General features: G+C 44.8%; 56 protein-coding genes (1 of these 56 running past the window's edge). 35 read left to right on the top strand and 21 right to left on the bottom strand.

Annotated elements, in window-relative coordinates:
- Both R7P69_RS19285 and tsaA read right to left on the bottom strand, forming a co-directional pair.
- Positions 1-1,082 carry the 5' portion of a proline--tRNA ligase gene (locus R7P69_RS19285; RefSeq protein WP_005380292.1) on the bottom strand. It extends 634 nt beyond the left edge of the window, so only the first 1,082 of its 1,716 coding nucleotides appear in the window; it begins with the start codon at positions 1,080-1,082; the stop codon falls past the left edge of the window.
- Between the two features lie 111 nt (positions 1,083-1,193).
- A complete protein-coding gene (gene tsaA, locus R7P69_RS19280; RefSeq protein WP_005380294.1) occupies positions 1,194-1,889 on the bottom strand; it encodes a tRNA (N6-threonylcarbamoyladenosine(37)-N6)-methyltransferase TrmO in 696 nt (231 codons plus the stop codon).
- Between the two features lie 123 nt (positions 1,890-2,012).
- Here tsaA and R7P69_RS19275 point away from each other — a divergent pair, with 123 nt between their 5' ends.
- From R7P69_RS19275 to R7P69_RS19265, 3 genes are all read left to right on the top strand, one after another.
- The gene (locus tag R7P69_RS19275; protein WP_005380295.1) at positions 2,013-2,273 is read left to right on the top strand and encodes a type B 50S ribosomal protein L31; all 261 of its coding nucleotides are present in this window, start codon (positions 2,013-2,015) and stop codon (positions 2,271-2,273) included.
- Positions 2,274-2,276: 3 nt separating this feature from the next.
- Positions 2,277-2,402, top strand: coding sequence for a type B 50S ribosomal protein L36 (gene ykgO / locus R7P69_RS19270; RefSeq protein ID WP_005380299.1), 126 nt, complete (start codon positions 2,277-2,279; stop codon positions 2,400-2,402).
- 229 nt (positions 2,403-2,631) lie between these two features.
- Positions 2,632-4,218 carry an AbgT family transporter gene (locus tag R7P69_RS19265; RefSeq protein WP_005380301.1) on the top strand — a complete coding sequence of 529 codons (1,587 nt, stop codon included), beginning with the start codon at positions 2,632-2,634 and terminating at the stop codon, positions 4,216-4,218.
- Positions 4,219-4,324: 106 nt separating this feature from the next.
- On the opposite strand, the gene R7P69_RS19260 is transcribed toward R7P69_RS19265, so the two are convergent.
- The 8 genes from R7P69_RS19260 to R7P69_RS19225 all read right to left on the bottom strand — a co-directional run bounded on the left by R7P69_RS19260 (position 4,325) and on the right by R7P69_RS19225 (position 11,489).
- Complete coding sequence (locus tag R7P69_RS19260) at positions 4,325-5,398, bottom strand: hypothetical protein (RefSeq protein WP_033905525.1); 1,074 nt, start codon at positions 5,396-5,398, stop codon at positions 4,325-4,327.
- Positions 5,395-6,507, bottom strand: coding sequence for an ATP-grasp domain-containing protein (locus R7P69_RS19255; protein WP_033905524.1), 1,113 nt, complete (start codon positions 6,505-6,507; stop codon positions 5,395-5,397). Before R7P69_RS19255 ends, R7P69_RS19260 begins: the two co-directional genes overlap by 4 nt.
- Positions 6,495-7,763, bottom strand: coding sequence for a F390 synthetase-related protein (locus R7P69_RS19250; RefSeq protein ID WP_238952087.1), 1,269 nt, complete (start codon positions 7,761-7,763; stop codon positions 6,495-6,497). The genes R7P69_RS19255 and R7P69_RS19250 overlap by 13 nt, the downstream gene beginning before the upstream one ends.
- On the bottom strand, positions 7,751-8,614 hold the full coding sequence (locus tag R7P69_RS19245; RefSeq protein WP_005380307.1) for an MBL fold metallo-hydrolase: 864 nt from the start codon (positions 8,612-8,614) through the stop codon (positions 7,751-7,753). Before R7P69_RS19245 ends, R7P69_RS19250 begins: the two co-directional genes overlap by 13 nt.
- Positions 8,583-9,569, bottom strand: a complete 987-nt coding sequence (locus R7P69_RS19240; RefSeq protein ID WP_053306722.1) for an NAD-dependent epimerase/dehydratase family protein — start codon at positions 9,567-9,569, stop codon at positions 8,583-8,585. The genes R7P69_RS19245 and R7P69_RS19240 overlap by 32 nt, the downstream gene beginning before the upstream one ends.
- Positions 9,566-10,555 carry a ketoacyl-ACP synthase III gene (locus R7P69_RS19235; protein WP_176311134.1) on the bottom strand — a complete coding sequence of 330 codons (990 nt, stop codon included), beginning with the start codon at positions 10,553-10,555 and terminating at the stop codon, positions 9,566-9,568. Before R7P69_RS19235 ends, R7P69_RS19240 begins: the two co-directional genes overlap by 4 nt.
- 194 nt (positions 10,556-10,749) lie before the next feature.
- Complete coding sequence (locus R7P69_RS19230; RefSeq protein ID WP_005380310.1) at positions 10,750-11,199, bottom strand: YaiI/YqxD family protein; 450 nt, start codon at positions 11,197-11,199, stop codon at positions 10,750-10,752.
- Positions 11,196-11,489, bottom strand: a complete 294-nt coding sequence (locus R7P69_RS19225) for a hypothetical protein (RefSeq protein WP_005391777.1) — start codon at positions 11,487-11,489, stop codon at positions 11,196-11,198. The genes R7P69_RS19230 and R7P69_RS19225 overlap by 4 nt, the downstream gene beginning before the upstream one ends.
- A 931-nt stretch (positions 11,490-12,420) precedes the next feature.
- Here R7P69_RS19225 and R7P69_RS19220 point away from each other — a divergent pair.
- On the top strand, positions 12,421-12,906 hold the full coding sequence (locus R7P69_RS19220; protein ID WP_025768243.1) for a GNAT family N-acetyltransferase: 486 nt from the start codon (positions 12,421-12,423) through the stop codon (positions 12,904-12,906).
- Here R7P69_RS19220 and R7P69_RS19215 read toward each other — a convergent pair.
- Together R7P69_RS19215 and R7P69_RS19210 are read right to left on the bottom strand one after the other, a co-directional pair.
- Entirely contained in the window at positions 12,866-13,165 is a 300-nt protein-coding gene (locus R7P69_RS19215; RefSeq protein WP_005380315.1) for a DUF3301 domain-containing protein, read from the bottom strand. The two genes, R7P69_RS19220 and R7P69_RS19215, sit on opposite strands and share 41 nt — an antisense overlap.
- Before the next feature lie 13 nt (positions 13,166-13,178).
- Positions 13,179-14,216, bottom strand: coding sequence for a DUF3549 family protein (locus R7P69_RS19210; protein ID WP_213868614.1), 1,038 nt, complete (start codon positions 14,214-14,216; stop codon positions 13,179-13,181).
- 76 nt (positions 14,217-14,292) lie between these two features.
- Between R7P69_RS19210 and R7P69_RS19205 the strand changes: the two genes are divergently transcribed.
- Complete coding sequence (locus tag R7P69_RS19205; protein WP_005391784.1) at positions 14,293-14,607, top strand: YqcC family protein; 315 nt, start codon at positions 14,293-14,295, stop codon at positions 14,605-14,607.
- A gap of 4 nt (positions 14,608-14,611) precedes the next feature.
- The gene (truC, locus tag R7P69_RS19200; RefSeq protein ID WP_213967769.1) at positions 14,612-15,382 is read left to right on the top strand and encodes a tRNA pseudouridine(65) synthase TruC; all 771 of its coding nucleotides are present in this window, start codon (positions 14,612-14,614) and stop codon (positions 15,380-15,382) included.
- A 90-nt stretch (positions 15,383-15,472) separates the two neighbouring features.
- Here truC and R7P69_RS19195 read toward each other — a convergent pair whose 3' ends face one another.
- The 3 genes from R7P69_RS19195 to map form a co-directional block, all read right to left on the bottom strand.
- Positions 15,473-15,856, bottom strand: coding sequence for a DUF3461 family protein (locus tag R7P69_RS19195; protein ID WP_005380322.1), 384 nt, complete (start codon positions 15,854-15,856; stop codon positions 15,473-15,475).
- Between the two features lie 142 nt (positions 15,857-15,998).
- Positions 15,999-18,623 (bottom strand): bifunctional uridylyltransferase/uridylyl-removing protein GlnD, encoded by a 2,625-nt coding sequence (glnD, locus tag R7P69_RS19190; protein ID WP_238952086.1) that lies wholly within the window; start codon positions 18,621-18,623, stop codon positions 15,999-16,001.
- A gap of 108 nt (positions 18,624-18,731) precedes the next feature.
- A complete protein-coding gene (gene map / locus R7P69_RS19185) occupies positions 18,732-19,610 on the bottom strand; it encodes a type I methionyl aminopeptidase (RefSeq protein ID WP_005380326.1) in 879 nt (292 codons plus the stop codon).
- 384 nt (positions 19,611-19,994) lie between these two features.
- Between map and rpsB the strand changes: the two genes are divergently transcribed.
- From rpsB to R7P69_RS19080, 21 genes are all read left to right on the top strand, one after another.
- Positions 19,995-20,723 carry a 30S ribosomal protein S2 gene (rpsB, locus tag R7P69_RS19180; protein ID WP_005380327.1) on the top strand — a complete coding sequence of 243 codons (729 nt, stop codon included), beginning with the start codon at positions 19,995-19,997 and terminating at the stop codon, positions 20,721-20,723.
- A 132-nt stretch (positions 20,724-20,855) separates the two neighbouring features.
- Complete coding sequence (gene tsf / locus R7P69_RS19175; protein ID WP_005380328.1) at positions 20,856-21,701, top strand: translation elongation factor Ts; 846 nt, start codon at positions 20,856-20,858, stop codon at positions 21,699-21,701.
- A 147-nt stretch (positions 21,702-21,848) separates the two neighbouring features.
- A complete protein-coding gene (gene pyrH / locus R7P69_RS19170) occupies positions 21,849-22,574 on the top strand; it encodes a UMP kinase (RefSeq protein WP_005380329.1) in 726 nt (241 codons plus the stop codon).
- A 100-nt stretch (positions 22,575-22,674) separates the two neighbouring features.
- Entirely contained in the window at positions 22,675-23,232 is a 558-nt protein-coding gene (gene frr / locus R7P69_RS19165) for a ribosome recycling factor (protein ID WP_005380330.1), read from the top strand.
- A 96-nt stretch (positions 23,233-23,328) separates the two neighbouring features.
- The gene (locus R7P69_RS19160; protein ID WP_005380331.1) at positions 23,329-24,084 is read left to right on the top strand and encodes an isoprenyl transferase; all 756 of its coding nucleotides are present in this window, start codon (positions 23,329-23,331) and stop codon (positions 24,082-24,084) included.
- Positions 24,085-24,096: 12 nt separating this feature from the next.
- Complete coding sequence (locus R7P69_RS19155; protein ID WP_005385351.1) at positions 24,097-24,939, top strand: phosphatidate cytidylyltransferase; 843 nt, start codon at positions 24,097-24,099, stop codon at positions 24,937-24,939.
- A gap of 50 nt (positions 24,940-24,989) precedes the next feature.
- Positions 24,990-26,195: a 1-deoxy-D-xylulose-5-phosphate reductoisomerase gene (gene ispC, locus R7P69_RS19150; protein ID WP_054574847.1), complete on the top strand. Its 1,206-nt coding sequence runs from the start codon at positions 24,990-24,992 to the stop codon at positions 26,193-26,195.
- On the top strand, positions 26,195-27,553 hold the full coding sequence (rseP, locus tag R7P69_RS19145) for a sigma E protease regulator RseP (RefSeq protein WP_005380334.1): 1,359 nt from the start codon (positions 26,195-26,197) through the stop codon (positions 27,551-27,553). The genes ispC and rseP overlap by 1 nt, the downstream gene beginning before the upstream one ends.
- A 44-nt stretch (positions 27,554-27,597) precedes the next feature.
- Entirely contained in the window at positions 27,598-30,012 is a 2,415-nt protein-coding gene (gene bamA, locus R7P69_RS19140; RefSeq protein WP_318121650.1) for an outer membrane protein assembly factor BamA, read from the top strand.
- A gap of 13 nt (positions 30,013-30,025) precedes the next feature.
- Positions 30,026-30,535: an OmpH family outer membrane protein gene (locus R7P69_RS19135; protein ID WP_005391804.1), complete on the top strand. Its 510-nt coding sequence runs from the start codon at positions 30,026-30,028 to the stop codon at positions 30,533-30,535.
- A gap of 6 nt (positions 30,536-30,541) precedes the next feature.
- Positions 30,542-31,573 (top strand): UDP-3-O-(3-hydroxymyristoyl)glucosamine N-acyltransferase, encoded by a 1,032-nt coding sequence (gene lpxD, locus R7P69_RS19130; RefSeq protein WP_238952085.1) that lies wholly within the window; start codon positions 30,542-30,544, stop codon positions 31,571-31,573.
- A 232-nt stretch (positions 31,574-31,805) separates the two neighbouring features.
- Positions 31,806-32,258, top strand: a complete 453-nt coding sequence (gene fabZ, locus R7P69_RS19125) for a 3-hydroxyacyl-ACP dehydratase FabZ (RefSeq protein ID WP_005380349.1) — start codon at positions 31,806-31,808, stop codon at positions 32,256-32,258.
- Between the two features lies 1 nt (position 32,259).
- Positions 32,260-33,048 (top strand): acyl-ACP--UDP-N-acetylglucosamine O-acyltransferase, encoded by a 789-nt coding sequence (gene lpxA / locus R7P69_RS19120; protein WP_005380357.1) that lies wholly within the window; start codon positions 32,260-32,262, stop codon positions 33,046-33,048.
- A 119-nt stretch (positions 33,049-33,167) separates the two neighbouring features.
- The gene (gene lpxB / locus R7P69_RS19115; protein ID WP_047102603.1) at positions 33,168-34,307 is read left to right on the top strand and encodes a lipid-A-disaccharide synthase; all 1,140 of its coding nucleotides are present in this window, start codon (positions 33,168-33,170) and stop codon (positions 34,305-34,307) included.
- A gap of 9 nt (positions 34,308-34,316) precedes the next feature.
- Positions 34,317-34,952 (top strand): ribonuclease HII, encoded by a 636-nt coding sequence (rnhB, locus tag R7P69_RS19110; protein ID WP_005380361.1) that lies wholly within the window; start codon positions 34,317-34,319, stop codon positions 34,950-34,952.
- Positions 34,953-35,033: 81 nt separating this feature from the next.
- A complete protein-coding gene (gene dnaE / locus R7P69_RS19105) occupies positions 35,034-38,513 on the top strand; it encodes a DNA polymerase III subunit alpha (RefSeq protein ID WP_005385364.1) in 3,480 nt (1,159 codons plus the stop codon).
- Positions 38,514-38,559: 46 nt separating this feature from the next.
- Positions 38,560-39,519, top strand: coding sequence for an acetyl-CoA carboxylase carboxyl transferase subunit alpha (accA, locus tag R7P69_RS19100; RefSeq protein ID WP_005380365.1), 960 nt, complete (start codon positions 38,560-38,562; stop codon positions 39,517-39,519).
- Positions 39,520-39,625: 106 nt separating this feature from the next.
- The gene (gene tilS / locus R7P69_RS19095) at positions 39,626-40,936 is read left to right on the top strand and encodes a tRNA lysidine(34) synthetase TilS (RefSeq protein ID WP_238952084.1); all 1,311 of its coding nucleotides are present in this window, start codon (positions 39,626-39,628) and stop codon (positions 40,934-40,936) included.
- Between the two features lie 70 nt (positions 40,937-41,006).
- Positions 41,007-41,321 (top strand): c-type cytochrome, encoded by a 315-nt coding sequence (locus R7P69_RS19090; protein ID WP_017636043.1) that lies wholly within the window; start codon positions 41,007-41,009, stop codon positions 41,319-41,321.
- Positions 41,322-41,507: 186 nt separating this feature from the next.
- Entirely contained in the window at positions 41,508-41,846 is a 339-nt protein-coding gene (gene glnB, locus R7P69_RS19085) for a nitrogen regulatory protein P-II (RefSeq protein ID WP_005380372.1), read from the top strand.
- Between the two features lie 140 nt (positions 41,847-41,986).
- On the top strand, positions 41,987-42,832 hold the full coding sequence (locus R7P69_RS19080) for an endonuclease/exonuclease/phosphatase family protein (protein ID WP_033905505.1): 846 nt from the start codon (positions 41,987-41,989) through the stop codon (positions 42,830-42,832).
- A 1-nt stretch (position 42,833) separates the two neighbouring features.
- Here R7P69_RS19080 and R7P69_RS19075 read toward each other — a convergent pair whose 3' ends face one another.
- From R7P69_RS19075 to gloB, 3 genes are all read right to left on the bottom strand, one after another.
- Complete coding sequence (locus R7P69_RS19075; RefSeq protein WP_005380375.1) at positions 42,834-43,520, bottom strand: YIP1 family protein; 687 nt, start codon at positions 43,518-43,520, stop codon at positions 42,834-42,836.
- Positions 43,517-45,100: a LysM peptidoglycan-binding domain-containing protein gene (locus R7P69_RS19070; protein ID WP_017820746.1), complete on the bottom strand. Its 1,584-nt coding sequence runs from the start codon at positions 45,098-45,100 to the stop codon at positions 43,517-43,519. The genes R7P69_RS19075 and R7P69_RS19070 overlap by 4 nt, the downstream gene beginning before the upstream one ends.
- Positions 45,101-45,354: 254 nt before the next feature.
- A complete protein-coding gene (gene gloB, locus R7P69_RS19065) occupies positions 45,355-46,113 on the bottom strand; it encodes a hydroxyacylglutathione hydrolase (protein WP_005380380.1) in 759 nt (252 codons plus the stop codon).
- Between the two features lie 37 nt (positions 46,114-46,150).
- On the opposite strand from gloB, the gene R7P69_RS19060 reads away from it, so the two are divergent.
- A complete protein-coding gene (locus R7P69_RS19060; RefSeq protein ID WP_017636046.1) occupies positions 46,151-46,897 on the top strand; it encodes a class I SAM-dependent methyltransferase in 747 nt (248 codons plus the stop codon).
- Here the strand turns inward: R7P69_RS19060 and rnhA are convergent.
- Positions 46,894-47,358 (bottom strand): ribonuclease HI, encoded by a 465-nt coding sequence (rnhA, locus tag R7P69_RS19055; RefSeq protein WP_005380384.1) that lies wholly within the window; start codon positions 47,356-47,358, stop codon positions 46,894-46,896. The genes R7P69_RS19060 and rnhA overlap by 4 nt on opposite strands.
- Positions 47,359-47,417: 59 nt before the next feature.
- Here rnhA and dnaQ point away from each other — a divergent pair, with 59 nt between their 5' ends.
- The 5 genes from dnaQ to R7P69_RS19030 all read left to right on the top strand — a co-directional run bounded on the left by dnaQ (position 47,418) and on the right by R7P69_RS19030 (position 51,233).
- Positions 47,418-48,140 (top strand): DNA polymerase III subunit epsilon, encoded by a 723-nt coding sequence (gene dnaQ / locus R7P69_RS19050; RefSeq protein ID WP_005380385.1) that lies wholly within the window; start codon positions 47,418-47,420, stop codon positions 48,138-48,140.
- 8 nt (positions 48,141-48,148) lie between these two features.
- On the top strand, positions 48,149-49,399 hold the full coding sequence (locus R7P69_RS19045) for a TIGR03503 family protein (RefSeq protein WP_258488848.1): 1,251 nt from the start codon (positions 48,149-48,151) through the stop codon (positions 49,397-49,399).
- 224 nt (positions 49,400-49,623) lie between these two features.
- On the top strand, positions 49,624-50,154 hold the full coding sequence (locus tag R7P69_RS19040) for a hypothetical protein (RefSeq protein WP_031780222.1): 531 nt from the start codon (positions 49,624-49,626) through the stop codon (positions 50,152-50,154).
- Between the two features lie 191 nt (positions 50,155-50,345).
- Positions 50,346-50,738, top strand: coding sequence for a DUF1353 domain-containing protein (locus tag R7P69_RS19035; RefSeq protein ID WP_017633769.1), 393 nt, complete (start codon positions 50,346-50,348; stop codon positions 50,736-50,738).
- 84 nt (positions 50,739-50,822) lie between these two features.
- Entirely contained in the window at positions 50,823-51,233 is a 411-nt protein-coding gene (locus R7P69_RS19030) for a GNAT family N-acetyltransferase (RefSeq protein WP_238952082.1), read from the top strand.
- A gap of 73 nt (positions 51,234-51,306) precedes the next feature.
- On the opposite strand, the gene R7P69_RS19025 is transcribed toward R7P69_RS19030, so the two are convergent.
- The gene (locus tag R7P69_RS19025) at positions 51,307-53,082 is read right to left on the bottom strand and encodes a SulP family inorganic anion transporter (RefSeq protein WP_238952081.1); all 1,776 of its coding nucleotides are present in this window, start codon (positions 53,080-53,082) and stop codon (positions 51,307-51,309) included.
- A gap of 202 nt (positions 53,083-53,284) precedes the next feature.
- Positions 53,285-55,729 (bottom strand): acyl-CoA dehydrogenase FadE, encoded by a 2,445-nt coding sequence (gene fadE, locus R7P69_RS19020; RefSeq protein WP_005385392.1) that lies wholly within the window; start codon positions 55,727-55,729, stop codon positions 53,285-53,287.
- A gap of 376 nt (positions 55,730-56,105) precedes the next feature.
- Between fadE and lpcA the strand changes: the two genes are divergently transcribed.
- Complete coding sequence (lpcA, locus tag R7P69_RS19015; protein WP_005380392.1) at positions 56,106-56,681, top strand: D-sedoheptulose 7-phosphate isomerase; 576 nt, start codon at positions 56,106-56,108, stop codon at positions 56,679-56,681.
- A gap of 50 nt (positions 56,682-56,731) precedes the next feature.
- Entirely contained in the window at positions 56,732-57,577 is an 846-nt protein-coding gene (locus R7P69_RS19010) for a class II glutamine amidotransferase (RefSeq protein ID WP_005380394.1), read from the top strand.
- Positions 57,578-57,671: the final 94 nt, after the last annotated feature.

The following is a 57,671-nucleotide window of genomic DNA, read 5'->3' as shown; positions in this document are numbered from 1 at the left end:
GCACCGAAGTCGCTCATTACCGCAACGCTGCGGTCAACAATGAACGGCAGTTTAAGGCCAACAGGGCCAAGTGAACCTGGGCCTGCACCGATAAGCGCACGAATTTCTTCTTCAGATGCCATTTCCAGTGGAGCTGCAACCTGAGGAAGGTTTTCTGCTTTCACTTCGTTCAGTTCATGATCACCACGAATAATAAGCGCGATGATTGGCGCATCAACTTCGTCAGATGCTTTCACAAACAGTGTTTTCACTGTTTTTTCAATTGGTAGTTCGAACTGCTCAACCAATTCAGCGATTGTTTTCGCGTTTGGCGTATCAACCAACGTCATTTCTTGTGTTGGTGCCGCAGCCTCAGAGGCTGGAGCTAGTGCTTCTGCTTTTTCAATGTTTGCCGCGTAATCTGACTCGCTAGAAAATGCGATGATATCTTCGCCGCTTTCAGCCAGTACGTGGAACTCTTGAGAGCCGCTACCACCAATAGCACCGCTATCTGCAAGTACAGGACGGTAATCCAGACCCATGCGATCGAATGCTTTACAGTAAGCATCGTGCATTGCGTCGTATGACTTTTGTAGGCCGTCTTTATCAATGTCAAAGCTGTACGCATCCATCATTGAGAATTCACGTGAACGCATTACACCGAAGCGTGGACGACGTTCGTCACGGAATTTGGTTTGGATTTGGTACAGGTTTAGCGGAAGCTGTTTGTAAGAGCTCACTTCATTGCGAACAAGGCTAGTGATCACTTCTTCAGCGGTTGGGCTAAGTACAAACGGACGAACATGACGGTCAGTAAAGCGAAGTAGCTCAGGACCCATCTTTTCGCTGCGGCCTGTCTCTTCCCATAGTTCAAACGGCTGAACAACGGGCATCAAAGTTTCGACTGCGCCTGCATTGTCGATTTCTTGACGAACGATGTTTTCGACTTTACGCAGTACACGTAGACCAGTAGGTAGCCAGGTGTATAAACCTGAAGCCAGCTTACGGATCATACCTGCACGTAGCATGAGCTGGTGGCTCACTACTTCTGCGTCGTTTGGAGTCTCCTTCAGAGTAGAAAGAAGATAATTACTGGTACGCATTAAATTTATCCGTTTATTTAAGTTAGATACTCAAGCTTGAATAAGCAGGAGTATGGGAGTTCCCTAAAGGGAAATTTGTTAGCCGTCTATAATATCAGCCAATTGCGTTTGTCAAAAGCTTTCAATAGCGGTAACCGTTATTAAGTTGCTTGTTGCTGTGAACTTTACGTTCAAGTCGAACAAATTTACCGCATATTCTTTGTCGTCCGGCTTGTTTTTCTTATATGCAGGGCGAGGATCTTGTGCCAGAACTTGTTCAATGACTGATCTTACATAGTCAGTATCGGATCGATTTTCTATCGTTGCTAATGCTTGAGCAGAAAAGGTGACTTGTGACTTTTCTGGTTCTTGGTCTGCGTATCCGCCTTGTGCTTCCGAAATAGAATCCGAATAGGGAATATAAGGCTTAATATCCACAATCGGTGTCCCATCCACGAGATCTACACTGCCTAAATCAAGATAGATTTGATCGCCTTGCTTAGTGACTCCTTTCACTTCAACGGCTGACATTCCGATTCCGTTTGGACGGAAAGTCGAGCGCGAGGCAAAGACACCAATTCGTTCATTGCCGCCTAATCGTGGCGGACGTACAGTTGGTTTCCAACCAGCTTCCAGGTTCTGATCAAATAGAAACAACAACCAAACGTGAGAAAACTGTTCTAGCCCACGCACTGCTTCAGGGCTATTTGCTGCACCTAACAGTTTTACGCGTGCTTTAGCCTCTGGTACTAAGCGTGGTTGGCGCGGAACTGCAAACTTTTCTTTGTACGGTGTCTCAATGACGCCGATGGGTTCGATGGAATACATGGTGGACATCTTTAAGAATTCATTGAGATGAAAAGTATCACAAATTTCTCTTGCTTTTCTTGTTGATAATGATTATTAATTAAAATGTTATAACATAACAATTTAATTGAAAGGAAAAGTATTATGAAACCAGGAATCCACCCTGAATATCGTCCTGTGGTGTTCCACGACACCAGTGTAGATAAGTACTTTGTCGTTGGTTCTACGTTGAAAACGGAGAGAACCATCGAATGGAAAGATGGCAAAACTTACCCTTACTTTACGTTAGATGTGTCGTCAGCTTCTCACCCGTACTACACCGGTAAACAGCGCGTTGTACAAACCGAAGGTCGAATTGCGAACTTCAACCGTCGTTTTGGTCAATTTAAGAGCGAAAAGGAATAAATCATGAAGGTAGTAAAATCATTAAAAAGTGCAAAAAGTCGTCATCCGGATTGTCAGATTGTAAAACGGAGAGGGCGTCTTTATGTCATTTGTAAAACGAACCCGAGATTCAAAGCTGTGCAAAAGTAATCAGCCAGCATATATCTAACTTATGGTTTTGTTTAATTGATAATGTTGAGTTAATTATCTTACATGGATGAAATATCTACATTTTTATTCAATGTTGGTTATAAATGCCTCTGTTCGTCACAGTTTGTAACATTTAGGGCTTTTATTTGACCTTCTACTCAAGTACCCTTCGCACGCTTTTTGACATTTTTGTCACATTTGCATAGGAATAAAAACAAGGAGGGAACAGATGAGTTCATCTGATTCAATTAAACAAAACTCGCCTAAGAAGCCGCTGTTTACGCGCTTTTTGGATACTGTCGAATATTTGGGGAACTTATTACCCCACCCGATCACACTATTTGCCATTTTCTGTTTAGCCATTCTGGTGATGTCGGGTATTGCAGGATACTTCGAAGTTTCCGTAGTTGATCCTCGTCCTGAGGGTGCAAAAGGTCGTGCCGCGGATGGCATGATTCATGTCGTTAGCTTGCTTAACGCTGATGGCCTTGAACTAATCGTTACCAATCTAGTGAAAAACTTTGTCGGCTTTGCACCTTTGGGTACGGTATTGGTTGCGATGTTGGGTGTTGCTATTGCTGAATACTCAGGCTTGCTATCTGCAGCAATGCGTGGCTTAGTCATGGGTGCATCTCAACGCATGGTAACAGTGACGGTCGTTTTCGCGGGTATCATTTCAAATACGGCATCAGAGCTTGGCTATGTGGTACTTATTCCACTGGCTGCAATGCTGTTCCATTCTTTAGGTCGTCATCCACTTGCCGGTCTTGCTGCGGCGTTCGCTGGTGTATCTGGTGGTTACTCAGCAAACCTACTTATTGGTACGGTTGACCCGCTGTTGTCAGGCATTACTGAAACGGCGGCGCAAATGATCGACCCAACTTACACTGTTGGTCCAGAAGTTAACTGGTACTTCATGTTTGTGTCGACATTCTTCATTGCAATCACAGGTGCGTTTGTTACTGAAAAAATTGTTGAGCCAAAGCTTGGCAAATACAGTGAAGAAGAAGCTTCAGAAGATTTGTCGAACGACAAAATGGGTGGCTTAACAGACATTGAGAAGAAAGGCCTAAAACTAGCAGGTGTTGCTGTACTGGTTGTTTCAGCGCTGCTTGCTTGGACGGTTGTTCCAGAAGACGGCATTCTACGTTCTGATGCAGGTACAATTGCAGGTTCACCATTCCTGAAAAGTATCGTGGCATTCATCTTTGTGTTCTTTGCTATTCCAGGCTTTGTGTTTGGTAAAGTTGTTGGCACGATGAAGACGGATCGCGATGTAATTGATGCAATGGCGAAATCTATGTCTTCTATGGGCATGTACATTGTATTAGTTTTCTTTGCGGCTCAGTTCGTTGCTTTCTTTAAATGGACTAACTTCGGTCAGGTATTCGCGGTTGCTGGCGCTAGCTTCCTGCAAGAAATTGGCTTAACTGGTCCAATGTTGTTCTTTGCCTTCATCCTGATGTGTGGCTTTATCAACCTAATGATTGGTTCGGCATCGGCACAGTGGGCAGTAACGGCTCCGATTTTTGTTCCTATGTTGATGCTTGTTGGTTATGCACCGGAAACGATTCAGGCTGCTTACCGAATTGGTGACTCGACGACAAACATCATTACTCCAATGATGAGCTACTTTGGTCTGATTCTTGCCGTAGCGACTCGTTACATGAAGAACTTAGGTATCGGTACGCTGATCGCGACCATGCTACCTTACTCAATCTGCTTCATAGTAGGTTGGAGTGTGCTCTTCTACCTATGGGTATTCGTATTTGGTTTACCAGTAGGCCCTGGCGCAGCAACATACTACACACCGTAGAAAACGGTTACCTCACACAGCTCCATTATAAAAAGCCTGCGAACGTCGCAGGCTTTTTTATCGATTGAGACTGTGTACGCAGGCTTACCTGATTATAGATGTCGGTTTATAGCTGAAAACGCATCAACAAAGGGCGATAAAAGTGCTGAGTGAGCCAGCATAAGCTTTTCCAAATTATGCGTTTGTACCAAGGTAAGTGCGCAATATAAACATAGCTAAATTCAATTTCTGGCCGGGCTTTTCTGTTGCGTTTAAAAGCCGGAGCACCTGAGCTCATATTAAAACGACGCTGGAATATCATTGCGTGGCGGATGGTATAGGCCGATATTCGACGATACAATGCGAGGCGTTGTGGCTTATTGGTATCGTAGCCAAAAATTGGGCAAGTCATATCATTATCAATTTCTACAATGCCTAACGTAGCCAGCATCTCTTCTTGATAAAACAGTCCCACTAACTTTACTAATTTGTTCTGGCTCGCCTGTTTTAAATATTGGGTTGAAAACTGGATGTTATTGAGGCTGTATTTATCAAGGTAAAGCATGTCATATAACTCTTTGGCACGCTGAAACTCTTCATCAGTGGTCAGTGGCCTAAACTGCCAATCTTTATCATTAAGCAGTTTGAAGTCTTTCGTTAAATCTCGGTTGAAGCTGAACGCTTGCCAATCATCAAGTAAATACACTTGTCGTGTTACCAAGCTTTGCCATTTTGGCTGCTTCAATCGCTGAATTAAGTGTGAATGCTGACGCTGGTTGAGGGAGCGAAGCACCAAGGGAAAGGTGGGGTATTGATCGAGTGCGACGCGACGCAGTTCATCGAGATTTAAGGCTGCCCATTGTTCGCTATACATATTGGTGGACAAGCACTGATTGTTGAGCGTTTGGACTTGATCCAATCCAGCCAATGATAAGATTGGTTTAGTCATATTAATAAGTAACTTACATACCCATCGAACAGCCACATTTTTGACTTTGTGAAGCTCTTCTTCGGCGTAGCCACTAAGCAGTGTCATAGGGGAGACTGCATAACAGTTGTTTGGTATTTGTGGTGTTACGGAGTAAGGAATGGCAACATCATCGATATAGTAGCAACCAAAGCTTGCTGTGCATTCATCAATAGGATTTGACTGCATAAGAGTGATAAAGGTTTGATGCCATTCTTGAGAGGAAAGTGTCATGAGTTCAATGCCTCTCCATTCCACTCAATATCAACGGTAGAAGCGTCGCTCCACTTCGTCTTGTTCTGCCTAGCTAACCGGAGTAATTCAAACATACTCCGGATTTGGCTCCCGACCGGTAAGTTATGCTGTTGCATCACATTCACTCCAGACCACCAATCTTGCCAAGTTCGAGCCTTGAACAGGGATAACCCGCCTTCAGCGATGAGTGTTATTGGACCTAAATGATGCAATCGCTGCTTGGAAGGACTGGTAAACTCCATATTAGGAAGCAGTTGGTTGCATCGAGACGAGAGTAGGTGCAAACCACTGGTGGCTCTTGGGTTACATTCAATCACGTAGAGTTCATCTTGTGATTTGATGAAGTCAAACGACACTTGCCCATGATAAGTATGACGTTTACCAAAAGCTGCGATAAATGTATCTAGTCGTTCGCACGAGATCGGCTGAAAAGCACTGGCGGCCGAGCCGTTTACACAGTATTTCGGCACATAAGCTTGGTGTGCTTTAAGGTCACCATGTTCAAAAATGGCATAGTTACACACCGGAGTCCCATGGATTTTTTGTTGCTGAACCCAAGGGTAAAGGGGCGATATCGTGGCGGCAGAAATAGACTGAGTCGTCACATCTCTTATGACTTGCCCGCCAAACCGAGAGTAAACGGGCTTTAGAACGGTTCTCTTATTAATTTCAATCTCACTTTTATCAGCGACCAAACGAGTTTTTGGAAGTGTGATTTCTGGCAAACTTTGAAGCTGTTCAAAGACGGTCAACTTGTTGTGCAGGGCATTGAGTAGTCCCACATTGGGCAGAAAAAAATCTACTTCTGGGCATTGTTTGGCAACATGAGCCAAGTAATACACTTCTTCACAAGTGGGTATCACTATATCAATACGCATCTGAGTAATGATTTTTAGGATCTGTTGTTGATAGGTGGGAAACGCAAATCGAGGCGAAGCGGTGGGGATATAAGACTCGATGCCTCGCAAAAACGATCCTAGAGGTTTTTTTAGCGAATCGGTGAGAGTTACGTCATGTCCATGATGCATACACATGGTTGCCCACTCTAGTGCAACTGGTGATCGGGCTCCGGTGATTAAGACCCGCATATGTTCACCACACGTCGTTGTTTATTCATTGGCGTCCAAATAGGCGCAGGGCGGTAACTAAATCTGACAGGATCAAGCCGCAATTGGTCAAACAACTTTATCAAGGCTTGATGTATAACCCGATGGTGGTGAACATCCGCTTCAATTTGAATGGTTTGTGACCCTGTTTGGGTGATTCGGTAATCCACGCGACTTTGGGCGGATAGTGTTATAGCGCGGTAGATGAGATCTGGTAACACCGTCACTGGGACGTGGTTTGCGTTTAGCGTGAGGCGATCACCACATCGTCCGGCAATTGCGCCAAGAGGTTCAAATACGCCATTATCCTGTTTATTCTCAATAATATCGTCGAGCTGATAACGAATAATTGGCTGAGTTTTACGACGAAAATCCGTAATGATTGGGCTGTAATGAGTACGTTCGGTATTCAGCCAATGTTTTTCGATGTAAATAACATCTTGATTCCAGCGCATTTGTCCATGCTGATCAGTACATGCAAGAAAACCTTCAGTACATTGATAGACTTCATGGAGTTCGCTGTCGAACCGTTGAGAAATAAAGTGACGGTCACTCTCGGTTAGGACTTCTGCACCAGAAATGATCCGCTGTGGTTGAATTGCGGGTTGACCAAATTGACCGCTGAACTGGGCGCAGAGCTGAAGAGCTTGCGCACTACCAACCAAAAGCGTGGGTTGGAACTCATCCAGCTCTTTTATCCATTCTTGGTAAGGTTTGGTTAAATCGGCATAAAAAAATGTTACAGGCCCTTTCGCGACGGATTTATACAGTGGGCTGTTGGCGCGCAAGGCTAGAGCAATTCGGTGTTTTTGCCATAGGTTGGGCAACAGGCGAGCCAATATATTGCCAGCCCATAGTTGTGTTTCCTGTTTGTCAGCAAGAAACAACCCGCGCATGCCTGATGTGCCCGAAGAAAGCCCAACAGTAACATCGCCAACTTTCGAAGCGGCGAAGTTGCGTGACTGTTCTGCGTCGAGTGCTTGTTGCATTAGCTGTTCAGCATCTAAGCCTTTCGTATTCAACTCCGAGAGGTTCTCCATCATGGTTTGCTTATTCATGATAGGTAAATCACTGAGTGGTGCACCTTGAAGTGAGCGGTAATACGGTGAATGACGGCATACCCAATCCAAGTGTTGCGTTAAGTGTTGTTGCTGCCATGTTTCGACTTGTTCCCTTGAGCCGAAGGGGCGGTAGCGGGTTCGCCAGAATTCTGAGATAAGCGTTCTCACTTCATCCATCCTTCTTTGATTAGCTGCTGGATAGTTTCCTGACAATGTGAAGGCACGAAGCGAACAAAGTGGTGGGTTTGTTGGTAGCAACTTCTCAACTCGGAGAGGGTGTTTTTATAGGCTTTTGTATCATCGCAAAGCATGTTCGCCAGCCAATGTTGATCGATATTTTCACTCAAGCTCTCGATTAACCAGCATGCATCGGCGAGTAAGAACAGCCAACTTTGGTCTCTTTTAACTAGCAAGCCCACTTGGCCAGCTGCATGGCCTGGCAAGCTAACCATATAAATAAATCCATCGTCGAACATGTCTTTACAGAGCAAATTAACACCTTGGCACTGAGGAAGAATTTGGCTGATTGGTACAGAAAAATCACTATGAATGAATAAGTTAGGTTCAAGCTGTGGAGGAAGTAGAGCTTTTAGGTATCCTTTTCTTACGCCTCCAATTCGACCACTTTTAGTAATTGCATCTACCCCTTTTTGTTGGCAATGCAATTGAGAGTGGGAAAACTCAGACACGGCAGCAATGTGATCAGCATGGAAGTGGGAGAGCACTAAGTGTTCAATATCATGAGGTTTGAGACTTTCTTTTGCTAACTGCGCAACAATTCCGTGTTCTTTTTTATAGCGACAAGGTGTTGTCCAAGCATAAAAACGTTCAGGGAAGGGACGAGTCGCGCTAAAAAAATGCTCGTGATATCCCGTGTCAAACAGGATGTTGCCTTGTGTTGGGTGCTGAATTAACGCAACGGCTGCCGGAAATGCTCTAGGCTTGATACCAGAACCTGGTTTGACAACAAAGCCTGGGTGTACGCAGTGTCCAGCCTCAAAGATTTTTATTTTTAGACCAGTTTGCATACTGCTGTATTCCTTCTTGAATTGAAAAAAGCGGTTGGTAATTCAGTGTTTGTTTAGCCTTGCTGATATCCAGAGTTTGATGATAGTTAAACAATCCTGCGCTGTATGAGGTGAGCCTTGGTTCTGGCTGATGTGGTAAGTGCCTTCGTATTTGCTCACTGAGCTTTAATAATGGTGATACCACACCGTATGGTAATGATTGTAACGTTACTTTTAGGTTTAACCCCTCACATAAAGCTTGCAGAACAGTCTCAATTGGCATTGGTTCGTTGTTGGAAATGTTGAACACATCACCATGCTGAAGTCGGTCTGCCTGAGTGCAAGCGAGCATCGCTGCATGGGCAACGTTGTCGACATAGGTCAGATCAACCACAGGATTTCTACCCGATGGCAGAAGCAGAGTGTTGTTTTTTATCGCCTTAAGCACTCTTGGGATAATCGCGCGATCATTGGGTCCAAAAATGCCACGCGGCCTTAAAATGATCGCTTTACTTCGGCCTTTTACGGCTTCAATTTCCGATAGGTATTTTGTGTGTGCATAATCATTACACCAGTATGAAGCTATGGCGTCGGTTTCTCGAATATTCCAACGGTCTTGATGGTCAAAGTAGACGCTGGTGGAGGAAATATGGATAAAACGCGAGATTTGATGGGTATTAGCCGCATTGACGAGGTTTTTGGTGGCATCTACATTGGCTTGATAAAACGCCTGCCACTTTCCCCATGGGCTTGAGAGAGCGGCACAATGGATGATTGCATCCATACCTTGGCATACCGCATGAACTGCTGAGTGGTCTCTTAAATCGACTATATGTGGGATAACATCGAATTGCTCGGCGAGTTGTTTAGCGATGACTGTGTTTCGTGCTGTAAAATGCAGTTCATGCTGCTGGTGAAACATTCTCAGAATTGCGCTACCCAACATCCCGCTGCCACCAGTGACCAATATCTTCATAGTTTTAGCACTCCCATCCCTAGTGACAACCCTGCGGCGGTGCCAGCTAATAACACATGTTTTCCTGCGGTTTCTGGCTGATTACGCAGCCAGTGTAAGTTAATTGGGAGTGAGGCGGCGACTTGGTTTCCCAAAGTCGAAAAGTGATTAACGGTTTTCTCTGTTGGTAGCCCGGTGAGTGAAGGCAGTTTTTTTAATCCATGCGCGCTGGCTTGATGAGGAAGAAAATAATCAATATCGCTGAGTGTTACCGGAGAGGCGTCAAACCCTTTTTTTAGAAACGCTGGTAAGGCTTTACGCACATGTTTAAAGAGTGCTTTGCCCTCCATCTCAAACTGGCAACTTTTTAAATAGGCTTGATGCTCGGAGGTATGCGGATTGATATGACTACCTCCGCCCTTAATTTGACAAAATGAATACCCGGTATGATGCGTTTCAAAGTGACTGGTGAGCAATCCATCATCGTTGCGTTCTTCGAGCAAAAATGCGGCGGCACCGTCTGCGAATAGCGTTGCAACTTCTGGTTTGAGCGTAAAATTTCGATTCAGTGTGATGCCAGTGGCGAGTTCGCTGGTGACAATAAGAATCCGACGGTATCGTTTTGCTAAGAATAGACTCTGGGCAAGATCAAGCGCAGAGAGAAAGGATAAACAGGTGCTGTTCAAATCAAAGCTTTCTAGCCATGTTGGAGCGTCTAACGCGGCGAGAACCGCTGAGGCGTCGTAGGGTAGAGACTGGTGGTGTGTGCCGCTAGCGTAGATAAGAAGATCAACGGAGCTTAAGGTATGTGTGTTTCCTAAACACTGCTCTATTGCCTGCACTGCCATGTAAATAGCGGTCTCTTTTATATTGGCTACATGACGATATTCAACGTCGAATTTATTTCGGCAGGTCCCTGGCGCTAATTTTAGGAAGCGATCCATCTCTCGATCAGACCATTGATTCGTTGGCAGGTAGCTTCCACTGGAAACGATGTTAAAGCCCATTATTCTCTATACACTTATTAAAAACGTCGTTCAAAATAAACCACGTTGCATATTGAAGCTATGGCGAGCAAGATGAAAAATAAACAGAACAAAACAAATGGGAGTAAGAGCACGCTTTGGGTGCAATGCTGAGAATGAATTTTCAGGAATGAGCCAGGCTTTTATTTGCTGGCTCAATTTGAATAGAGTGAGGGTTACTTCTTAAATTTCGCCAAAATACGATCCAAATGGTTTGCAAATTCGCGTCGATCGGTTTGAGAAAGCGCGGCGGGCCCACCTGTCTGAATTCCGCTTGAACGCATGGTTTCCATAAAGTCGCGGATATTTAGGCGAGCTTTGATGGTGTCTTTTGTATAGAGCTCGCCACGAGAACTGAGGGCTTGAGCGCCTTTAGAGATAACCTCATCTGCAAGCGGAATATCTGACGTGATCACCAAATCGTTGGCTTCCACACGCTTGACGATTTCGTTGTCTGCGATGTCAAATCCCGCAGGGACTTGCAGCGAGTGGATGTTGTCTCTTTTCGGCACAGGGACAACGTGGTTAGCGACAAACGTACATTCAATCCCCGTACGCTCGGCGGCACGCACAATGGTTTCGCGAATAACTTTCGGACACGCGTCTGCATCTACCCATAACTTCATGATGACTTCTCACTGAGTTTCGCTTCTAACTCTTCAATACGAATGGCTAGCATTTTTACGGTGCGCTCTAGGGCTTCAAGACGATCATTATCGGTGTGGTGTTGTGCTGCGATTTCAACCTTGGGTACGCGTTGAGCACTCTTCCAACTTTTTATTGCGGTGATTAATGCTGGCATTGGAACTGGCGTTTTCAAGCGTGCTTTCACTAACGCTACGGTTGGCTCTTTTCCTTGTTGTTGCAACTGTTCCATTGCCGCTTCTAATTCTTTAGTAACGTCTTGAGTTAACATTTTTAATCCTTAACAACGATATATCTATCATCATACGTTGAGTGCGCTAATTTGGCGAATGGCATTTTGGAGAGTGTAGTGTGAGAGATCTCTTACATAGGTTGTGAGAGAAAACGATTTCGTAAGCGGAAAAAGAGAAGCTGAAGAGCTTAAGTTTCTGATAAATAATGATCTAACAACTTGTTAACCAATGTGAGAGCCAAATATTTATCTTAGATAGATTGTCTATTTTTGGAAAAGGCGTAAATTGAGAGTTGTCAGCAGGAAGCAGACATGGAACAGGAAAGCACCAAGGATTTGGTTATCGTCAGGAAGACGATTTGGTTGGTCAGGATGATTAATCAAGCATGGAGCGTAGGACATTGTAAGGATACGATCATCAATAGGATGTTGATGACTAAGGATAGACAATGGACCCCTCTAGGATTGAGGCTATGGACAGCATCAGGAAGATGCAAGGGACACCGCTCAAGGAACAAGTGACGTGTGCTAACGAGGAATGTTAGCAGCCAGGATGATAAGGACACCGCTAGGACGGCGACGTAAGGAATAAGCTGACGGAATCAGCCACTATTATGGATGATGCATGGAGCACTTTTAGTAGCCGGACTGCTGCGAGTAAGACCATGACCCCGATACTTATGTGTCGGGGTCTTTCTTATATAAAAACGATATCCAGTGTTCTCATTGAATTAAGCATCTCGATGTTATTTGGGGATATCAATATCACAAAATATATAAATTCCTAATAACACTTAATAAAAAACAACTCAGATCAATATCCTTTCCAACCAGTTGGTTTAACTTTCGGCTTCTCTACAAGGTGTTAGCCCGCAATCATTGAGCATGTTCAGCTCATCGAGTTTGTGATCTGCGGATAGATTAAGTTTGTTGTAATCAAGGAACAGATGTGGCCATAGTAACCAGAAGAATGCTTCTTCTACCCTACAATGAGTCGTTGCAACTAGAATTCGTCATGCTGAATTGCTGTGCGAAAAACCGTGCTGAATTGAATGGTCCGTATACAGTTGCGTCTGCCAAACAGATGTTTGAGAAAATACTGGATGATGAGAACATTTATAGTATGGCAGTGCTAGAGAGCACCAGTCGTGACTATATGGGGCACGTGTTTATTGCTAATCTCGATTCCGAACCTGAATTAGGGTTTATTTTTGATAAATCATATTGGGGTAAAGGGTTAGCAACAGAAGCACTAAAAGCATTTTTCCCCAAAGCGTGCCGTGAGTTGGGCTTGAATAAGGTGAAAGCTAACGTGAATAGCAATCATCAGGCTTCTATGGCGGTACTGAAAAAGCTGGGATTTGTTAAAACAAAAGAAAGTAAGGATGTATATGGTCCTTACTTTGAAATGGAATTTACAAGCGATGCGGTGGTAGGTGAAAGTTCTGCGGCCTGAAACCGACCATGGTTAACTCTCCTTGGTAGCAATCGTCACCAAGAGATGAAAACTCAAATTGATACACCGTATGCCAACGCCAGACTCCGTCTGGCGTTTTTAGTTTATGGGCACCAAAGGCGATGCTGATTAATTGGAGATCCAATTGCTCACATTTACGCGTGATGGCCGCTTTTGCGAGTTCGGCTTGGCGACGCTGTTGCCAAAACAGGTAACAGAAAAAGCAGAGCCCTAAAATTGCTAAAAGATCACCAATCATTCCTGAACCTTTCTTAGCTTTTTGTTGTTTGTTGTAAGCTTACTAGCGCATTTGCTAGTTCCTCTGATGGGTTTGAATGCAGTAAAGGCAATAACACCATTCTTAACTCTGGCAGCATCACTAAATCGGCAAATAACTGATTAAATAGGGCTTGATTACCGGTTTGAGCTAAACGCAGCAAAAACTGTTCTGCTACCTTTTCATTGGCGAGTAAGTGCCAAGCGCGACCCGCCACACCAATCAATACCTCCTGATGGCTTAAACGAGGGCTATGCAATATCGCATCTAATACTGGAGAGGCGACTTCTGTTGGTGCACCAGCAAGGGCTCGGATAAGTGCTGAAAGTAGGAAGAGATCAGGTTCGCTACTTGCGATTTCTTGCTGTGCCTTTTCCGCGATACGTTCTGCTAAACGCTCTTGAAGCTCTACGTGCTCAAGCGCACCTAATAGGGCATAAAGTGGCTCATTTGGTAGGTGGTTCAACGCTTTGCGTATCATTACCCCGTTTTGCTCTTTGTCCAGGCGAGCGGCTATGTCTGTGATACCTTGCAGACCTACAGTTTGCCAATTATCCCAGCCTAAACCTCCAGAGAAGTAATGCTGGGTATGCTCGTAATATTGGCTGGTAGGAAGATTGAGGTTTGCGCGGACCTGGCTATGAAACACGGCCATTTTATCTTCGGAAGGTTTGAAAGTGTATGGGTTGTTAGACAGCTTTTGCTGTTGCTCTTCAGTGATATCATCATTGAGGCGTGTTCCCATAGCCTCCACGACGTATTTAATGAAATTGCCGATATCCGCTTGCTTTAACAAACCGCGCTCGTCCAATTCAAACTTTAGAAACCAAATCCAAGGTTGCTTTTGTTCATTCCAGTACGCGATGGCAAGGTGTGCTTTACGCTGCATTGGGAATGGGTACGGTGCTTGACCTTTTTCTACATCGGCAAACTCTTTCTTAGCGATGGTTTTGATACGACGACCAAGATCGAAGATTTGATAATCACAGCGGCTGTTGTTCAACAGTTGAGTGAGGGTTTGAATGTTTTCCATTAAATACGACGTCCTAACGTTCTTTTCACAAGAAATGGTATCATTCTCGGCTAATTCAAGGTTCGAGATAGAATTAATGGTAACAAATACTCAATTGGTCGACTTACTTCACCAACTTGAAACGCAGCTTAAAGAACATAAGTTGTGGCAACACACTAGGCCTTCAGAGCAAGCCTTACAAAGCGTGGAGCCATTTGCGATTGATACATTGCATCCTCATGAGTGGTTGCAGTGGATCTTTATAGACAGAATGCACGTGCTAGTGGAAAACAACCAACCATTGCCAAGAGGGTTTTCTCTCGAGCCCTATTTTTCAGAAGCGTGGAAGCAGGAACCGCAGTTCGCAGAGCTGCTTGTTACAATCCGAACCATTGACGAACTGTGTAAGTAAACTAATGCTAGAACAAAAAATAGCGCGATCTTCAGAACCAGTTGAGCTGGAGATCGTTTATCAGGATGAATATTTTGTAGCGGTCAACAAGCCTGCCGGCATGTTAGTGCATCGCAGTTGGTTAGATAAACACGAAACTCAGTTTGTCATGCAAACTTTGCGTGACCAAATTGGTCAGCATGTGTTCCCATTGCATCGTCTGGATCGCCCAACATCTGGTGTGCTCGTGTTTGCGTTGTCGAGTGAAGTCGCATCACAAGTCATGCCGATGTTTGCTGAACATAAAATGGAAAAGACATACCACGCAATAGTACGCGGTTGGATTGAGGAAGAGGGCGTTTTGGATTACGCGCTCAAAGTCGAGTTAGACAAGATTGCGGATAAGTTCGCTTCACAAGAAAAAGAGGCGCAAGAAGCGGTGACGGAATATAAGCCGTTGGCTAAAGTGGAGGTTCCCTATTCGACGGGTAAATTTCCTACAACGCGTTATTGCTTAGTTGAGATGAAACCTAAAACGGGGCGTAAGCACCAACTTCGTCGTCATATGGCACATCTACGCCATCCGATCGTGGGTGATACAACGCACGGGGATGGAAAGCACAACAAGCTGTATCGCACAGAGTTTGAATCTCATCGTCTGCTACTGCATGCTTCAGAGTTACGGTTCGTCCATCCATTTACCGATCAAGAGATTGTCATGACGGCCAATCTTGATGAAACTTGGCAGCAATTGTTCACTCGATTTGAGTGGGATGAATCGATGATTAACAGATAATCGGTGCAGTTAGATCTAGATAATGATTGGGTACAAATAAAAAGGGTTAGCATCAATGCTAACCCTTTTTTAAAATTTAAGACTTAACGTTTACTTTAGTTTTTCAAGATCCGCTTCGATCTCTGCGATCTTACTCGAAACGACTTTTTCTAAATGACGAAGGTCTGAAAGAATTTTCTCTTTTACATCAACCTCAGGTTGTTTCGTTGGCTTAGTGATTTTATTCAGTTCATCAATGACTAATGTGAGGTTACGGTTGATTTCCGTTACTTCTTTATATTTGTGACTGCCACTATCAACAAGAACATTTTTGATTTGGCGTGGGTATTTGAATTTAACGCTTTTAGCGAATAGTTCGCCTTTTTGCTTGTGGAAATAGATCTTGAGTACGTCTTTGTGTGCTTCTTGGCGTAGGGAATAACGTTCAATCTGCTTAGGGTCGTGAATACCCAAACCAGTGAGGTGGGGATACATAGGCTACCTCTATTACATCGAATTGATATTGATATAACTGTAGCAGCCTATGTATGAGCTAGATAGCTGATATTTAGCCAAAATGCTTAACTTGTGGGCAAGATCGCTCTCGCCCTGAACCGAAAAGATTGGCAGGTTTTATCTAAGCTGCGACCTCATCAGATAACTTTTCGATCAATCTCTCTCTTAGCTCATCCTGTTGTTCTTCACTTAATCTTCCCCCTGCATCACTGGTTAAAATAAACAAGTCTTCTGCTCGCTCACCAATGGTGGTGATTTTTGCACCATGAAGGTTGATATTTAAATCAGCAAACGTACGGCCTACTTTGGCCAACAGCCCTGGTGTGTCTAGCGCGACAAACTCCATTAAAGTGTGTTTTTTACCTTTGGTTGGTAAGAAGTCGACTTTGGTTTTCACGTTAAAGTGCTGAAGTTTGTTCGGAGTACGGCGCGTTTTAATCTTGGTTGGTCGGCCTGCCTCCAGTACATGAGTGAGGTGTTTAATCACCGCGGCGTGACGAGACTCATCGATCGCTTCGCCATGTTGATCGAGTACCATAAAGGTATCAATCACGTGCCCATCTTTGCTGGTCATGATTTGCGCGTCGTGTACATTAAAATTACGCCTATCTAACTCCGCCACGACTGTCGCAAATAAAGCAGGCTGGTCTTTCGTATATACAAACACCTCAGTGCCGCCACGAGTGGCTTTTTTACTGATCAACACCAAAGGCTTAGTCGGATCTTCCATGCGAAGTAAGTGTTCGCAGTGCCACGCGATTTGCGTATGGGTATGACGAAGGAAGTAGTCAGCTTTGAAGCGTTGCCACAATACTTCAATTTCGCGCGCGGCAAACCCCTCTTTGCGCAGCATAGCGGAGGCCATTTGTTGATTGTGGCGAATTCGCTCACGCACATCGACAGGGTTCTCTAGGCCTCTACGTAAAGCACGTTGTGTGGAGTAATACAGCTCCGCAAGTAAAGTTCGTTTCCAAGCATTCCAAAGTTCTGGGTTGGTTGCACAAATATCTGCAACTGTCAGGCATACAAGATAATCGAGAGATTCTTCGTCTCTGACTTTTTTGGCAAACTCGGTAATGACATCGGGATCATAAATGTCTCGGCGCTGTGCGGTGACAGACATTAATAGATGATGTCTTACCAACCAAGCGACAAGTTTCGCTTCGGGCTTCGATAAACCATGCTCAATGCAGAAGTCGTACGCTTCTCCTTCACCGATAATCGAGTGATCGCCGCCACGACCTTTCCCGATATCGTGGAAAATAGCGGCAATAATCAGCAGCTCTTTCTTTTGCATCCGAGGGTAGACGTCACAGCAAATTGGGTGCTTCGCATGATTTTCTGGGTCACTAAAAGTGTTGATGTGTTTAAGTAAGCGAATACTGTGTTCATCAACTGTGTAGGCATGGAATAAGTCAAACTGCATTTGACCAACAATCTGACTCCATTGCGGTAAATAGGCCGCCATAACCCCTAATCGGTGCATGAGGCTGAATGCTTTGTGCAGAGCATTAGGGTGACGACATAACGCCATGAACTTTTCACGCGCAGCAGGAATGGTGTGCAAAAACTTGTTGAGCCGACGCCGAGCGGTGCGCAGTTGACGCAGCGTTGGTGGGCTCACCCCTTCAATAGTTGAGTCGTTAGCAATATGTAAGAACATATCCAGAATAGTTTCTGGGCGAGCTTGGAACAATGCGGGTTTCCGCGCTTCAATTAAAGAACCGCGACGTTGAAAGTCCGTATCGAGAATCTCGGCACTTTCTGTCGCCCCACCATTAATGATCGCTTGGTCAAAGAGTTTGAGTAGCATTTTATTGAGCTCTGCCACACGACGAAGCGTGCGGTAGAACTCTTTCATCATCATTTCTACGCCTCGGTTGCCTTCTCCGACGTAGCCTAGATTTTTCGCAACTTGTGCTTGATGAGCAAAGGTCAAGCGGTTGTCATAGCGGCGAAGCTCCATGTGCAGAGCGAAACGTACTCGCCAAAGGAAGTCCTGACATTCAACCAATTCTCGGTATTCTGCGTCAGTTAAAAATCCGTATCGGCTCATTTCCAACAATGAAGTCGCACCAAAGTGACGTCGAGCGACCCAGCTTAATGTATGAATATCGCGCAGCCCGCCAGGGGTTGATTTAATGTCCGGTTCTAAGTTGTAGGTCGTGTCGTGGTAACGTGCATGGCGTTCGCGCTGCTCTTGAATTTTAGCGCGGTAAAACGTCTCACTTGGCCAGAAGGAGTCTGATAACACGACTTTCTTCAGTGCCTGAAAGGAGTCCTCGCTTCCACACAGCAGTCGCGCTTCTTGCAGGTTTGTCGCGACCGTTAGATCGGCTTTACCAATTTCAGCACATTCAGTAACGGTGCGAACAGCGTGTCCGACCTCGAGTTTTAAATCCCACAACAGCGTAATGAATTCGCTGATTTTTGCTTCTAACGCGGTTGGCAGTTTATTGTTCGACAGAATCAAAATATCGATATCGGAGAGCGGATGCAGCTCACCGCGTCCGTAGCCACCAACGGCAACTAGGGAAATGTTGTAAATATCCTTGAAACCAAAATGCTGCCACAAACGATTGAGAAGCAGATCCATATATTCAGCTCTGGCTAAAACCAAGCTTGTTACCGGATGATGATTGAGAAACTCTTGGTTTTGATTAGAGCTAAACTTCTCTAATTCTTGTTTGAGTTCACCGATATTGATTTGTTCATCGGAAAAGGTAAGAGGGGACTGAAGTGTCATATTTGCCATCCGTGCAAGCTAATCTAATAACAATCTAACAAATTTGCGGCAGATAAAAAATATCCCCGCCGAAGCAGGGATATAGTAAACAACGAGTGGTCGTCAGCTTTACGCGTTTTTCATTAGGCGAGGAATCGTATCGTCGCTACGAAGCGTCAGTACTTCACAACCTTCTTTTGTTACTACAATGGTATGTTCCCATTGCGCAGAGTTCTTGCCGTCGCCCGTGTAAACAGTCCAGTCATCTTGTGCATCAACAGAGCAACCAAATTTACCTGCGTTAATCATCGGCTCAATAGTAAAGCACATGCCTTCTTTTAATACGCGGCGGTCTTTGTTCTTGTAATGAACCACTTGTGGTTCTTCATGGAACTCATCGCCGATACCGTGACCACAGAAGTCTTTCACAATAGAAAACTTGTTGCGAGGATTGTTCTTGTTGTTCTCTTTGATGTACTTCTCGATAGCTGTACCGATGTCGCCAACTGTTGAACCTGGCTTAACGGTACGCATACCAACGTACAGTGCTTCTTGAGCTACCATGCACAGACGTTTGTTTGCAGGCGAAACATCACCGACTAGGAACATCTTAGAAGTGTCACCATGGTAACCCTGAGGACGCACGCTCAGATCGGCATTCTCATCATTTGGAACGATTACGGTAATATCAACGTTTAAGATGTCACCATCTTTTAGTACCGCCGGCTTCATTTGGCCGTTGCTACCGATTTCGTCTTTTTCCGCTGGAATACCGTGGCATACGATATGGTTGATTGAAGTACAGATCGACTTAGGGAAACCATGGTAATCAAGCGGAGCAGAGTATGCGCCTTTTTCTAGAGCGTACTCATGACAGATTTTGTTTAACTCTTCTGTCGTCACACCAACTTTGATGTGTGGTTCGATCATTTCTAGAATCTCTGCGGCTAGCTTGCCCGCAATGCGCATGCGTTCTATTTCTTCAGCAGTTTTAATCTTGATTGACATTGGCTTTCTCTACTTATTCCTAAGCACGTAAACGTGCGAATGGCCGCATTCTATCAGACATCGGGGCGTTAACCCAAGTTAGATAGGAATATGCATCATTCTTAATTCGATCATATGTTTAAAGTTTTGCTTATAAATAGGAGAAAGTGGCTCGGTGAAGAAATAATTTTTACTAGCCACAGTGAGCTAAAATATGGTATAAAGCGCGCCGGAATAGAGGACTGTTCTCTTCGTTTAGCAAAGTTAAGCGGCGAAGCAAGCTTCATCCGAATAACCTTTTATCTTTAAATCACACACATTCCGTCACATATTCCGGGGTGCTGAGCAGAAGCTTGGTCGGAGTTATGGGGAATGTGGAGGCCTAACCCCATAGAGGATTTTAAAATGGCAACTGTATCAATGCGCGATATGCTAAAAGCTGGTGTTCACTTCGGTCACCAGACTCGTTACTGGAACCCAAAAATGAAGCCATTCATCTTTGGCGCTCGTAACAAAGTTCATATCATCAACCTAGAAAAAACTGTACCAATGTTCAACGACGCTCTAGCTGAACTAGCTAAAGTTGGCGAGAAGAAAGGTAAGGTTCTATTCGTAGGTACTAAGCGCGCTGCATCTGAAGCTGTTAAAGAAGCTGCAATCGCAAGCAACCAGTTTTACGTAAACAACCGCTGGTTAGGCGGTATGCTTACAAACTACAAAACAGTTCGTCAGTCTATCAAGCGTCTAAAAGAACTAGAGACTCAATCTCAAGACGGTACTTTTGACAAACTAACTAAGAAAGAAGCTCTAATGCGTACTCGCGAAATGGAGAAGCTAGAGAAATCTCTTGGTGGTATCAAAGACATGGGCGGCCTACCAGACGCTCTATTCGTAATCGACGCTGATCACGAACACATTGCAATTAAAGAAGCTAACAACCTAGGCATTCCAGTATACGCTGTGGTAGATACTAACTCTAACCCAGACGGCGTTGACTACGTAATCCCAGGTAACGACGACGCGATCCGCGCTGTACAGCTATACCTGAACGCTGCTGCTTCAGCAGTATCTGAAGGTCGTAACAAAGACGTAGCTGCAGTTGCTGAAAAAGACGGTTTCGTAGAAGCTGAATAATAGCGGCTCTGTGTCACACTTGGTCTATGTGAAACCTTTGTGTAGCATAAACTAAGTTATAGTTAGCAATGGGGGCCGACAATGTTAGGCCCCTGTTTTTTACCTTATTTCGAATCAAACGAGGAAGACAGAATGGCAACTGTAACTGCTGCTCTAGTTAAAGAACTTCGCGAGCGTACTGGCGCTGGCATGATGGAATGTAAGAAAGCGCTTGTAGAAGCAAACGCTGACATCGAACTAGCAATTGAAAACATGCGTAAATCTGGCGCAGCGAAAGCAGCTAAGAAAGCTGGTAACGTTGCAGCTGAAGGCGCAATCATCATCAAAGAAGAAAACGGCGTTGCTGTTCTTCTTGAAGTTAACTGCCAAACTGACTTCGTTGCTAAAGACGGTAACTTCACTGCATTCGCAGAAGAAGTTGCAGCTGCAGCTCTAGCTTCAAAAGCTTCTGTTGAAGAACTACAAGCACAATTCGAAGACGCACGTGTAGCTCTAGTAGCTAAAATCGGTGAAAACATCACTATCCGTCGCGTAGAATACGTTCAAGGCACTGCAATCGCTTCTTACCGTCACGGTGAGAAAATCGGTGTTGTTGTTGCTGGTGAAGGCGACGCAGAAACTCTTAAGCACGTTGCAATGCACGTTGCTGCTTCTAAGCCAGAGTTCGTTAACCCAGAAGACGTACCAGCTGACGTAGTAGAAAAAGAGAAAGCGGTTCAAGTTGAAATCGCAATGAACGAAGGCAAGCCTGCTGAAATCGCTGAGAAGATGGTTGTTGGCCGCATGAAGAAATTCACTGGCGAGATCTCTCTAACAGGTCAAGCTTTCATCATGGAGCCTAAGAAAACTGTAGGCGAAATGCTGAAAGAAAAAGGCGCTTCAGTTTCTACGTTCGTTCGCCTAGAAGTAGGTGAAGGTATCGAGAAGAAAGAAGAAATGAGCTTCGCTGAAGAAGTTGCAGCAGCTCAAAAAGGTTAATCCTTAGAGACTGTATAAAGATTAGACCGTAGCCAAGGCTGCGGTCTTTTTATGAGCAGTGAACGATTAGCCGTGATGAATAGCCATAACTGAAGTTGTGTCTATTCATGACTGTTAATCAACAACTCTCTTTGGAAGGTAAACTCCATGACTACGAACCCTAAACCAGCGTATCAACGTATTCTATTAAAACTGAGTGGTGAAGCTCTTCAAGGTGAAGACGGTTTTGGTATTGATCCTGCGGTCCTTGATCGTATGGCACAAGAAGTTAAAGAACTGGTTGAACTGGGTGTTCAGGTTGGTGTAGTTATCGGTGGCGGTAACTTGTTCCGTGGTGCAGGCCTAGCTGAAGCTGGTATGAACCGCGTAGTTGGTGACCACATGGGTATGCTTGCTACAGTAATGAATGGCCTAGCGATGCGTGATGCTCTTCACCGTGCATACGTAAATGCGCGCGTTATGTCTGCAATCCCTCTAAAAGGCGTATGTGACGACTATAATTGGGCTGATGCGATCCGTGAGCTTCGCCAAGGCCGAGTTGTCATCTTCTCTGCTGGTACTGGTAACCCGTTCTTTACAACGGATTCTGCTGCTTGTTTACGTGGTATCGAAATTGAAGCGGATGTCGTACTAAAAGCGACGAAAGTTGATGGTGTATTTACTGCTGACCCTGTAGCAAACCCAGACGCAGAGCTGTATGATAAGTTATCTTATGCAGAAGTTCTGGATAAAGAGCTGAAAGTTATGGACTTGGCGGCGTTTACGCTAGCTCGTGACCACAAAATGCCAATCCGCGTATTTAATATGAACAAGCCAGGCGCACTACGTCGCGTGGTTATGGGCGAAGCAGAAGGCACGCTCATCAACGAATAAGCTTGGCTTAAGGTGCCACTCCAAAGTGTTAGGGTGGTACTTGCTTTGCTCAACCGTTTTAGGCTTTCTTCAGGAAAGATGACATTTTTAAGGTGAAACTGTGATTAACGAAATCAAAAAAGACGCGCAAGAGCGCATGGATAAAAGCGTTGAAGCGCTTAAGAACAACCTTTCTAAAATTCGTACAGGTCGTGCACACCCAAGCCTACTATCTGGTATTTCTGTAGAATACTACGGTGCAGCAACACCTCTAAACCAAGTAGCAAACGTTATTGCTGAAGATGCACGTACACTTGCAATCACGGTTTTTGATAAAGAGCTGACGCCGAAAGTAGAAAAAGCGATCATGACGTCTGACCTTGGTCTAAACCCTATGTCAGCTGGCACTATCATCCGCGTTCCACTTCCACCGCTAACGGAAGAACGTCGTAAAGACCTAGTTAAGATCGTCCGTGGTGAAGCTGAAGGTGGTCGTGTTGCTGTTCGTAACATCCGTCGTGACGCAAACAACGATCTTAAAGCGCTTCTAAAAGATAAAGAAATCTCTGAAGATGAAGACCGTAAAGCACAAGACGAAATTCAAAAGCTAACTGACGTTGCAGTTAAGAAGATCGATGAAGTTCTTGCTGCAAAAGAAAAAGAGTTGATGGAAGTTTAATACTCCCACACACATCACTGTTGGAAAACGCTGTGCTCACAGCTCAGCGTTTTTTTATGTTAGTCTATCCAACTGATGGAACTCAATTAACTCCCTATGCAAAATTCTCAAGCCTTCTCTGATTCCCTTCCTAAGCATATTGCCATCATTATGGACGGTAATGGCCGTTGGGCTAAGTCCAAAGGAAAACCTCGCGTATTTGGTCATAAAAAAGGCGTTAGTGCCGTTCGTAAGACCGTGGCTGCTGCTTCAAAACTAGGCATTAGAGCCATGACGCTGTTTGCTTTTAGTAGTGAAAACTGGCGTCGTCCGGAGGAAGAAGTGGGTCTTTTGATGGAACTGTTTATCACGGTCCTGTCTAGTGAAGTAAAAAAACTACACAAAAATAACTTACGGTTGCGCGTGATCGGTGATACCAGTCGATTTAGTGAGCGTCTACAAAAGAAAATTGTAGAAGCAGAAAACCTAACGGCAGATAACACGGGTATGGTGATCAACATTGCAGCCAACTATGGCGGTAAATGGGACATCACAGAAGCTGCTAAAACGTTAGCGCTAAAAGCACGTAACGGTGAAATTCGTGTAGAGGATATCAATGAGCAGCTAATCACTGAGCATTTGACCATGGCAGACCTACCGGAAGTGGATCTTTTAATTCGCACCAGTGGAGAGTGCCGCATCAGCAACTTTATGTTGTGGCAAATGGCTTATGCAGAAATGTACTTTACACCAGAGTACTGGCCAGAATTCGATGAAGACAGTTTGGTAGAAGCTGTGACTTGGTTTATCAACCGAGAACGTCGTTTTGGCTGTACAGGTGAACAAATAAAGGCATTGATGGCAGCTCAATAAGGACTAGTTAGTTTGAAACAGAGAATAATAACAGCACTAATTTTAGCTCCCCTGGTTATTTTAGGCATTTTTAAATTACCGCTAATGGGCTTTATTGCCGCTTTAACTGCAATAACGCTATTAGGTTTTTGGGAGTGGACTCAGTTTACAGGAAGCAACTCTCGCATTGCTGCCCTTGTGCCGGCAATCATTATTACCGGACTTAGTTTTCTATACATCTCGCCTGATGCATATAGCCTCAATCACTTAACGACACCTCATTATGTCGTCTTGGGTATTGGTTTTGTTTGGTGGATTATTGCTAGCTTAATGGCGATTACTTACCCCAAAACGACGAAATCTTGGCAAAGTAATTTTGTTTTACGTCATGTATTTGGTTTTCTGACATTAATCCCATTCCTTTGGAGTGTGATTATTCTCAGAGCGTATGACATCACTGTAGATCCATACCACGGCGCAAAGCTTGTGTTGTACGTTTGTTTCTTGGTATGGGCTGCAGATAGCGGCGCCTACTTTGCAGGCAAAAGCTTAGGCAAACGTAAGATGGCTCCTCATGTAAGCCCCAATAAAACTATTGAAGGGCTAATTGGTGGCATTATCACGGCATTAATCGTAGCGTGGGCATTTGCTGATTGGTTCGACATCCAGTTCACTAGCCCTGTCCATATGGTGCTGATTACGCTAGTGACTGTCGTTATTTCAGTGCTTGGTGATCTGGTTGAAAGTATGTTCAAACGTGTCTCAGGCATTAAAGACAGCAGTAACATTATCCCAGGGCACGGTGGTGTGCTAGATCGTATCGACAGCCTAACCGCAGCATTCCCAGTTTTTGCTCTTCTTTACTACGTATTCTAATTTATCAGGAGCGGCGTCGTCGCTCCTGAGCTTTCTAACGGTCTTACAACATGCAAAAGTTAACGATTCTTGGTGCTACTGGATCAATTGGTGCAAGCACGCTTAAAGTGGTCGAACAAAACCCAGATCTGTTTTCTGTCGTTGCCTTAGCGGCAAGCACTAACGTTGAAAAGATGATCGGTCTATGTCGTCAGTGGCAACCTAAGTATGCGGTCATGGCAGATAAAGCTGCGGCATCTCAACTTCAAGCTGAGCTACACTCGGTTTCACCAAGTACCGAAGTGCTAGGTGGTGTTGATGCGCTATGCCATATTGCTTCGCTGGACGAGGTCGACAGTGTAATGGCTGCTATTGTAGGAGCAGCCGGCTTATTGCCTACTATGGCTGCCGTGAAAGCAGGTAAGCGAGTCTTGTTGGCAAATAAAGAAGCACTTGTAATGTCAGGCCAGCTATTTATTGATGCCGTTGAAGAATTTGGCGCAGAGCTACTTCCCGTCGACAGTGAACACAACGCCATTTTCCAATGTTTACCACAGCAAGTACAAACCAATCTAGGTCGTTGCAATTTACAAGAACATGGCATTTCTCATATTTTGTTGACTGGATCTGGTGGTCCTTTCCGTTACACTGACATCGCAGAACTGGAGCAGGTGACACCCGCTCAGGCGATCGCTCATCCAAACTGGTCGATGGGGCCAAAAATTTCTGTTGATTCTGCCACGATGATGAATAAAGGCCTTGAGTATATCGAAGCTAAGTGGCTATTTAATGCTGCTCGCGAACAACTGAAGGTGGTTATTCATCCTCAATCTGTGATTCATTCTATGGTTCAGTATCGTGATGGTTCGGTCTTGGCACAAATGGGAGAAGCGGATATGGCGACGCCAATTGCGCTCACCATGTCATACCCGTCAAGAGTAGAAGCTGGGGTTAAGCCGCTAGACTTCACGAAAGTTGGTGAGCTGACGTTTTTGCAGCCTGACTTTGCTCGTTACCCATGTTTAAAACTCGCAATTGATGCTTGTTATGAAGGTCAACACGCAACAACGGCATTGAATGCAGCTAATGAAGTCGCTGTTGATGCATTTTTAAATAACAGACTAGGTTTTACCGATATTGCTCGCATCAATGAGTCTGTGTTGAATAAAATCAACGCAAGCTGCAAAGCTGAGAATGCGAATAGCTTGGAAAGCTTGCTCGAGCTAGATAGAATGGCACGAACTATTGCCCTAGAAACCATACGCGAGCGTAGCTGATGACTGGTATATTGTGGAATCTCATTTCTTTTATCGTCGCACTGGGCATTCTTGTTGCCGTGCACGAATTTGGGCATTTTTGGGTTGCTCGCCGTTGCGGCGTTAAAGTTGAAAAGTTTTCAATCGGTTTCGGCAAGTCTATTTGGAGTAAAGTAGGCAAAGACGGAACGGAGTACAGCATCTCAATGATCCCTCTCGGCGGCTATGTGAAAATGGTTGATAGCCGTGTCGATGAGGTGCCAGAACATGAGAAGCACTTAGCGTTTGATAAGAAGCCGTTATGGAAGCGAACCTCTATTGTTGCGGCTGGCCCCATCTTTAATTTTCTTTTCGCAATTTTTGCCTATTGGCTGGTATTTCTAATTGGCATCCCTGCTGTTAAGCCTGTAATTGGTGAAGTTACGCCCAATTCGATTGTTGCGGAAGCTGGAATTGAATCTGGAATGGAACTTAAATCGATATCTGGTATCAAAACTCCGGATTGGGAATCAGTAAATATGGGATTGATTTCTCATATTGGCGATGATTTGATGACGGTAACACTAACGTCAGCGAATGAAGTTGGTTCAGAAGTAACGAAAACGCTCGATTTACGTGAGTGGAAGTTCGACCCAGAAACTCAGTCAGCGATGCAGTCGTTAGGTTTTGCTCCGTATACACCGGAGGTGTATCGAGTTATCGAGCAGGTCTCGCAAGGTGGAGCGGCGGAAAAAGCCGGTGTGCTTCCAGGTGATGAGGTTGTCGCAATTGGTCAACAACGCGTGACCGAATGGAAGCAAGTGGTTGAAGCGGTTCGTTCTAATCCTGATACACCGCTTGAATTGACGGTGTTACGTCAGGGTTATGAGCAAACATTGACGCTGACGCCCGGTAGCCGTGAGCTAGCTAACAAAGAAGTCGTTGGTTTTGCAGGTATTGCACCTAAAGTCGCAGAATGGCCAGAAAGTTATCGCTTCGATCTTCAGTTTGGTGTATTCGAGTCAATAGGTAAAGCAGTAGACAAAACTGGCCAAGTCATTGGTTTGACAATCAGCATGCTTAAGAAGCTTATTGTTGGAGACGTTGGTCTGAATAATCTGAGTGGACCAATATCAATAGCCAAAGGCGCAGGCGCGACAGCAGATTATGGTTTGGTCTACTTTTTAGGTTTTCTCGCTCTAATTAGTGTTAACCTAGGTATTATTAACCTCGTTCCTTTACCAATGTTGGATGGCGGTCATTTGTTGTTTTTTGCAATTGAAGCAGTCATTCGACGTCCTGTTCCTGAGAAAGTGCAGGAAATGGGCTTTAGAATTGGTGGTGCGATTATCTTCTCGCTCATGGCGTTAGCGCTATTTAATGATTTTACTCGTCTGTGATAGTTCAGAGACAAAAGCAGTAGCAAGGAATAATTAGAACAAGTATGGCGATTAAGCGAATTCTATTTGCAAGTTTACTGGCGACCAGTGTATCTGCAAATGGAGCAGAGAACTTCGTAGTTCAAGATATTGAAATCGATGGATTGCAACGTGTAGCACTGGGTGCTGCATTGTTGAAAATGCCTGTACGTGTCGGTGATACCATTGGCCAAGGCGATGTTGCAGAAATTATCCGCGCCCTGTATGCATCTGGTAACTTTGAAGATGTGAAAGTGTTGCGTGACGGTGGTGTTCTGATGGTTCAAGTCAAAGAACGTCCTACCATTGCAAGCATCTCTTTTTCAGGTAACAAAGCAATCAAGGACGAGCAGCTACAAGAAAACCTGAACGCGTCTGGCGTTCGTGAAGGTGAAGCGCTTGACCGCACCACGCTAAGCAACATTGAAAAAGGCTTAGAAGACTTTTACTACAGCGTAGGTAAATACAACGCAACAGTAAAAGCGGTGGTGACTCCACTACCACGTAATCGTTCTGATCTTAAGTTTGTCTTTACTGAAGGTGTGTCGGCAAAAATTCAGCAAATCAACTTTATCGGTAATGAAGTGTTCAGTGATGAAGAACTGCTTTCGCGCTTTAACTTAAATGTTGATGTGCCGTGGTGGAATTTCCTTTCTGATGAAAAGTATCAAAAGCAAGTTCTTGCAGGCGATATTGAAGCACTCAAATCATTCTACCTGGATCGTGGTTACTTAAAATTTAACGTTGATTCGACACAAGTTGCAATCTCTCCTGACAAGAAAGGGGTATACATTACTCTTGGTCTAGAAGAGGGCGAGGTTTACACCGTTAAAGACGTGAAGTTCCGTGGTGATTTGATTGGCGAGGAAGCGACGTTCGAAAGACTTGTGCCATTTGAAGACAATGAGACATACAACGGCTCGTTGGTTACTTCAATGGAAGAAGGGATTAAGCGTGTGCTTGGTGAGTCCGGTTATGCTTATCCTCAAGTGAATACCATTCCAGAGTTTGACGACGAGAATCAAGAAGTTTCTTTGGTCGTTAACGTAGACCCGGGTAACCGAATTTATGTTCGTGATATTCGCTTCACGGGTAATAACTCAACCAAAGATGAAGTCCTTCGTCGTGAAATGCGTCAGATGGAAGGCAGTTGGTTGAACTCGAAATCGATTGAAACGGGTAAAACTCGTCTAAATCGTTTGGGCTACTTTGAAAATGTTGAAGTACAGACGGTTCGAGTTCCTGGTAGTGATGATCAAGTTGACCTAGTTTACTCTGTCAAAGAAGCGAACTCTGGTAGCGTTAACTTCGGTGTTGGCTACGGTACAGAATCGGGTGTGAGCTTCCAGGTTGGCCTGCAACAAGATAACTTTATTGGTAGCGGTAACCGTGTTGGTATCAACGCGATGATGAATGACTACCAGAAAAACATCAGTCTAGATTACCGTGATCCGTACTGGAACTTAGACGGTGTAAGCTTAGGTGGTAAGGTTTTCTATAACGAATTTGAAGCTAAAGAAGCCAATATCGTTGACTATACCAACGAAAGCTATGGCGCGAGCTTAACGTGGGGCTTCCCATTCGATGAGTTGAACCGTTTTGAATTCGGTGTCGGTTATACGCACAACAAGATCGGTAACTTATCGCCTTACTTGCAGGTAGAGCAGTTCTTACGAGCACAAGCAGACAACATTGATTCTAGTGGAGCGTTGAACACAAACGACTTCGACTTCAATATCTCTTGGACACGTAATAACTTAAACCGTGGTTACTTCCCAACGGCAGGTAACCATCAGCGAGCATTCTATAAAATGACCGTACCTGGCTCTGACGTTCAATACTTCAAAATGCAGTACGATGTTCGCCAGTATGTGCCATTGACTAAAAAGCACGAGTTTACCCTCTTGGTTCGTGGCCGCTTAGGTTACGGTAATGGTTACGGTCAAACGGATGGTAACGATAACTTGTTCCCATTCTACGAAAACTACTACGCAGGTGGCTTTACATCGCTTCGTGGCTTTGGCTCAAACTCTGTTGGTCCTAAAGCGGTTTACCGTGATACATCTGGTTCAAACAATGGCGCAGATACAGCAACAGATGACTCTGTTGGTGGTAACGCCGTAGCGCTAGCAAGTGTTGAGTTGATTGTCCCAACACCATTTGCATCAGAAGAAGTACAAAACCAAATTCGTACCAGTATCTTCTTTGATATGGCAAGTGTTTGGGATACGGAGTTTGACTACCGCGATTCAGGTGCGGAATATGGTGACCGTTACTACTACGATTACTCAGATCCAACCAACTACCGCTCTTCTTACGGTGCGGCGTTGCAGTGGATGTCTCCAATGGGGCCACTAGTATTCTCACTAGCGAAACCAATTAAGAAATTTGATGGCGATGATGAAGAGTTCTTCACATTCACTATCGGTAGAACTTTCTAAAGAGGAAAATATTTTGAATAAAATGATCAAAGCGGCTGGGATTGGCCTTCTTGTACTGAGCTCTTCAATGTTTGCAAATGCGGCAGAAGCTGCACAGAAAATTGCTTACGTAAATACAGCTCAAGTTTTTCAAGCTCTTCCTCAACGTGAAGTTGTACTACAAAAAATGCAGAAAGACTTCAAAAGCAAAGCTGATGAACTGAAGTCAATCCAAGCACAAGCTAAAACAAAGATTGAGAAGCTACAACGTGACGGCGAGCTTTTGGGTCAAGACGAAGTTGAAAAGCTACGTATCGATATCGCGAAGCTAGACAGCGAGTACAAAGTGAAAGCACAAGCACTTGAAAAAGCAAGTGCGCGTCGTGAAGCTGAAGAAAAAGCGAAGCTTTTCAAAACGATTCAAGATGCAGTTAAGAAAGTCGCAGACAAAAATGGTTACGATCTTGTGATTGATATCTCTGCTTTGCAGTACGGCAAGCCAGAATACAATATTTCTGAAGACGTAATTAAAGCTCTAAAATAAGAAGTTATGAAGACATTAACATTAGCCGAATTGGCGACAATTACCGGGGGTGAGCTGTTTGGTGACGAGTCTCTCGTTGTAAGCCGTGTTGCCCCAATGGATAAAGCACAAGAAGGTGACGTAACCTTCTTGTCTAACCCAAAATACGCAAAACACCTTTCTGAGTGCCAAGCTACCGTTGTTATGGTAAAGGCTGAGCATAAAGATCAATGCGTTGGAAATGCGCTAGTGGTTTCAGACCCTTATGTCGCATTTGCTCGTGTGGTCCAAGCGATGGATTCCACACCAACACCGGCAGACGATATTGCACCAAGTGCTGTGATTGCCGGCGACGTTAAGATGGGTGAGAACGTTACAATCGGCGCTAACGCTGTGATTGAAACGGGCGTAGAACTCGGCGATAACGTAAGCGTTGGCGCTGGTTGTTTTATCGGTAAGAACGCCAAACTAGGGAATAACACCAAGCTTTGGGCTAATGTCACTATCTATCATGAAGTGTCATTGGGTGATGACTGTCTCGTTCAATCGGGTACCGTCATTGGCTCTGATGGCTTCGGTTATGCGAATGACAAAGGCGAGTGGATCAAAATTCCTCAGCTTGGTTCAGTGCGTATCGGTAACCGCGTTGAGATTGGTGCTTGTACTACGATTGACCGCGGTGCACTCGAAGATACTATCATTGAAGACAATGTCATTCTGGATAACCAACTTCAAATCGCGCACAACGTGCAGATCGGATATGGTACCGTGATGCCTGGTGGTACTATTGTCGCGGGCAGTACAAAAATTGGTAAGTACTGCCAGATTGGCGGCGCGTCTGTTCTGAATGGCCATATCACTATCGCAGATGGTGTGGCGATTACAGGTATGGGCATGGTAATGCGCAGTATCGAAGAAAAAGGCCTTTACTCATCAGGTATTCCACTACAAACGAACAGAGAGTGGCGTAAAACTGCAACTCGAGTTCACCGTATTGATGAGATGAATAAGCGCCTAAAAGCGGTTGAAAAACAGCTGGAACAGAAAGAAGAAATTTAGAACAAGTTATCTTTCGCTCTGTATTTAACGTGAAAGCTAACAGGCTCTAGTTCCATATTCTGTACGAAGACTCGCGAAATGCGGGTCTTTTTCTTCTATAATGACGCGCTCTAAGTAGATTTAACTCCAAGATGGTGCGTATTTTGCTAGTATATTGCAAAGCGATTCGGCTTTACGACCTGTTGCCACGTTTGCCATCTTGGCGGCAAAAAATTGATATAGGAAGACGACTTTGACTACTGAAAAGAAAACGATGAACATCTCTGAAATTCAAGAGCTACTACCTCATCGCTACCCATTCTTATTGATCGACCGAGTGATAGACTTCCAAGAAGAGAAGTACCTTCACGCGATTAAAAACGTGTCGGTTAACGAACCTCAGTTCACAGGTCACTTTCCTCAACTACCAGTATTCCCAGGTGTTTTGATTTTAGAAGCAATGGCTCAGGCAACAGGCTTACTTGCATTTAAATCATTTGGTGCACCAACAGAAAATGAACTGTACTACTTTGCAAGCGTAGACGGCGCGAAATTCCGTAAACCAGTGGTTCCGGGCGACCAATTAGTTATTGAGGTAGAATTTCTGAAAGAACGTCGCGGCATTGCTGCATTTAGCGGTGTAGCAAAAGTTGACGGCGAAGTGGTATGTTCTGCAGAACTGAAGTGTGCTCGTCGAGAGTTTTAATATGATTCATGAAACCGCTAAAATCCACCCGGCAGCGGTGGTAGAAGAGGGCGCCAAAATTGGTGCTAACGTAACAGTAGGTCCTTTTACGTACATCACCTCTACGGTTGAAATTGGTGAAGGCACAGAAGTGATGTCTCACGTTGTGATCAAAGGTCACACAACTATTGGCAAAGATAACCGTATTTTCCCACATGCTGTCATTGGTGAAGAAAACCAAGACAAAAAATACGGTGGTGAAGACACAACTGTGGTTATCGGTGACCGTAACGTCATTCGTGAAGCGGTCCAAGTTCACCGCGGCACAGTGCAAGACAAAGCAACCACGATCATTGGTGATGACAACTTATTGTGTGTGAATGCACACGTTGCGCATGATGTTGTTATTGGTAACCACACTCATATCGGTAATAACTCGATTCTTGGTGGTCACGTTACTGTTGATGACTATGCCGGTGTGATGGCACTGTCTGCGATTCATCCGTTTTGTACAGTGGGCGCTTACGCATACATTGGCGGCTGTTCAGCTGTGGTGCAAGATGTCCCAGCTTATGTACTCGCGCAAGGTAACCACGCTACTCCATTCGGCTTGAACCTTGTTGGCTTGAAGCGTAATGGCTTTGAGAAACCAGAGATTCGTGCGCTACAAAAAGCGTATAAAGAAATCTACCGTTCAGGTAAGACGCTAGAAGAAGTGAAGCCTATTCTGGCTGAAATGGCTCAAGAGTGGCCGGCTGTGAAGCGTTTCTCAGATATTCTGGAAACGACGGAACGTGGCATTATTCGTTAATTGGCGAATGAACCAATAAATAAAAAGATCGTGACCAAATTTGAGGTTACGATCTTTTTGTGTTTTATGGATAAGGCAAACCGTTATCCATAGCGCACAGGAAAAATAGCGAAGTAGATATGGAAAGACCATTACGTATTGGCATCATTGCCGGAGAATTGTCTGGCGATACGCTAGGTGAAGGCTTTATCAAAGCAGTAAAGCAACAATATCCAGACGCAGAGTTCGTAGGCATTGGTGGTCCGAAAATGATAGCCCAAGGTTGCGAGTCTCTGTTTGATATGGAAGAGCTTGCGGTGATGGGATTAGTCGAGGTTTTAGGCCGCTTACCGAGACTTCTTAAAGTGAAAGCTGAGCTCGTTCAGTATTTTACTCAGAATCCGCCTGATGTTTTCATCGGGATCGATGCTCCTGACTTCAACTTACGCCTGGAGCTTGACCTCAAGCAAGCGGGCATTAAAACCGTTCATTACGTGAGTCCGTCTGTTTGGGCTTGGCGTCAGAAGCGCATCTTTAAAATAGAAGCGGCAACGAACTTGGTGCTAGCATTTCTTCCGTTTGAGAAAGCGTTCTACGACAAATTTAATGTACCTTGCGAGTTCATTGGTCATACCTTGGCTGATGCCATCCCACTAGAATCAGAACAAGCGCCTGCACGTGAGTTGCTTGGTTTAGAACAAGATAAAAAGTGGCTTGCTGTCCTGCCAGGCAGTCGTGGTAGCGAGTTAAAAATGCTCTCAGAGCCATTTATTGAAACCTGCAAGTTACTCCATAAAAAATTTCCAGAACTGGGGTTTGTTGTCGCGCTTGTTAATCAAAAACGCCGTGAGCAGTTTGAACAAGCATGGAAAGTGCTCGCACCAGAATTAGACTTCAAGTTAGTTGATGACACCGCACGCAACGTCATCACCGCATCCGATGCCGTGATGCTGGCCTCCGGTACCGTAGCGTTGGAGTGTATGCTTCTCAAGCGTCCAATGGTGGTGGGTTATCGTGTGAATGCATTTACTGCTTTTTTAGCTAAACGTCTATTGAAAACAAAGTATGTGTCATTGCCGAATATCTTGGCGGATGATGAGCTCGTCAAAGAATATCTACAAGATGAGTGCACACCAGACAATTTGTTTACTGAGGTTTCTCGCTTATTGGAAAGCGACAATAAACCGATGTTAGATAAGTTTACGGAAATGCATCATTGGATCCGTAAAGATGCGGATCAACAAGCCGCAAACGCGGTTCTAAAACTGATTGAAAAATAGAGATTTATCATGGCTGTTAAACCAAAAGCGACCAAAACCAAAGTTGAACTCCCTCCGTTTGAATATCCGCAAGGTTACCAGCTTGTGGCCGGAGTCGACGAGGTAGGACGTGGTCCTTTGGTGGGAGACGTCGTCACCGCTGCGGTTATCCTTGATCCTAACAATCCTATTGAAGGGTTGAACGATTCGAAAAAATTGACCGAAAAGAAACGCATGGCGTTGCTTCCTGAAATCAAAGAAAAAGCATTGGCGTGGGCGGTCGGGCGTTGTTCTCCTGAAGAAATCGATCAACTGAATATTTTGCAGGCGACTATGGTTGCGATGCAGCGTGCAGTGGCGGGGTTACAGGTTCAACCTGATTTGGTGTTGATTGATGGTAACCGTTGTCCGGAGCTGCCAATGGATGCTCAAGCTGTAGTAAAAGGCGATCTACGTGTTGCCGAAATCAGTGCGGCTTCAATTATTGCCAAAGTCGTGCGTGACCAAGAGATGGAAGAGTTGGATAAACTTCATCCACAATTTGGCTTCGCGAAGCACAAAGGTTACCCAACTAAAGCGCACTTTGAAGCGATTGAGCAACACGGAGTGATCAGTGAACACCGCAAGAGTTTCAAGCCAGTAAAAAAAGCGTTAGGCATAGAATAATCAAACGATCTAATTGGTGTTATAAACCCAACCTCTTTAGGTTAGAATCCCCAACAAAATAGAGTTACACGGTACCTGTTAATGTCAGATCCCAAATTCATCCACCTGCGTGTTCATAGTGACTTCTCGATGGTGGATGGCCTCAACAAAGTTCCGCCAATCGTAAAGAAAGTTGCTGAGCTCGGTATGCCCGCAATGGCGTTGACCGACTTTACCAACCTATGTGGTTTGGTGAAGTTTTACGGTACGGCGCATGGCAGTGGTGTTAAACCGATCATTGGTGCTGACTTTAAAATGCAGTCGGACGAGTTTGGTGAAGAGCTGACACAAGTGACTTTGCTTGCGGCGGATAATGTAGGTTATAAGAACCTGACGTTATTGATATCAAAAGCGTACTTACGTGGACATGTTCAACACCACCCAGTGATTGATAAAGCCTGGTTGGCTGAAATGTCTGAAGGCTTGATTGTATTATCCGGCGGTAAAAGCGGAGAAATTGGTCGCGGCCTTTTGAAAGGCAACCGTCAAATAGTGCAAGGGTGTGTTGATTTCTATAAACAGCATTTTCCAGATCGCTTTTATCTTGAGCTACTTCGTACCGGTCGTCCAGATGAAGAAACTTATCTTCACTTTGCGGTTGAATTGGCAGAGCAGCAAGACTTGCCAGTAGTGGCGACCAATGAAGTTGTATTCCTGAGTCCAGACCTATTTGATGCTCATGAAATACGCGTAGCGATTCACGATGGTTACACATTAGAAGATCCGCGTAGGCCAAAAAACTACAGTCCGCAGCAATATCTTCGTACAGAAGAAGAAATGTGCGAGCTGTTTGCTGATATTCCTGAAGCGTTAGAAAACAGTGTCGAGATAGCGAAGCGTTGTAACGTGACTGTGCGCTTAGGGGAGTACTTCCTACCAGCTTTCCCAACCGAAGGGATGAAAGAGACTGAGTTCCTAGTCATGAAATCCCGAGAGGGGTTGGAAGAGCGTTTAGAGTTCCTATTTCCAGATGAGGAAGAGAGGAAACGTCGCCGCCCTGAATATGATGAACGTCTTCAGATAGAGCTAGATGTTATCAACCAAATGGGATTTCCTGGTTACTTCTTGATCGTAATGGAGTTCATCCAGTGGTCAAAAGATAATGGAATTCCTGTCGGTCCTGGACGTGGTTCCGGTGCTGGTTCTTTGGTGGCTTACGCACTAAAAATCACCGATCTGGATCCACTAGAATATGACTTGCTGTTCGAACGTTTCTTGAACCCAGAACGTGTTTCGATGCCCGATTTCGACGTCGATTTCTGTATGGATAAACGTGACCAGGTTATTGACCACGTTGCGGAAATGTACGGTCGCGACGCGGTATCTCAGATCATCACGTTTGGTACCATGGCGGCAAAAGCGGTAATCCGTGACGTTGGCCGCGTATTGGGCCACCCATTTGGTTTTGTTGATCGTATTTCAAAGCTGATCCCGCCCGATCCAGGCATGACGCTAGATAAAGCGTTTAAAGCTGAACCTGCACTACCTGAATTGTATGAGGCCGATGAGGAAGTTAAAGAACTCATCGACATGTGTCATATTTTGGAAGGCTGTACGCGAAACGCCGGTAAACACGCTGGTGGTGTTGTAATTTCACCTACAACAATTACCGATTTTGCGCCAATTTATGCAGACGCTGAAGGTCACTTTCCGGTTACTCAATTTGATAAAAACGATGTTGAGACCGCTGGCCTAGTTAAGTTTGACTTCTTGGGTTTACGTACCTTAACCATTATTGACTGGGCGTTAGGACTGATTAACCCACGCCTAGAGCGAGAAGGGAAAGAACCGGTTCAAATTGAATCCATACCGTTAGAAGACCCTGCCTCTTTCCGTTTGTTGCAAAACTCTGAAACGACAGCAGTATTCCAGCTTGAATCTCGAGGCATGAAAGAGCTGATCAAACGACTTCAGCCAGACTGTTTCGAAGACATTATCGCATTGGTAGCACTCTTCCGTCCGGGTCCTTTGCAATCGGGCATGGTAGATAACTTTATCGACCGTAAACATGGTCGAGAAGCGATCTCTTATCCAGATGAAAAGTGGCAACACGAGTCGCTAAAAGAGACGCTTGATCCAACCTACGGCATCATCCTGTACCAAGAGCAGGTAATGCAGATTGCGCAGATCTTAGCGGGTTATACGCTAGGTGGTGCGGACATGCTTCGTCGTGCAATGGGTAAGAAAAAGCCAGAAGAGATGGCAAAACAACGTGCTATCTTTGAAGAAGGTGCGATAAAGAACGGTATCGATGGCGAGTTGGCGATGAAAATCTTCGACTTGGTAGAAAAGTTCGCCGGTTATGGTTTTAACAAATCGCACTCTGCTGCTTATGCATTGGTTTCTTATCAAACTCTTTGGCTGAAAACACATTATCCTGCCGAATTTATGGCTGCGGTAATGACAGCCGATATGGATAACACGGAAAAAGTCGTTGGCTTGGTCGATGAGTGTTTCCGTATGAAGCTTACCGTGCTGCCACCAGACATCAACTCTGGCCTATATCGCTTTAATGTTGATGAAAATGGCGCAATTGTTTACGGTATTGGTGCGATAAAAGGGGTTGGTGAGGGTCCTATCGATGCGATTCTTGAGGCGAGAAATAAAGGTGGTCACTTTAAAGACCTGTTTGATTTCTGTGCTCGAGTTGATCTAAAACGCGTCAATAAACGAGTGATAGAGAAGTTGATTTACGCGGGCGCGTTGGATCGACTAGGCCCACACCGCGCGGCGATGATGGCGTCACTCAATGATGCGGTAAAAGCAGCAAGTCAACATCACCAAGCTGAGGCGTTTGGTCAAACGGATATGTTTGGTGTGCTAACGGATGCACCTGAAGAAGTAGAGCATAAGTATACGCAGGTTCCGCCTTGGCCAGAAAAAGTGTGGTTAGAGGGCGAGCGTGATACCCTAGGTCTATATTTGACAGGGCACCCAATTAACGCCTACGTAAAGGAACTAAACAAATACACCAGTTGTCGACTAAAAGACGCAACGCCCACTCGCCGCGATCAATCTGTCACGGTAGCCGGCCTGGTTATTGCCGCTCGTGTAATGACGACCAAGCGTGGTACACGAATTGGTATTATGACACTGGATGACCGAAGTGGCCGCATGGAAGTGATGTTGTTCTCAGATGCGCTGGATCGATACGCTGAACTTCTCGAAAAAGACAGAATTTTGGTCGTTTCTGGACAGGTCAGCTTTGATGACTTCAACGGTGGCCTTAAAATGTCGGCGCGTGAAGTTATGGATCTCGGCAGTGCGCGCGAGAAATACGCTCGTGGTTTGTCGGTATCGATAGATGCAAATCAGATCAACGATCAGTTTTTTGAGCAGTTCAGCCGTATTTTAGAACCGCACAAAGCCGGAACCGTACCCGTCAATGTATACTACCAGCGTGCCGACGCCAGAGCGCGGTTAACATTGGGCACCGAGTGGCGAGTTACGCCAAGTGATACATTACTCGACGATTTAAAACAGTTGCTTGGCAAAAGCCAGGTAGAACTCGAATTTAACTAAAAATTCAGCGCAATATGTTAGACGCTGAGTAAACAAGGATTCATAGATGAGCCTAAACTTTCTTGAATTTGAAAAGCCAATTGCAGAACTAGAAGCGAAAATTGAAGCATTACGTGATGTCTCTCGTCACGGTGGTGATTCTGCGATTGACCTGGATAAAGAAATCGAACAGCTTGAGAAGAAAAGCTTAGAGCTGAAGAAAAAAACCTTCAGTGACCTAGGTGCATGGGAAACAGCTCAACTGGCTCGTCACCCACTACGTCCTTACACGCTGGATTACATCCAACACGCTTTTGAGGAGTTTGATGAATTAGCCGGTGACCGCGCGTTTGCAGACGACAAAGCGATTGTGGGTGGCATGGCTCGCCTTGAAGGCCGCCCTGTGATGATCATTGGTCACCAAAAAGGTCGTGAGACCAAAGAAAAGGTGAAACGTAACTTTGGTATGCCGAAACCAGAAGGCTACCGTAAGGCTCTACGCTTGATGGAAATGGCAGAGCGTTTCAACATGCCGATCATCACATTTATTGACACGGCTGGCGCATACCCAGGTGTGGGCGCAGAAGAACGTGGTCAATCTGAAGCTATCGCGAAAAACCTAAAAGTGATGTCTGGTCTTAAAGTACCAGTAATCTGTAACGTTGTCGGTGAAGGCGGTTCTGGTGGTGCATTAGCAATCGGTGTAGGCGACTACGTGAACATGCTTCAGTACTCTACGTACTCAGTAATTTCTCCTGAGGGTTGTGCTTCAATCTTATGGCGTGATTCAGACAAAGCGCCACAAGCGGCAGAGGCAATGGGCCTAACTGCTCCGCGTCTTAAAGAGCTTGAACTGATCGACGAAATCATCGAAGAGCCACTAGGCGGCGCTCATCGCGATCATGTTCAAATGGCAGCGAATATGAAAGCGACACTACTTCGTCAGCTAGAAGATCTAGAACAACTGGATGAAGAGACGCTACGTGAACGTCGTTACCAGCGCCTAATGAGCTACGGTTACTGTTAATTTCGGTGATTGCTGTTAAGCGTTAGCTGATATCTCAAGTGATAACAGTTAAAATAGAAAGGGTTGGATGAGAGTCCAGCCCTTTTTTGCACCTATCGGATCGTTTATGGAATCGCTTTACCCGCATTTTGCTCAAGTTCTCGACCGCTACTATCAATTAGGCACTAAGGTTGTCTTAGCGTTTAGCGGAGGAGTGGATTCACGTCTTTTACTCGAATTACTCAGTCGCTACCAACAAGCGCACTCTGTAGAGTGTCACGCTGTGTATGTGCACCATGGTTTAAGCTCGAATGCCGATAATTGGGCCGATAAATGCTTACTTTGGGCACAACAAGTGGGGATATCGTGCTCGATCGAGCGAGTGAGCTTAGACATCAGCAATGGTGAAAGTATTGAACTTCTTGCTCGTGAAGCTCGCTACCAAGCCTTAACTAAGTACATTCAAGAAGGCGATATACTGTTGACTGGTCAACATGCCGACGATCAAATAGAGACTTTTCTCCTTGCGCTTAAGCGCGGCAGCGGGCCTAAAGGGTTATCTTCGATGGCGGAGAGTATGCCGTTTTCTTGCGGATCTCTAGTTCGACCATTGCTTACTATCAAGCGGAAGACCATCGAAGACGCCGCTACTAAATTAGGCTTGGAGTGGGTGGAAGACGAAAGCAATAAAGATACCCGTTATGATCGTAACTTTCTTCGTCATTGTGTTATTCCTGAATTGTCTGGTCGCTGGCCGAGTATCCATCAAGCGGTTCAGCGCAGTGCAAGTTTATGTGCTCAACAAGAAGCGCTATTGGATGAACTATTGAGCGCGGTGTTTGAACGCGCTTTACAAACGGATCTAAGTTTGAGTATTGAAGAACTGGCTAAGCACAGTGGATTAGCGCGTGCGCGCTTGATTCGTATGTGGCTGTCTAAGCTTAATACTAGTATGCCGACTCAGGTACAACTCAATCTCATCTGGAATGAAGTCGCATTAGCTCAGCAAGATGCCAACCCCAAACTACAACTTAAACAAGGTGAAGTGCGCCGTTTTCGAAATTGTCTCTATTGGGTAACGGAAACGGCTGACGTCACTGAGTGGCAAAGTACGATTCAAGTTGATGCGACTTTGTCGCTGCCAGAGCGGCTAGGGGAGCTGACCTTAACGACGAGTTCTAGCAACGCAACGATTGCGCTTCCGAGTCAGCCAGAATTGCTTCGCGTGACCTTTAATCCGGAAGGCTTATCAGCGCATCCAACCACGCGTAATCACAGTCGAAAACTGAAGAAGTTGTTCCAAGAATACAATGTGCCAAGCTGGCTGCGTCGTCAAATTCCGATTTTGATGTATCAAGACCGAGTCGTTGCTGTGGCAGATCTGTTCGTTGATCAGGCATTTAATGGTCAAGATTGTGAACTTATTTGGCGCAGGTAATGAAAATTCATGCCACAATGTCGATTATAAAATATAAAAATCCTTAAATAATAATTAATTAGGTGAAGCAATGAAGAAAACAATCATGGGTGCAATGGTGGCGTTAACCATGTTCAGTGGGCAGGCTCTAGCTGCGGGAGATGCTGCAGCAGGTCAAGCAAAGTCGGGAGTATGCGCGGCGTGTCATGGCGCTGATGGTATTGCTGTCATTCCGGGTTACCCAAATCTGAAAGGGCAAAATGAGCAATATATTATCAGTTCAATTAAAGCTTATAAAAACAAAGAGCGAACAGGTGGGCTTGCTGCTGTGATGCAAGCTCAAGCTTCATTGTTGTCTGATGAAGATATCGCTAACCTAGCGGCTTACTACGCAAGTTTGAAGTAAACGCGAGTCTGAAAAAGCTTGGACGATTGGGCATTGAGCAGTCCTCATTGGGTTTTATCAACTCACGATATTCGCTATGTTAATTTGCTCAGCCTGGATTTTCGCTGGTGGATCAGAGACAAACATTGAATGTTGCGAAACGCTAAACGATAATAAGCGCAATCGATTGAAGCTTAAGGGATGAACATGAAAAAAATTGAAGCGATTATCAAGCCATTTAAACTGGATGATGTTCGAGAAGCGCTAGCTGAAGTTGGCATTACAGGGATGACTGTCTCTGAAGTGAAAGGTTTTGGTCGCCAAAAAGGTCACACAGAGCTTTACCGTGGTGCAGAGTATATGGTGGACTTTCTACCTAAAGTGAAGCTCGAAATCGTTGTAACGGAAGATGTGGCTGATAAATGCGTAGAGACAATCATTGAAACCGCGCAAACTGGTAAGATTGGTGATGGTAAAATATTCGTCACTGATATTGAGCGTGTGGTTCGTATTCGTACTGGTGAAGAAGACGAAGACGCGATCTAAGGTTTCTTGTCACCTGTTTCGTATTTATTATGCTAAAAGGGAGCCAAGTGGCTCCTTTTTTGTTGTTTGCTTATTAGTGAAATCATTTAACCCGAGATTGGTTGTTCTAGATTTCGGGTGCCTACATTCAGGTTTGTCGTATGTTTAAGCGTTTTTTTCTGGCGTTAGCTTTTCTCGTAATGGCGGTATTGGTTGGCTTCCAGGTTATTTTCACCGTACCAGATCAGCCGCAAATTATTACTCAAACAGGTACCGAGCTGACACAAGATATCAGGTGCATCGAATTTAGCGATTCAAAAGCTCTCGATCATGACGGCAAAATCAATGTGCTTGTCTGGAATATCTACAAACAGAACCGGGCTAATTGGCAACGTGCACTCGATGAGTTTTCTGCTGATAAGCAGTTACTGTTATTGCAAGAAGCCAGCATGACACCATCATTTAAACAGTGGTTGGTGGATGGTCGCTGGGTTAGTAATCAAGTGAGTGCTTTTAAGGCGCTGGGTAGCGGTGCCGGTGTAATTAGTATTGCTCAAGGGCAACCAGAAAAAGCCTGCGCTTACACCTCTAAAGAGCCGTGGCTTCGCTTACCTAAGTCTGCATTATATAGCCAGTATCACTTGAGTAATGGCGAGAAACTCGCAGTGGTGAATGTACATGCGATTAACTTCACCGTGGGTACAAAAGAGTATGTATCTCAGTTAACGGCGCTTGAAATGCTTTTAAAGCATCATGTGGGGCCAATTCTATTTGCTGGAGACTTCAATAGCTGGAGTGAATCTCGCGTTAATGCGATGAGGCAGGCCTTAAAGGCTGCGGACTTACAAGAGGTGACGTTCTTGCCGGATCATCGAGTCCAATTTATAACAGGGTTACCACTGGACCATGTGTTTTACCGAGGTCTGACGCTTAAGTACGCAAAAGCGCCGCAGAGCGACGCTTCCGATCATAACCCATTGTTATTGTCATTTACGTTAAATGACTAGCTTAGGTTACCACAATATAAAGTGCCCAAATAACGTAGAAGAATACCCATGGCAGGCTTGCAATCACCAAAGCTTGGCCACGTTCAAACTCCGTCCACGTCAGTACAACGCCGTAGCCGAGCACAATGTACCAAGGCAGAAGCAAAGGTAACGAGCTAGCGAAATGAGACCATTCGTTAGTAAGAGGCAGCTTTAATAGACCATTGAGGCTATTTAAATCGGCAGCGTAAGTCATTACCTGACCATGCTTGAGTAGCAAGCTCGCGTAGCTTGCTACATCGCCCAATACTGCTGGGAATAAGATAGCACACGATGCGGCAAACCATTTCCAGTAACCGTATTGTTGTTTGCTTGCCTTTGTTGCAAGAAAGAACCAAAGCGCGAGCAATAGTAAGGTGGCAAAGCGGTTGAATACATCATTGATGATCGCGCTTGCCATTAGCGTGTTTGGTTCTAATAGCTCAATCTGCTTCGGGTCGATTTGCTGAAATTGCGCAGCAAGTTGGTCACTGAGCCACGTGAAATCGACATTCGAAAAGTAAGCACCCCAGAATAAAAACGGACTAAGCATCAGGAAGATGAACGGTTGCCATCCCCATCCACCGCGTTGATAAAGCGCAAGAAAACAAGATGTTGGAGAACGAAAAATGTCCAACAGCATCACAAGTGGATTGCTTGATGGGTTCATACACTTACCTTCGTTACGTCAACGTACAACTTAAGCTTTTGACCTGGTTGTAAGTATTTTTTCTTGTGTAGTGAATTCCATTTCACGATGTCGTTCGTTTTTACTTTGAACTTGCTTGCAATGCCGCTAATAGTGTCGCCAGAGCGAACGTTGTAGAAAACGGTACGGATCACAGAGCCTTTGTCTGAGTCCTTCCAAATCACTAGCTTTTGACCCACACGCAATGGATCTTTAGGGCCCATACCATTCCATTTAGCTAACGATTTATACGACACTTTATTGTTACGTGCGATTGACCACAAACTTTCTCCAGACTGAACGACATGGGTGAGCTTGAGTTGACCACGAGCACGAGATTGAGTCTTGTTTAATCGGTTTTGTGCCGTTAATGCATATTTTGCATCGTCTTTTGTTGATGTCGGAATCAATAGGTATTGACCAATACGAATGTTGTTATTCGATAGGCCGTTGGCACGTCGAATGACTTTCGTGGTTGTGCCGTATTTATTAGCTAGCACGCTTAAAGAGTCACCAGATTTCACCTTGTAGCGAGCGACCTTCATCCCTTTACCGCGATTTTTCTCCACCTTGGTGAGAAAAGTCTCTTTTTTCTCTACGGGAATCAAAAGTTGGTGCGGCCCCTCAGGCGCTGTCGACCACTGGTTGTATGCTGGGTTGTAACTCTGCAACTCTTTTACGCTAATGCCGGCATAATCTGCGGCAATAGCCAGATCTAACTGCTCTTCTGGATCAACAAGCGTTAGAACAGGCTTGTTTGGAATTGCAGGAATATTAAGTCCGTACTTGTCTTGGTTTGCGATAACGTCAGCCAAGGCCAATAGCTTAGGAACGTAACTACTGGTCTCTTTTGGTAAGTCTAATGAGAAGAAATCGATAGGTTTACCGAGCTTTTTATTCTTACGAATTGCGCTAGAAACACGGCCACCACCGCTGTTATAAGCGGCGATTGCATGTTCCCAGTTACCATCAAAACGCTCGTTTAGTTGTACTAGGTAGTCCAGCGCTGCATCCGTTGCTGCTGCCACATCTCTGCGACCGTCATACCAGTAGTTTTGCTCTAGTCCCATCATTTTTCCGGTGCCAGGGACAAATTGCCACAACCCAGCCGCGCTACCATGTGAGTAGGCAAAGGCATCGAATGAACTTTCCACTACAGGAAGTAAAGCAAGCTCCATTGGAAGTCCGCGCTCTTCGATACGTTTTGTGATCATGTATAGAAAAGGAGTCGCACGCTTAGATACCGTGTAAAGGTGATTTGGGTGCTTTAAATACCACGTACGGTAGTAGTCCACTTTCTTGTGGTTTGGGATATCCATGTCCAGCTGCATGGCGATACGTTGCCACACATCTTCTTGTTCTTGGGGGGAGAGAACTTTAGGCGCGTCGTTAGCGGATTTTTTTGCTAGTGACGATTTATTGCCCGGTTGAGCTTTTACTGCATTTTGCTTTGCAGTCTGCTCAGATTTATTGGTTTCTGGTGTAGAAGACGTTGAATCTGACTGAGTCAATTGACAGCCAGATAATAACAACGCCAACGCCCAAGTATACTTCAAACGCATGGATTCAGCCTATTTAGGGCCTGTTTATCTTCACCTGCCTGTCGCGCAACGTAATGTGCGTGGCAGTCGCAAGATAATAGACATCTTTTAAACACTAACTAATTTATAGAGGCAAAGAGCTTCTAATTATGCAATGGGGAGAAATTCAAATAGATTTATATCAACCCCAAACGTAAGAGAAGCGCCAGTGGCGCTTCTCGAAAAATCAGTCCCTGATAATACTGGGGTCTTGCAAACTTACAAGCAGAAAATGGTTAAAATTCGTTCTTCCACTCGCGTAAAGCAGTAAAAACCGAGCATGGATCGCTATTTTTAATGCGACTAGCAACAGATTGAACCACGTCAGGGTTAGAGGTTCGCAAGAACGGATTAATCCACTTTTCTTTGCGTATTGTTGTTGGAAGTGTCGGAATGTTGAGTGCTCGCAGTCGGTTTACATCGTCGCGATATTGGCGAAGTTGCTCATTGTCAGGTTCAACCGCTAGAGCAAACGCCACGTTACTCGCCGTGTATTCATGTGCGCAGAAGACTTGAGTTTCTTCTGGTAGAGACGTTAGTTTGCTCAGTGATTCAAACATTTGCTCAGGCGTACCTTCAAAAATACGACCGCAGCCAGCAGAAAAGAGCACATCACCGCAAAACAGTTTTCCGTCCCCAACGTAACCGATATGGCCCAAAGTATGACCGGGTAACCCAAGTACTAAGAAAATCTCACCAAACAACTCTAGCTTGTCGCCTTCTTCCATTGGTGTCGTTAGGGTTGGAATTGGCTCTGATTTTGGGCCCACAACGGCGACGTTAGGAAATGCACGCACTAAGTCTGGAACGCCACCAATGTGATCGTTGTGGTGGTGCGTAATTAAAATCGCTTCTAAAGTTAATTCGTTAGCCTGCAGAAATTCTAATACTGGCTTCGCATCGCCCGGATCAACGACTGCGCAGCGCTTATCGCTATTTTGTATCAGCCAGATGTAATTATCATTAAATGCGGGTATGCTTTTGATCTCTAACACGATTCGTTCTCCGTCACCCATTTTAGTCAGGTGGTTAATGAAACCAGCACTCAGCAACAAAACTATACCACACCCGTCGACTTGGTCAGCAATGAACAACGGTCCGTGGGTGCTTGAGTCAATCCAGACCCGACTTGATGAATGGTGCCCGAAACTCTTCGGCTACCATATGCTCAAACTGGGCGGGTTGAGCTGTGAGCTAACCAGCTGTAATTGTAACATTCAACACCAAGTCAACGTAGATATCCAGAACCCGTTGCATAATGTGATTGCAGATGGTTACGAATTACCCTTTTTGGAAAAAAGCTTTGATGTTGTGATACTCGCTCATCAGCTCGACTATGCAAGCGATCCACACCGTTTGTTGCGTGAAGTCGATAGAGTGATGATGGATGATGGCTATGTAATTATTACTGGATTCAACCCATTAAGCTTGACTGGATTAGCGAGTTTGCTTCCATGGCGTAAACATAATTTGCCTTGGAGTGGACGAATGTTTACGTCGAACCGCATCAAAGATTGGTTAGGGTTACTTAATTATCAAGTGATTCATTGTGATCGTTATGCGCTGTTTCCGATGAAACGTTACCGTACGATGTGGACATGGTTGGAAAATAGTCTTGGTGATTGGGCATCACCCGCTGGGAGTTTGTATTACATAGTCGCGCGGAAACGGACATACCCTCTCAAGCCTATCAAACCGCATTGGCGCTTGAAGAAAAAGCTCACACCACTTGGGGTGATGAATCGAGAGGGTAACACTATGAGGAAAGAATCTCGCTAAGAGGGTTGGTAACCTGTATCTTCCTCAGTTGGGTTTTCTGCAGCAGTCCGGGCTAGCTCATCACACATTTCGTTCTCACGATGGCCCGCGTGGCCTTTTACCCAATGCCATTCAACTTGATGGCGTGCGGTTTCTTTGTCTAGAGCTTGCCATAAATCGGCATTTTTCACGGGTTTTTTATCCGCTGTTTTCCAACCACGCTTCTTCCAGTTATGGATCCACTGAGTAATACCTTGGCGCACATATTGGCTGTCAGTCGTTAAAGTGACTTTACAAGGTTGTTTTAACGTCTGTAGCGCGACGACAGCCGCCAACATTTCCATGCGGTTGTTGGTAGTTAACGTATAGCCTTTGGAAAGTGTCTTTTCTACGTCTTTGTAACGCAATACTATGCCGTAACCACCTGGTCCTGGGTTACCTAAACAAGAACCGTCAGTGAAAATCTCAACGTGTTTGGTCATATTTTTTGGTACTATTAGCCGAAACATTTAATAAAGCATAGTCTGACATACATAACCTTATGAATACCAGCAGCAATTCTGAATATAACCGCATTGTCGTTCTCGATACCGAAACCACAGGTATGAACCGCGAGGGTGGTCCTCACTACATGGGACACCGCATTATTGAAATCGGTGCCGTGGAGATCATCAACCGTAAGCTGACTGGTCGTCACTTCCACGTTTATTTAAAACCCGATCGTGAAATCCAACCAGAAGCGGTTGAAGTTCACGGTATTACGGATGAATTCTTGGTTGATAAACCGGAATACGCGAGCGTGCACCAAGAGTTTCTTGAGTTTATTAAAGGCGCAGAACTTGTTGCCCACAACGCGCCCTTCGATACCGGCTTTATGGATTACGAGTTTGGCATGCTCGATCCTAACATCGGCAAAACGGACGACTACTGCAAGGTGACCGACACCCTTGCTATGGCGAAGAAAATCTTCCCTGGTAAGCGAAACAACCTTGATATCTTATGTGAACGTTACGGTATTGATAACTCGCACCGTACTCTCCACGGAGCTTTGCTCGATGCGGAGATTCTAGCCGACGTTTACCTCTTTATGACGGGTGGTCAAACGAGTCTAGAATTTAACGCGAATAAACAAGAGGGTGGAGTAGAAACCATTCGTCGTATTGAAGGAAGAAAAGCGCTAAAGGTTTTGCGCGCAAGTGCCGATGAACTAGAAGCTCACCAAAAAAGATTAGAGTTGGTGAACGACTGTATTTGGCATCAATAGGAGAAGCTATGTTGAGGGCTTTGTTGGTCGCGTTTTTAGCGATATGGAGTAGTCTCTCGAGTGCTGCGAGTGAATCTACAATGTCTTTATTAGACAATCGCTTTCGAGTTGATCCAACCATCGAGCAGATCACGTTTTTGGTTTATCGTGAGCAAAGTTCTCAGCCAGTTGTTTTAGTCCGTCCTGACGGTAAAAAATACTATGCTTGGGGCTCTTACGACAATGTACGTTGGTATCAAGAAGCCTCACTCGATATTATTTCCGTTGATAACCCTATGCCAGGTCCATGGCAGGCTGTGGGGAAAGTTACGCCTAAAAATAACATCCGCTTAATTTCTCACCTAAAGCTCAGTACGGATCTGTTCCCAAACCGATTATATAATGGGGAAGCGCTTAAGTTTACAGCTCGCCTGACCTCCGACGGCAAACCTCTTGTATTGCGCGACTTCCTTGATCGCGTGAATCTGCGCGTGACATTTACCAAGTTTGTCGAAAATGAAGATGAGCTGATCAAAGAAGCTCGTCCAGTGCCGATGGTTGTGGGTGAGTTTTCTGATGACGGCCGCGGCTTGGATGAAAAAGCAGGGGATGGAGTGTTCACGGTTCAGCTCCCAATAGACGTTGAGCCTGGTAAGTACCGCGCTCGCATCACGTCTGGCAATGGCGTATTCTTACGAGCGCAAGAACAAGTCATCTTGGTTTATCCGAACCCAATCTCTCGTACTTTTATTCAGGCTCGTAATCACGATAAGCCACACCAATTAGTGGTGAGTGGCGAGCAAGGTATGATTGCACCAGGCTCTATTGCAGTCACAGTGAAAAAGGACGCTCCCGATGGTTTCATTAGTTACAGCCAAGGACAGGTCTCTAAAGATGGAATGAGAGTTACGTTGGACCTCAATAACGATGCTGAGCTTGGTAAGTACGCATGGCGCGGCGAGATCTTTGCCACTGATTTTGCAACCCAGCGTCCGTTGGTGTTTCCTATTCCAGAGCAAACTTTCAGTGTTGTTGATGAAGTTGATCTAGAAGCTGCTCGAATTGCAAAAGAAGCTGAATTAGCCGAGCAGCGCCGTATTGAAATGGAAAAGCAAATTATCGCTGAGCGGGAGGCTGAGCGTAAGCGCAGCATGATTATTATCGCGGTAGGTAACTTGATAATGCTGCTGATTGTGATCATTGCATGGATAGTTTGGCGCAAAATTAAAGCGAAGCGCGATGCCATGCCAGAGATGCAATTAGAAGTACCAAAGAAATAGTAGTAACACACACATAAAGCGAGAAACGGAGCCAATCGGCTCCGTTTTTTTTCAAGTTACCAAATTGGAAGAAGAAAAATGGATAAATTATGAATATTTAAGTTTACTGTACTCAAATATATGTTTTGGATTTTATATAAATAATATATCATTTTTACTTTCTAAATTGGTTGCATTTTTTATGTGACTAACTTTCAAAATAATCAATTAAAGATAAAGAAATAATGAATAAAATTTTAGCTTTTTTTTGTGCAGTGATAATTGTAGGTTGCTCTTCTATTGATAATGGTATTAATAATCCAGATGCGGGAAGTAATAATTTAAAATCACTTGATACCTTCACTTTTGATCCCTTAAGTAAAATCCAAAAAGTAGAAATACCAACTTATTATGATGGCTTGTTTGATACAGCAAGACCCTATTTAGATGAAAAGTACCCTTACACTTATGTCAGTAAACCTCAAGCATACATAATTGATGACGAGATTATTTCTTTTGCTCCCTGGTTTCCTGTGGAAGGAAGGTTTACGGTTTTTCCAACCGCTCACTATATAGTTATAACTCAAGAAACCGAGAGTGGCTTAGTCTCCGCACGATTTAATCATGAACAAGTAATTAAGCTGTTAAGTGAAGAGTATAAAATTACTGAGCATACAAGTCCGTTTTTTCATTATGTTCTAGAGGTTTCTCCAAGTGAACAAGCCAATTTTGTAGAAGATATCCATAAAAAATTGAGTAGACTTCCTTCAGAATAAGGATTGCTGGTTGAATTTTGATCAATAAAGTCAGGGGTTCTGGCTTTATTGATTGCATGGAGTTCTATTTATATTGATTTGGGCTTTGTAATAGGTAGTACGCCATAATAACAAGAGCCGATCTTGTAGGGTTTCTGGATAAATATTCAGCTGTGCGTGATAAATAAGAATAAGTAAACGCGAGGTCTCTGATGAAATACAAAAAGCGTCAGAAGTATAAATACACTCTCCATTCTGAAGAAAAGATTGAGACTCACATTTCAGTGAGTAACGCGTATGACAGCCCTTTTCTTAGTTTGTCCAAACAAGGCGTGTTAACGATTAAAAAGGGCTATGCATGGGATGGAGCGAGTGGGCCAGCGTTAGACACAAAAAACATTATGAAAGCTTCTTTAGTGCATGATGCTCTTTACCAACTCATGAGGGAAGAGGTGTTGCCACAAAGTGCTCGAAAGCATGCGGATACGTTGTTGAGAGAAACATGTTTAGAAAAAGGAATGTCTAGCTTCAGAGCAACTTATATCTATTATGGCGTCAGAGTTGTCGGTGGCTTCTTTTCTAGACCTGATACTTTGTGTGCTTAATGGGAACATCTTTCCAACGTTTAACTGTTTATTCATACAGTTTGGTTATGTAAGCTCCAAGGTGATACAAAGGAGTAGTACATAATGACAATAAGATATGATGAGCATGTGCCAAGCCCGAAAGAATACTGTGATATGCGTATCAAAGCCGGGCTATCACCCAAATCGTTGAAAGCTGCTGAAATTGGTCTACCCAATTCGTTATATGGCGTATCTGTTCGGGATGAAGGAAAGCTCATTGCAATGGGTCGGGTTGTTGGTGACGGGGCGTGTAACTTCGAAATTGTCGACGTTGCCGTTGACTCTGATTATCAAGGTAACGGTTTAGGTAGAAAAGTCATGGAATACATCGACGGTTATCTTTCTTCTGTTGCACTTGAAGGCTCTTACGTTTCTATGATTGCTGATGAACCGGTCTTTTACGAAAAGCTTGGTTATAGGCTGGTGGCTCCTAAAAGCCAAGGGATGACAAAAAAGTTTAAGCCAAAGGCATAACACGTATTCAGCTGTGAAGATAAGCACTAGAAAACAGGAGTTTAATTTCCTGTTTTCTATATTAAATTTCTATTTAAGCCACTTCTGGAATTGGTTTGGGTGGCTGCTCTAAATCAGGCTCTTTTTGAACAGTAGGAATTTGTCCCTCACCCACAGCACTGATGTAACAGCCACTAAGTTTAATGGCAAGGTACATATCAGCTCGCAGTAAGATGCCTCCTTCACTGGTGCTGATACCAGTAAGCTCACACCATTGACGAAGACGTCGTTTCCTTCCTGCGAGGATTAAGCGTACGCCTCTCTTTTTCAAAGTATTGTGAATATCTGCCAGTGTTGCCATCACACTGAGATCCAAGTGAGTAAAGCTCGACACGGCGTCGATGACAACGCAACTTGCGTCTTTGTGATGCTCTGCCTGCTCTAACACTCTACGTTTAAAGTAAGGAGCATTGAAGTAAGTTAGCGGTGAGTTAAAGCGGTAAATCACCATTCCAGGAATAGGCGAAGCTTTTCCTGAGTCGTCGATGGTCCGAATGGTGCCTTTTTCATCCAAGCCAAGTAGCTGATCACTCGGCCGCATGACAATCCGTAAAAATTGAAACAGCCCTAGCAATACCGCCAAAGTGATCCCCGGTATTACACCCACGATCAACACAGAAATAAAAGTAATGATGGCCAGATAAAATGCATCTTTGTCACGAGATTTTAATTTCCAAATTGCTTTAAGATCGAGCAGCGATAGGGACGCAATGATCAATACAACACCAAGTGAAGCGATAGGGATGAACTGTAAAGGCTCGTAAATAAATACCGCAATAATGGCAATGGTGATTGCAGAGACAATCGAAACTAATTGAGATTTACCACCATTTGCATCATTAACGGCTGTGCGTGAGTCAGCGCCGCTTATCGCGAAACCTTGTGAAAACGCTGAGGCAATGTTGGCAAAACCCAACGCCTGAAACTCTTTATTTGCATCAATATCATAACCGTTTTTAGCCGCGAAACTGCGGGCGGTGAGCATCATGCTAACAAAACTGACAATCGCAAGGTTGAGCGCCGGGACCACTAGTTCACGGACTTCACCTAGCTCAAACTCCGGTGTTTGAAACTGAGGGAAGCCACCTTGAGTGAGTCCGACAACCGATACGCCCATCTCTTGTAAATGGAAAAACCAAACTGACGCAGTAGTTACGAGGATCGCCAGCATGGCAGCAGGCCAAGTTGGTCGGTAGCGTTTGGTGAGCAAATAAACGACAACTGTCACGATACTCAGAGTTACAGTAGGCCAATGAAGATCGGTTAATCGTTGTGGAGCTTCCCATAAACGTTCCAGTAAATAACGTTGCTCGTATTTCAAACCGACTACTTTCGCAAACTGACCAACGATAATTGTGAGAGCAACACCGTTGAGTAGACCCAAAAGAATCGGACGAGAAAGGAAATCTGCAAATACCCCTAGCTTGAAACGACTTGCCAGTACACACCAAATCCCCGTCATCGCTGTCATGGTCATAACCAACTGCCAATGTTTTGTGGGGTCACCTGCGGCAAGTGGTGTCACAACAGCAGCAATCACTGCACAGGTTGCTGCATCGGGTCCGACAATGAGTTGTCGAGATGTGCCCATCATGGCGTAAACCAACATTGGCAGTACACACGAATACAGACCGACAATTGCGGATACACCAGTTAATTGTGCGTAAGCTATGGCAACTGGCAGTGCAACCGCGACAACAGAAAAGGCGGCTCTAAAGTCGTTAACAAACCATTCTTTTTGATAATGCTTAAGCTGAACAAGCCCTGGGAACCACTGTGCGAGTAATATTTTAGCCAACGGATTTACCATATATGTGAGTGAGTTACTTAAAGTATACACCGCTTAGTTGGAACGTCTGTGAGTTAGTTATCACTGGAAATCGGGGGAAAGATTGGAGTGCGAGGATTTTATTGCGCAGGGGGGCTTTGTAGTGTGAGGTGTTATGAATCCGATTCTGGAAGCAATAAAAAACGGGAGCTGATACTCCCGTTTGTGGTCTCAGATTCTAGAGTTACGCGACACTATCCATCTGAGGGTATAGCGGCTTTGCGGCAAGCAGTTCCGGCTCAAAATCGTCAACGTTGATTGTATCTAGACGATGCTGTTCCGCTTCTCTGAGTAGATCGGCTTCTTCTTGCGTGATAAAGCCTTGCTCTAGCCCTTCCTGAGCAATCATATCCAAACGTAAGAATGGGCGACGCTTACCTTGCGCTTTACATACTTTGTCAAACACAGGCTCAGCTTGAAGAATGACTGATAGTGCAAGCTCAATCTTACCTGCTGCGTTGTGCTCGGTTGGTTCAAGGTATTGACCGCGACCAATGCGTGAGCGCGTTGCACTTGGCGTTTGTAGAATGCGTGCCACTTTACTGTCTAGTTTATCGCTTGGTGCTTTGCGTACGCGACCAAATGGCATGATTAATACGCGTAGCGCACGGCCAATTACTTTGTTCGGGAAGTTTGCTAAGAATTCATCTACTGCCACTTCCGCTTGTTTCAAACTGTCTTGTAGACCCCAGTGTACTAATGGTAAATCTTCGACTGGACGGCCATCTTGCTCAAAACGTTTCAACGTCGCAGAGCTCAAATATAGCTGGCTTAGAATGTCACCAAGACGTGCTGATAGACGCTCTTTACGCTTCAAAGAGCCACCTAGCACTGCCATTGAGATATCCGATAGCAGAGCAAGGTTTGCACTGTAACGGTTCAATTGTTGGTAGTAACGCTTGGTTGCATCTTTGGTTGGTGATGAAGAGCCCAGACCGTCGCTCAAACCAAACCAGATACTGCGCACTAGGTTACTCATTGTAAAGCTCACGTGACCAGCAAGCGCTTTATCAAATTTCTCGACAGCATTACTTGCTTCAGAATACGCCGCGTTCATTTCTTCAAGAACGTACGGATGGCAACGGATTGCGCCTTGGCCAAAGATGATCATTGAGCGTGTTAGAATGTTAGCACCCTCAACCGTTACCGCGATTGGCGCACCTTGGTAACCACGAGCTAGGAAGTTAGAAGGTCCCATACAGATACCTTTACCGCCTACGATGTCCATTGCATCGATGATGCTTTGCTGGCCGCGGTGCGTACAGTGATACTTCACGATAGCTGAGATTACTGAAGGCTTTTCACCTAAGTCGATACCCGCAACGGTTAAGTTGCTTGCTGCATCCATCACGTAAGCATTACCACCCAAGCGTGCTAATGGTTCTTCAACCCCTTCCATATGGCCGATAGGCTGTTTGAACTGACGGCGAATACGTGAGTAAGCACCGGTTGCCATTGCCGCAGTTTTGATGCCACCTGTTGAGTTTGAAGGTAGCGTGATACCACGTCCAACCGACAGACACTCAACCAGCATACGCCAACCTTGGCCCGCCATTTTTTCGCCACCGATAATGAAATCGATAGGAACAAAGATGTCTTTACCGCGCGTTGGACCATTTTGGAATGGCACATTGAGTGGGAAGTGTCGGTTACCAATCTCAACACCTTTGACATCAGTTGGGATAAGCGCACAAGTGATGCCAAGATCTTCTTTGTCGCCTAGCAAACCTTCAGGGTCGCGAAGTTTAAATGCTAAGCCTAGTACCGTTGCGACTGGCGCTAGGGTGATGTAGCGCTTGTTCCAAGTCAGGCGCATACCCAGTACTTCTTTTCCTTCCCATTCGCCTTTACAGACCACACCGTAATCTGGAATAGAGCCTGCGTCAGAACCCGCTTCTGGGCTCGTTAAGGCGAAACAAGGGATTTCCTTACCTTCAGCTAGACGCGGTAAGTAATGATTTTTTTGATCTTCAGTACCGTAGTGTTGCAGTAGCTCACCTGGGCCCAAAGAGTTAGGAACACCAACGGTAGACGATAGAACGCCAGAAACACCCGTTAGTTTTTGTAGTACTAGTGATTGCGCGTATGCTGAGAATTCCAGACCACCGTACTTTTTCTTAATGATCATGGCGAAGAACTTATGATCTTTCAGGTATTGCCAAACTTCTGGCGGTAAGTCCGCGAGTTCATGGGTCACTTGGAAATCACTCACCATGGCGCACACTTCATTCACAGGGCCGTCTAAAAAGGCTTGTTCTTCCGCACTTAACTTAGGTGCTTGAATCGCGTGTAGCTTTTGCCACTCTGGTTTGCCTTTAAACAGTTCGGCTTCCCACCAGACGGTACCTGCGTCTAACGCTTCTTTTTCGGTTTGAGACATAGCTGGCAGCACTTTCTTGAAAAGTACTAACGCTTTGCGGCTAATTAAAGACTGACGTACGCCAGGAACCGCGAGCACAGCTGCGGCGAGAACGTAAATAGCCCAACCAATAACGCCGACAGTTCCTGCTACTGTAAGAGCCAGCATGGCCGCGGTGAGTAAGCTAATAGATTTCACGAGAGACATGCGGTGGTAGAGCGTAATGCCTAGCACGATCGCCATCGTGATGATTGAGAGCAAGATGTCCATATATATTTTCCTTTTCAGACTTTATAAGTTTTGTACGTCTGCATGTTAGGTAAGAGGTCTAACCAGTTGGTTTAAGTGTAATCAAAATATTAAGGAAATGTAAAACATAAGATTGGATAAAAAGTGATCTAAGTAGAGTTAAAATTCTAAAGTTGAGATTTGAGTGATGGTTTCATGAGCAAGTTGACAAGTTTATTACCATCACTAATCTAAATCTGTTGGTTCACTATCGACACTAATTCTCGTTTGTGGGTAAACTCAGAGTAATCAAACCCGAGTTCAGGTTTATGAAATGTCCGATACCAAATTGGTATCAGAACAATTTGCTCAGTGAGTCTAGAGCTGACTGAAGCCGAAATAATAAAGAGAACGTCTTATGTACCATGATCTGATTAGAAGTGAATTAAACGAAGCTGCTGAAGTGCTCAACAAATTTTTAAGCGATGACCATAACATTGCGCAAATCGAAGCAGCGGCGAAAATGATTGCTGACTCATTCAAGCAAGATGGTAAAGTATTGTCATGTGGTAACGGTGGTTCTCACTGTGATTCAATGCACTTTGCCGAAGAGCTAACAGGCCGTTACCGAGAAAATCGTCCTGGCTATGCTGGTATTGCTATTTCAGATCCAAGCCACCTTTCTTGTGTGAGTAATGACTTTGGTTATGACTTCGTGTTTTCACGTTATGTAGAAGCGGTTGGTCGAAAAGGTGACGTACTGTTTGGTCTGTCGACTTCAGGTAACTCAGGTAACATCCTGAAAGCGATTGAAGCAGCACAAGCGAAAGGCATGAAGACGATTGCGCTAACAGGTAAAGATGGCGGCAAAATGGCAGGCCTTGCAGATATTGAAATCCGCGTGCCACACTTTGGTTATGCAGACCGCATTCAGGAAATTCATATTAAGATTATTCATATCATCATTCAGTTGATCGAAAAAGAGATGGAATAATCGTTTACGGCCACCGTTTCGAGCTGTGTTGTTAGGGAGTTTTTTAAACCATGTGTGAATTGCTCGGTATGAGCGCTAATGTTCCAACGGATATTTGTTTCAGTTTTACTGGGCTCATGCAGCGTGGAGGTCGAACCGGCCCACACCGTGACGGATGGGGGATCACCTTCTACGAAGGGAAGGGCTTTCGAACCTTCAAAGATCCCAAGCCAAGTTGTGAGTCTAAAATTGCAGAGTTGGTACAAAATTATCCCATCAAAAGTCGTGCGGTCGTTAGTCATATCCGACAGGCGAATCGTGGTGGTGTTAATTTAGAAAATACTCATCCCTTTACACGTGAGCTGTGGGGTAGGTATTGGACGTTTGCGCATAACGGTCAGCTCTCTGGCTATCAAGACTTGCATACAGGTCGACATCGACCTGTCGGTGAAACAGATAGTGAACTGGCATTTTGCTGGTTATTGAAGCAAATGGAAGATCGATATCCTGAGCCACCAAAGGATATGGAGTCGGTATTCTTATATGTTGCTAAATGTTGTGATGAGCTAAGAGAGAAGGGTGTATTTAACATGCTTCTGAGTGATGGTGAGTATGTAATGACGTATTGCACCAATCATTTGTATTGGATCACAAGACGCGCACCGTTTGGAAAAGCCGCGTTGCTTGATGAAGATGTGGAAATTAACTTCCAAGAAGAAACAACGCCACACGATATCGTTTCTGTGATTGCAACTCAACCTTTGACGGGCAACGAAGCTTGGCAGCGTATGAAACCTGGCGAATACGGCTTGTTTCACCTAGGTGAACTAGTCAAAAATAATGCCTCTGAACTGGTAAATGTGCCGTTTGCGGCGGCTAAGCCGGGCAATCAAGCGCCAACCGAACCGTTAGAGTGATGGTCTCTTACTCTGAATGACCCGTCCTGATATGGGTTGACACTTTTTAACTAAAACGCTCGATGTACTTCATCGGGCGTTTTGTATTTTAAAG

The organism is Vibrio sp. 661, assembly GCF_033339315.1.
GTDB lineage: Bacteria > Pseudomonadota > Gammaproteobacteria > Enterobacterales > Vibrionaceae > Vibrio > Vibrio alginolyticus.
This window is presented reverse-complemented; position numbering and strand designations above follow the sequence as displayed.

Excerpts from the sequence above, each read along its gene's own strand:
- tsaA (WP_005380294.1), bottom strand. The coding sequence starts at position 1,889 with ATGTATTCCATCGAACCCATCGGCGTCATTGAGACACCGTACAAAGAA.
- R7P69_RS19275 (WP_005380295.1), top strand. The coding sequence starts at position 2,013 with ATGAAACCAGGAATCCACCCTGAATATCGTCCTGTGGTGTTCCACGAC.
- ykgO (WP_005380299.1), top strand. The coding sequence starts at position 2,277 with ATGAAGGTAGTAAAATCATTAAAAAGTGCAAAAAGTCGTCATCCGGAT.
- R7P69_RS19265 (WP_005380301.1), top strand. The coding sequence starts at position 2,632 with ATGAGTTCATCTGATTCAATTAAACAAAACTCGCCTAAGAAGCCGCTG.
- R7P69_RS19260 (WP_033905525.1), bottom strand. The coding sequence starts at position 5,398 with ATGACACTTTCCTCTCAAGAATGGCATCAAACCTTTATCACTCTTATG.
- R7P69_RS19255 (WP_033905524.1), bottom strand. The coding sequence starts at position 6,507 with ATGCGGGTCTTAATCACCGGAGCCCGATCACCAGTTGCACTAGAGTGG.
- R7P69_RS19250 (WP_238952087.1), bottom strand. The coding sequence starts at position 7,763 with ATGGATGAAGTGAGAACGCTTATCTCAGAATTCTGGCGAACCCGCTAC.
- R7P69_RS19245 (WP_005380307.1), bottom strand. The coding sequence starts at position 8,614 with ATGCAAACTGGTCTAAAAATAAAAATCTTTGAGGCTGGACACTGCGTA.
- R7P69_RS19240 (WP_053306722.1), bottom strand. The coding sequence starts at position 9,569 with ATGAAGATATTGGTCACTGGTGGCAGCGGGATGTTGGGTAGCGCAATT.
- R7P69_RS19235 (WP_176311134.1), bottom strand. The coding sequence starts at position 10,555 with ATGGGCTTTAACATCGTTTCCAGTGGAAGCTACCTGCCAACGAATCAA.
- R7P69_RS19230 (WP_005380310.1), bottom strand. The coding sequence starts at position 11,199 with ATGAAGTTATGGGTAGATGCAGACGCGTGTCCGAAAGTTATTCGCGAA.
- R7P69_RS19225 (WP_005391777.1), bottom strand. The coding sequence starts at position 11,489 with ATGTTAACTCAAGACGTTACTAAAGAATTAGAAGCGGCAATGGAACAG.
- R7P69_RS19220 (WP_025768243.1), top strand. The coding sequence starts at position 12,421 with ATGCTTCTTCTACCCTACAATGAGTCGTTGCAACTAGAATTCGTCATG.
- R7P69_RS19215 (WP_005380315.1), bottom strand. The coding sequence starts at position 13,165 with ATGATTGGTGATCTTTTAGCAATTTTAGGGCTCTGCTTTTTCTGTTAC.
- R7P69_RS19210 (WP_213868614.1), bottom strand. The coding sequence starts at position 14,216 with ATGGAAAACATTCAAACCCTCACTCAACTGTTGAACAACAGCCGCTGT.
- R7P69_RS19205 (WP_005391784.1), top strand. The coding sequence starts at position 14,293 with ATGGTAACAAATACTCAATTGGTCGACTTACTTCACCAACTTGAAACG.
- truC (WP_213967769.1), top strand. The coding sequence starts at position 14,612 with ATGCTAGAACAAAAAATAGCGCGATCTTCAGAACCAGTTGAGCTGGAG.
- R7P69_RS19195 (WP_005380322.1), bottom strand. The coding sequence starts at position 15,856 with ATGTATCCCCACCTCACTGGTTTGGGTATTCACGACCCTAAGCAGATT.
- glnD (WP_238952086.1), bottom strand. The coding sequence starts at position 18,623 with ATGACACTTCAGTCCCCTCTTACCTTTTCCGATGAACAAATCAATATC.
- map (WP_005380326.1), bottom strand. The coding sequence starts at position 19,610 with ATGTCAATCAAGATTAAAACTGCTGAAGAAATAGAACGCATGCGCATT.
- rpsB (WP_005380327.1), top strand. The coding sequence starts at position 19,995 with ATGGCAACTGTATCAATGCGCGATATGCTAAAAGCTGGTGTTCACTTC.
- tsf (WP_005380328.1), top strand. The coding sequence starts at position 20,856 with ATGGCAACTGTAACTGCTGCTCTAGTTAAAGAACTTCGCGAGCGTACT.
- pyrH (WP_005380329.1), top strand. The coding sequence starts at position 21,849 with ATGACTACGAACCCTAAACCAGCGTATCAACGTATTCTATTAAAACTG.
- R7P69_RS19160 (WP_005380331.1), top strand. The coding sequence starts at position 23,329 with ATGCAAAATTCTCAAGCCTTCTCTGATTCCCTTCCTAAGCATATTGCC.
- ispC (WP_054574847.1), top strand. The coding sequence starts at position 24,990 with ATGCAAAAGTTAACGATTCTTGGTGCTACTGGATCAATTGGTGCAAGC.
- rseP (WP_005380334.1), top strand. The coding sequence starts at position 26,195 with ATGACTGGTATATTGTGGAATCTCATTTCTTTTATCGTCGCACTGGGC.
- bamA (WP_318121650.1), top strand. The coding sequence starts at position 27,598 with ATGGCGATTAAGCGAATTCTATTTGCAAGTTTACTGGCGACCAGTGTA.
- lpxD (WP_238952085.1), top strand. The coding sequence starts at position 30,542 with ATGAAGACATTAACATTAGCCGAATTGGCGACAATTACCGGGGGTGAG.
- lpxA (WP_005380357.1), top strand. The coding sequence starts at position 32,260 with ATGATTCATGAAACCGCTAAAATCCACCCGGCAGCGGTGGTAGAAGAG.
- lpxB (WP_047102603.1), top strand. The coding sequence starts at position 33,168 with ATGGAAAGACCATTACGTATTGGCATCATTGCCGGAGAATTGTCTGGC.
- rnhB (WP_005380361.1), top strand. The coding sequence starts at position 34,317 with ATGGCTGTTAAACCAAAAGCGACCAAAACCAAAGTTGAACTCCCTCCG.
- dnaE (WP_005385364.1), top strand. The coding sequence starts at position 35,034 with ATGTCAGATCCCAAATTCATCCACCTGCGTGTTCATAGTGACTTCTCG.
- accA (WP_005380365.1), top strand. The coding sequence starts at position 38,560 with ATGAGCCTAAACTTTCTTGAATTTGAAAAGCCAATTGCAGAACTAGAA.
- tilS (WP_238952084.1), top strand. The coding sequence starts at position 39,626 with ATGGAATCGCTTTACCCGCATTTTGCTCAAGTTCTCGACCGCTACTAT.
- R7P69_RS19090 (WP_017636043.1), top strand. The coding sequence starts at position 41,007 with ATGAAGAAAACAATCATGGGTGCAATGGTGGCGTTAACCATGTTCAGT.
- glnB (WP_005380372.1), top strand. The coding sequence starts at position 41,508 with ATGAAAAAAATTGAAGCGATTATCAAGCCATTTAAACTGGATGATGTT.
- R7P69_RS19080 (WP_033905505.1), top strand. The coding sequence starts at position 41,987 with ATGTTTAAGCGTTTTTTTCTGGCGTTAGCTTTTCTCGTAATGGCGGTA.
- R7P69_RS19075 (WP_005380375.1), bottom strand. The coding sequence starts at position 43,520 with ATGAACCCATCAAGCAATCCACTTGTGATGCTGTTGGACATTTTTCGT.
- R7P69_RS19070 (WP_017820746.1), bottom strand. The coding sequence starts at position 45,100 with ATGCGTTTGAAGTATACTTGGGCGTTGGCGTTGTTATTATCTGGCTGT.
- R7P69_RS19060 (WP_017636046.1), top strand. The coding sequence starts at position 46,151 with ATGAAACCAGCACTCAGCAACAAAACTATACCACACCCGTCGACTTGG.
- rnhA (WP_005380384.1), bottom strand. The coding sequence starts at position 47,358 with ATGACCAAACACGTTGAGATTTTCACTGACGGTTCTTGTTTAGGTAAC.
- dnaQ (WP_005380385.1), top strand. The coding sequence starts at position 47,418 with ATGAATACCAGCAGCAATTCTGAATATAACCGCATTGTCGTTCTCGAT.
- R7P69_RS19045 (WP_258488848.1), top strand. The coding sequence starts at position 48,149 with ATGTTGAGGGCTTTGTTGGTCGCGTTTTTAGCGATATGGAGTAGTCTC.
- R7P69_RS19040 (WP_031780222.1), top strand. The coding sequence starts at position 49,624 with ATGAATAAAATTTTAGCTTTTTTTTGTGCAGTGATAATTGTAGGTTGC.
- R7P69_RS19035 (WP_017633769.1), top strand. The coding sequence starts at position 50,346 with ATGAAATACAAAAAGCGTCAGAAGTATAAATACACTCTCCATTCTGAA.
- R7P69_RS19030 (WP_238952082.1), top strand. The coding sequence starts at position 50,823 with ATGACAATAAGATATGATGAGCATGTGCCAAGCCCGAAAGAATACTGT.
- R7P69_RS19025 (WP_238952081.1), bottom strand. The coding sequence starts at position 53,082 with ATGGTAAATCCGTTGGCTAAAATATTACTCGCACAGTGGTTCCCAGGG.
- fadE (WP_005385392.1), bottom strand. The coding sequence starts at position 55,729 with ATGGACATCTTGCTCTCAATCATCACGATGGCGATCGTGCTAGGCATT.
- lpcA (WP_005380392.1), top strand. The coding sequence starts at position 56,106 with ATGTACCATGATCTGATTAGAAGTGAATTAAACGAAGCTGCTGAAGTG.
- R7P69_RS19010 (WP_005380394.1), top strand. The coding sequence starts at position 56,732 with ATGTGTGAATTGCTCGGTATGAGCGCTAATGTTCCAACGGATATTTGT.